43 protein-coding genes (1 of these 43 only partly in view) are annotated in these 57,671 nt (G+C 69.3%); 22 read left to right on the plus strand and 21 right to left on the minus strand.

Translation table 11 applies throughout. From position 1 onward, the window contains the following. Positions 1 to 139: 139 nt before the first annotated feature. The 4 genes from ACFO8M_RS02670 to ACFO8M_RS02685 form a co-directional block, all read right to left on the minus strand. Entirely contained in the window at positions 140 to 1,051 is a 912-nt protein-coding gene (locus tag ACFO8M_RS02670) for a glycine betaine ABC transporter substrate-binding protein (RefSeq protein WP_387970099.1), read from the minus strand. Between the two features lie 52 nt (positions 1,052 to 1,103). Then, positions 1,104 to 2,003, minus strand: coding sequence for an ABC transporter permease (locus ACFO8M_RS02675; RefSeq protein WP_387970101.1), 900 nt, complete (start codon positions 2,001 to 2,003; stop codon positions 1,104 to 1,106). Next, positions 2,000 to 3,046 (minus strand): quaternary amine ABC transporter ATP-binding protein, encoded by a 1,047-nt coding sequence (locus tag ACFO8M_RS02680; protein ID WP_387970104.1) that lies wholly within the window; start codon positions 3,044 to 3,046, stop codon positions 2,000 to 2,002. The genes ACFO8M_RS02675 and ACFO8M_RS02680 overlap by 4 nt, the downstream gene beginning before the upstream one ends. Before the next feature lie 275 nt (positions 3,047 to 3,321). Beyond that, positions 3,322 to 4,221, minus strand: coding sequence for a hypothetical protein (locus ACFO8M_RS02685; RefSeq protein WP_387970107.1), 900 nt, complete (start codon positions 4,219 to 4,221; stop codon positions 3,322 to 3,324). Positions 4,222 to 4,548: 327 nt separating this feature from the next. Between ACFO8M_RS02685 and dxs the strand changes: the two genes are divergently transcribed. Then, positions 4,549 to 6,477, plus strand: coding sequence for a 1-deoxy-D-xylulose-5-phosphate synthase (dxs, locus tag ACFO8M_RS02690; RefSeq protein WP_387970109.1), 1,929 nt, complete (start codon positions 4,549 to 4,551; stop codon positions 6,475 to 6,477). 260 nt (positions 6,478 to 6,737) lie between these two features. Here dxs and ACFO8M_RS02695 read toward each other — a convergent pair whose 3' ends face one another. The 5 genes from ACFO8M_RS02695 to ACFO8M_RS02715 form a co-directional block, all read right to left on the minus strand. Beyond that, positions 6,738 to 9,362 carry an SCO7613 C-terminal domain-containing membrane protein gene (locus tag ACFO8M_RS02695; protein WP_387970111.1) on the minus strand — a complete coding sequence of 875 codons (2,625 nt, stop codon included), beginning with the start codon at positions 9,360 to 9,362 and terminating at the stop codon, positions 6,738 to 6,740. Positions 9,363 to 9,566: 204 nt separating this feature from the next. Next, entirely contained in the window at positions 9,567 to 10,397 is an 831-nt protein-coding gene (locus ACFO8M_RS02700; protein WP_387970113.1) for a hypothetical protein, read from the minus strand. A gap of 367 nt (positions 10,398 to 10,764) precedes the next feature. Continuing rightward, a complete protein-coding gene (locus ACFO8M_RS02705) occupies positions 10,765 to 11,679 on the minus strand; it encodes a hypothetical protein (RefSeq protein ID WP_387970115.1) in 915 nt (304 codons plus the stop codon). A gap of 470 nt (positions 11,680 to 12,149) precedes the next feature. Next, positions 12,150 to 14,234, minus strand: coding sequence for a 3-hydroxyacyl-CoA dehydrogenase NAD-binding domain-containing protein (locus tag ACFO8M_RS02710; RefSeq protein WP_387970118.1), 2,085 nt, complete (start codon positions 14,232 to 14,234; stop codon positions 12,150 to 12,152). Further along, the gene (locus tag ACFO8M_RS02715) at positions 14,234 to 15,424 is read right to left on the minus strand and encodes a thiolase family protein (protein ID WP_387970121.1); all 1,191 of its coding nucleotides are present in this window, start codon (positions 15,422 to 15,424) and stop codon (positions 14,234 to 14,236) included. Before ACFO8M_RS02715 ends, ACFO8M_RS02710 begins: the two co-directional genes overlap by 1 nt. A 196-nt stretch (positions 15,425 to 15,620) precedes the next feature. Between ACFO8M_RS02715 and ACFO8M_RS02720 the strand changes: the two genes are divergently transcribed. Then, positions 15,621 to 16,397, plus strand: a complete 777-nt coding sequence (locus tag ACFO8M_RS02720) for a hypothetical protein (protein WP_387970123.1) — start codon at positions 15,621 to 15,623, stop codon at positions 16,395 to 16,397. A 10-nt stretch (positions 16,398 to 16,407) separates the two neighbouring features. Here the strand turns inward: ACFO8M_RS02720 and ACFO8M_RS02725 are convergent, their stop codons facing one another. Continuing rightward, positions 16,408 to 17,628, minus strand: a complete 1,221-nt coding sequence (locus tag ACFO8M_RS02725; RefSeq protein ID WP_387970126.1) for a ribonuclease D — start codon at positions 17,626 to 17,628, stop codon at positions 16,408 to 16,410. 236 nt (positions 17,629 to 17,864) lie between these two features. Here ACFO8M_RS02725 and hemE point away from each other — a divergent pair, with 236 nt between their 5' ends. From hemE to ACFO8M_RS02785, 12 genes are all read left to right on the plus strand, one after another. After that, entirely contained in the window at positions 17,865 to 18,908 is a 1,044-nt protein-coding gene (gene hemE, locus ACFO8M_RS02730) for a uroporphyrinogen decarboxylase (protein WP_387970129.1), read from the plus strand. Next, entirely contained in the window at positions 18,905 to 20,314 is a 1,410-nt protein-coding gene (hemG, locus tag ACFO8M_RS02735; protein WP_387970132.1) for a protoporphyrinogen oxidase, read from the plus strand. The genes hemE and hemG overlap by 4 nt, the downstream gene beginning before the upstream one ends. A gap of 12 nt (positions 20,315 to 20,326) precedes the next feature. Further along, entirely contained in the window at positions 20,327 to 21,040 is a 714-nt protein-coding gene (gene hemQ, locus ACFO8M_RS02740; protein ID WP_387970135.1) for a hydrogen peroxide-dependent heme synthase, read from the plus strand. A gap of 9 nt (positions 21,041 to 21,049) precedes the next feature. Continuing rightward, positions 21,050 to 21,262 carry a hypothetical protein gene (locus ACFO8M_RS02745; protein WP_387970138.1) on the plus strand — a complete coding sequence of 71 codons (213 nt, stop codon included), beginning with the start codon at positions 21,050 to 21,052 and terminating at the stop codon, positions 21,260 to 21,262. Continuing rightward, positions 21,249 to 21,674, plus strand: a complete 426-nt coding sequence (locus tag ACFO8M_RS02750) for a S24/S26 family peptidase (protein ID WP_387970140.1) — start codon at positions 21,249 to 21,251, stop codon at positions 21,672 to 21,674. The genes ACFO8M_RS02745 and ACFO8M_RS02750 overlap by 14 nt, the downstream gene beginning before the upstream one ends. 82 nt (positions 21,675 to 21,756) lie before the next feature. Continuing rightward, positions 21,757 to 23,601 carry a dihydroxy-acid dehydratase gene (ilvD, locus tag ACFO8M_RS02755; RefSeq protein ID WP_387970143.1) on the plus strand — a complete coding sequence of 615 codons (1,845 nt, stop codon included), beginning with the start codon at positions 21,757 to 21,759 and terminating at the stop codon, positions 23,599 to 23,601. Between the two features lie 108 nt (positions 23,602 to 23,709). After that, positions 23,710 to 25,401, plus strand: coding sequence for a hypothetical protein (locus ACFO8M_RS02760; RefSeq protein WP_387970146.1), 1,692 nt, complete (start codon positions 23,710 to 23,712; stop codon positions 25,399 to 25,401). 108 nt (positions 25,402 to 25,509) lie between these two features. Then, positions 25,510 to 28,254 carry a putative bifunctional diguanylate cyclase/phosphodiesterase gene (locus ACFO8M_RS02765; protein WP_387970149.1) on the plus strand — a complete coding sequence of 915 codons (2,745 nt, stop codon included), beginning with the start codon at positions 25,510 to 25,512 and terminating at the stop codon, positions 28,252 to 28,254. Between the two features lie 227 nt (positions 28,255 to 28,481). Beyond that, positions 28,482 to 30,341, plus strand: coding sequence for an acetolactate synthase large subunit (locus ACFO8M_RS02770; RefSeq protein ID WP_387970152.1), 1,860 nt, complete (start codon positions 28,482 to 28,484; stop codon positions 30,339 to 30,341). Beyond that, positions 30,341 to 30,862: an acetolactate synthase small subunit gene (gene ilvN, locus ACFO8M_RS02775; protein ID WP_387970155.1), complete on the plus strand. Its 522-nt coding sequence runs from the start codon at positions 30,341 to 30,343 to the stop codon at positions 30,860 to 30,862. The genes ACFO8M_RS02770 and ilvN overlap by 1 nt, the downstream gene beginning before the upstream one ends. Positions 30,863 to 30,881: 19 nt before the next feature. After that, the gene (ilvC, locus tag ACFO8M_RS02780; protein WP_387970157.1) at positions 30,882 to 31,892 is read left to right on the plus strand and encodes a ketol-acid reductoisomerase; all 1,011 of its coding nucleotides are present in this window, start codon (positions 30,882 to 30,884) and stop codon (positions 31,890 to 31,892) included. Positions 31,893 to 32,201: 309 nt separating this feature from the next. Continuing rightward, positions 32,202 to 34,076, plus strand: a complete 1,875-nt coding sequence (locus ACFO8M_RS02785) for an HNH endonuclease signature motif containing protein (RefSeq protein WP_387970160.1) — start codon at positions 32,202 to 32,204, stop codon at positions 34,074 to 34,076. A 186-nt stretch (positions 34,077 to 34,262) separates the two neighbouring features. Here ACFO8M_RS02785 and ACFO8M_RS02790 read toward each other — a convergent pair whose 3' ends face one another. The 7 genes from ACFO8M_RS02790 to ACFO8M_RS02820 form a co-directional block, all read right to left on the minus strand. Continuing rightward, complete coding sequence (locus ACFO8M_RS02790; protein ID WP_387970163.1) at positions 34,263 to 34,673, minus strand: roadblock/LC7 domain-containing protein; 411 nt, start codon at positions 34,671 to 34,673, stop codon at positions 34,263 to 34,265. A gap of 14 nt (positions 34,674 to 34,687) precedes the next feature. Next, entirely contained in the window at positions 34,688 to 37,270 is a 2,583-nt protein-coding gene (locus tag ACFO8M_RS02795; RefSeq protein WP_387970165.1) for a sensor histidine kinase, read from the minus strand. 27 nt (positions 37,271 to 37,297) lie between these two features. Next, positions 37,298 to 38,023 carry an ABC transporter ATP-binding protein gene (locus tag ACFO8M_RS02800; RefSeq protein WP_387970168.1) on the minus strand — a complete coding sequence of 242 codons (726 nt, stop codon included), beginning with the start codon at positions 38,021 to 38,023 and terminating at the stop codon, positions 37,298 to 37,300. Next, positions 38,016 to 39,713, minus strand: a complete 1,698-nt coding sequence (locus tag ACFO8M_RS02805; RefSeq protein WP_387970171.1) for a branched-chain amino acid ABC transporter ATP-binding protein/permease — start codon at positions 39,711 to 39,713, stop codon at positions 38,016 to 38,018. The genes ACFO8M_RS02800 and ACFO8M_RS02805 overlap by 8 nt, the downstream gene beginning before the upstream one ends. Continuing rightward, a complete protein-coding gene (locus tag ACFO8M_RS02810) occupies positions 39,713 to 40,591 on the minus strand; it encodes a branched-chain amino acid ABC transporter permease (RefSeq protein WP_387970174.1) in 879 nt (292 codons plus the stop codon). Before ACFO8M_RS02810 ends, ACFO8M_RS02805 begins: the two co-directional genes overlap by 1 nt. Positions 40,592 to 40,645: 54 nt before the next feature. After that, positions 40,646 to 41,821 carry an ABC transporter substrate-binding protein gene (locus tag ACFO8M_RS02815; RefSeq protein WP_387970177.1) on the minus strand — a complete coding sequence of 392 codons (1,176 nt, stop codon included), beginning with the start codon at positions 41,819 to 41,821 and terminating at the stop codon, positions 40,646 to 40,648. A gap of 368 nt (positions 41,822 to 42,189) precedes the next feature. Beyond that, entirely contained in the window at positions 42,190 to 42,801 is a 612-nt protein-coding gene (locus ACFO8M_RS02820; RefSeq protein ID WP_387970180.1) for a TetR/AcrR family transcriptional regulator, read from the minus strand. Positions 42,802 to 42,891: 90 nt separating this feature from the next. Here ACFO8M_RS02820 and ACFO8M_RS02825 point away from each other — a divergent pair, with 90 nt between their 5' ends. The 7 genes from ACFO8M_RS02825 (at position 42,892) to ACFO8M_RS02855 (ending at position 50,804) form a co-directional block, all read left to right on the plus strand. After that, a complete protein-coding gene (locus ACFO8M_RS02825) occupies positions 42,892 to 43,938 on the plus strand; it encodes an aldo/keto reductase (RefSeq protein ID WP_387970183.1) in 1,047 nt (348 codons plus the stop codon). Positions 43,939 to 44,415: 477 nt separating this feature from the next. Further along, positions 44,416 to 46,545, plus strand: a complete 2,130-nt coding sequence (locus tag ACFO8M_RS02830; RefSeq protein ID WP_387970186.1) for an HNH endonuclease signature motif containing protein — start codon at positions 44,416 to 44,418, stop codon at positions 46,543 to 46,545. A 176-nt stretch (positions 46,546 to 46,721) separates the two neighbouring features. Next, on the plus strand, positions 46,722 to 47,699 hold the full coding sequence (locus ACFO8M_RS02835; RefSeq protein WP_387970189.1) for a phosphotransferase family protein: 978 nt from the start codon (positions 46,722 to 46,724) through the stop codon (positions 47,697 to 47,699). Next, the gene (miaB, locus tag ACFO8M_RS02840; protein WP_387970192.1) at positions 47,681 to 49,186 is read left to right on the plus strand and encodes a tRNA (N6-isopentenyl adenosine(37)-C2)-methylthiotransferase MiaB; all 1,506 of its coding nucleotides are present in this window, start codon (positions 47,681 to 47,683) and stop codon (positions 49,184 to 49,186) included. Before ACFO8M_RS02835 ends, miaB begins: the two co-directional genes overlap by 19 nt. Before the next feature lie 32 nt (positions 49,187 to 49,218). Next, the gene (locus ACFO8M_RS02845; protein ID WP_387970195.1) at positions 49,219 to 49,539 is read left to right on the plus strand and encodes a FitA-like ribbon-helix-helix domain-containing protein; all 321 of its coding nucleotides are present in this window, start codon (positions 49,219 to 49,221) and stop codon (positions 49,537 to 49,539) included. Further along, positions 49,536 to 49,973, plus strand: coding sequence for a type II toxin-antitoxin system VapC family toxin (locus tag ACFO8M_RS02850; RefSeq protein WP_387970198.1), 438 nt, complete (start codon positions 49,536 to 49,538; stop codon positions 49,971 to 49,973). Before ACFO8M_RS02845 ends, ACFO8M_RS02850 begins: the two co-directional genes overlap by 4 nt. Before the next feature lie 18 nt (positions 49,974 to 49,991). Beyond that, positions 49,992 to 50,804 carry a class I SAM-dependent methyltransferase gene (locus ACFO8M_RS02855; protein WP_387970201.1) on the plus strand — a complete coding sequence of 271 codons (813 nt, stop codon included), beginning with the start codon at positions 49,992 to 49,994 and terminating at the stop codon, positions 50,802 to 50,804. A gap of 240 nt (positions 50,805 to 51,044) precedes the next feature. Here the strand turns inward: ACFO8M_RS02855 and ACFO8M_RS02860 are convergent, their stop codons facing one another. The 4 genes from ACFO8M_RS02860 to ACFO8M_RS02875 all read right to left on the minus strand — a co-directional run bounded on the left by ACFO8M_RS02860 (position 51,045) and on the right by ACFO8M_RS02875 (position 56,996). Further along, a complete protein-coding gene (locus tag ACFO8M_RS02860; RefSeq protein WP_387970204.1) occupies positions 51,045 to 52,928 on the minus strand; it encodes an ABC transporter ATP-binding protein in 1,884 nt (627 codons plus the stop codon). Further along, positions 52,925 to 54,763 (minus strand): ABC transporter ATP-binding protein, encoded by a 1,839-nt coding sequence (locus ACFO8M_RS02865; RefSeq protein ID WP_387970207.1) that lies wholly within the window; start codon positions 54,761 to 54,763, stop codon positions 52,925 to 52,927. The genes ACFO8M_RS02860 and ACFO8M_RS02865 overlap by 4 nt, the downstream gene beginning before the upstream one ends. An 88-nt stretch (positions 54,764 to 54,851) precedes the next feature. Then, positions 54,852 to 55,610 (minus strand): tyrosine-protein phosphatase, encoded by a 759-nt coding sequence (locus tag ACFO8M_RS02870; RefSeq protein ID WP_387970210.1) that lies wholly within the window; start codon positions 55,608 to 55,610, stop codon positions 54,852 to 54,854. 168 nt (positions 55,611 to 55,778) lie between these two features. Next, on the minus strand, positions 55,779 to 56,996 hold the full coding sequence (locus ACFO8M_RS02875; protein WP_387970213.1) for a DUF349 domain-containing protein: 1,218 nt from the start codon (positions 56,994 to 56,996) through the stop codon (positions 55,779 to 55,781). Between the two features lie 85 nt (positions 56,997 to 57,081). Between ACFO8M_RS02875 and miaA the strand changes: the two genes are divergently transcribed. Next, a protein-coding gene (miaA, locus tag ACFO8M_RS02880; protein ID WP_387970216.1) for a tRNA (adenosine(37)-N6)-dimethylallyltransferase MiaA crosses the window boundary here: on the plus strand, positions 57,082 to 57,671 show its 5' portion. 382 nt of this gene lie beyond the right edge of the window; the window shows 590 of its 972 coding nt (coding positions 1-590); its start codon is at positions 57,082 to 57,084; the stop codon falls past the right edge of the window.

Below are 57,671 nucleotides of genomic sequence, written 5' to 3' on the forward strand. Positions count from 1 at the left end.
CATCCCGGTCCCGCACCGAAGCCGCCTCCTGTGGGGGAGACAGCCTGATCGCGCATGGGCGGATCGCGCTGGAGGTCGGCTGAGTCCTCGTTCCTGCCGTGGTGCGCCGACCCGCGCCGCGCGCGTTCTTCAGGTGTGGCTAAGCGACCAGATCGGTGAACTTGTTGTCCTTCAGCCACGCCGTCACGCCGGCCTCGACATCGCCCTCGTTGTCGGTGAAGACCGTGTTCTCCAGGCTCGCGAGCTGCTCGTCGTCCATCGCGAACGTGCCGAGTGCCTCCGCCACGTCCGGGAACTCCTCGCCGAAGCCCAAGCGCGCCAAGGTGTTGATGGTCTCGGCCTCGCCCAGCGTGGTCTCCGGGTCCGCGAGGTTCTTCAGGTCGTACTTGGCGTACGCCCAGTGCGGCTGCCACAGGGTCACGACGATCGGCTCCTCGGCGGCGATCGCCGAGTCCAGCTCGGAGAGCATCGCCGAGGTCGAGGAGGTCTCCAGCGTCAGGTCCGTGATCCCGTACGTCGGAATGGAGCTGTTCTGCACCGCCTCGGTCAGGCCCGCGCTGGCCTCGATGCCGACGATGCGTCCGCCGAACAGGTCCGCGTTGGCGTTGAGGTCGGCCAGCGACTCGACGTCCACATAGCTCGGAACGGCGACCGTGAGCGCCGCGTTCTCGTTCCAGGCGCCCAGCTGCTCGAGCTGGTCGCCGTAGGTCTCCATGTACGTCTGGTGCGTGATCGGCAGCCAGCCGTCGAGGAAGATGTCGAGGTCGCCCGAGGACAGGCCCTCGAACAGCGGCCCGACCTCGGTGAACTCCTGGGCGGTGACGGTGTAGCCCGAGGCCGTGAGCGCCTGGCGCCACAGCTCGGTGGCGACGACCGCCTCATCCCAGTTGATGTAGCCGATCTTGATCTCGCCCTCGCCCTTCGGCAGGCCGAAGTCCACGCCTTCGCCCGTGGCCGCGCCGGGCTCCTCTTCGACGGAGCAGCCGGCCAGCACGAGCGGTGCGATGGCGCCGGAGGCGATGGCGCCCTTCATGATCGAACGTCGTTCCATGTTTCCTTCTTTCCGGCGCGGGGGCACACGCCAATCGGGGAGTGTTGGAGGCTTAGCGGGCGAGCTTCGCTGCGCGCGCCACCGGAGTGCGGTCGGACAGGCCCTGCGTCACGCGGTCGAGCAGGATCGCGAGGAGGACCACGGCGAGGCCGGCGTTGAAACCGGCGGCGATGTCCAAGCGGCCCAAGGACCCGGAGATGACCGAGCCGAGGCCGCCGCCGCCCACGAGACCCGCGATGACCACCATGGACAGTGCGAGCATGATGACCTGGTTGAGCCCGGCCATGATCGTCGGCAGGGCGAGCGGGAGCTTGATGCGGGCGAGGATGCGCGCGGGGGAGGCCCCGAAGGCCTGCCCGGCCTCCACGACCTCGCGGTCCACCTGGCGCAGGCCGAGTTCGGTGAGGCGCACGCCCGGCGGCATCGCGAAGATGATCGTGGCGATGATGCCGGGCACCACGCCGACGCTGAACAGCATCACGACCGGGATGAGGTACACGAACGCCGGCAGCGTCTGCATGAAGTCCAGCACCGGCCGCGCGATCGCCGAGACCGCCTTGTTCTCGGCCGCGGCGATGCCCAACGGGATCGCCAGGAGGATCGCGATCGCGGCGGAGACGAGGACCATCGACAGGGTCTGCATCGTCTCCTCCCAGTACGGGGTCCAGGCGACGACGAACATGCCCAGGCCGATGCCGACGCCGAGCTTCCAGCCCTTCGCCGCCCACGCGATCAGGGCGAACAGCAGCACCATGACCCCCGAAGGGAGCCACAGCAGCCCGTCGGCGAGATTCGAGTAGAGGAATTCGAGCCCGGTGTCGACGGCGTCGAAGCCGGTGGCCCACGCGTCGCGGGCCCAGCGGATGAACGTCTCCATCCAGTCGCCGAAGGGCATGTCGGGCAAGGGCTTCCAGATGTACGTCCAGAACCAGTCGCGGAGGTAGTCGATCATGCGGGCTGACGCTCCTGTTCGGCGTCGCCGGCGGGGTCGGGCGACAGCGACTTGATGATGGACCTGGGCGTGACCACCCCGAGCGGATCCGAGTTGTCGTCCACGACCAGCAAGGGGGCCTTGGAGCTCAGGACCGGCTCATAGAGCTCGTTCACGGGCACGTCCGATTCGACCTTGGGGAACGCGCTGGTGTCCCGGGTCCCGCACGGTTCCATGACGGCCTCGGCGGTGAGCACGCGCGAGCGGTCGACGTCGGCGGTGAAGTCCGCGACGTAGTCGTCGGCCGGGCGCATGAGGATGTCCTCGGCGGTGCCCAGCTGCTTCACCTGGCCGTCGCAGATGGCGATCCGGTCGCCGATGCGCATGGCCTCGTTGAGGTCGTGGGTGATGAACACGATGGTCTTGGCGAGCTTCGACTGGAGGTCGAGCAGCTGGTCCTGCATCTCCTGGCGGATGAGCGGGTCCAGCGCGCTGAAGGCCTCGTCCATGAGCAGGATCTCGGTGTCGGCGGCGAGGGCCCGGGCCAGGCCGACCCGCTGCTTCATGCCGCCCGAGAGCTGGGCGGGGAGCTTGTCCTCGTGCCCGGACAGGCCGACGAGCTCGACGGCCTCCCTCGCGCGCTCCAGTCGCTCGGTCTTGTTCAGGCCCTTGATCTCCAGGCCGAACGCGACGTTCTCGACGACCGTCCGGTGCGGAAGCAGCGCGAAGTGCTGGAAGACCATGCTGATCTTCTCGCGGCGCAGGCGGCGCAGCTCTCGGGCCGAGAGCGAGCCGAGCTCGACGTCGCCGATGCGGATCGTGCCGGAAGTGGGCTTGATGAGGCCGTTGAGCATCCGGATCAGCGTCGACTTGCCGGAGCCGGAGAGGCCCATGACGACGAAGATCTCGCCGGTCTCGATCGACCAGTTGTGGTCGATCACGGCGGCGGTGACGTTCTTCGCGCTCAACTGATCGCGCGCGACGCCGGACTTCAACTGGGCGACGGCGCTTCGGGCACCTTTGCCGAAGACCTTGTACAGGGAATCAACTGCTATCGCTGACATCTCGTCCTTTCGCAGCAGGGGGTTCCGGTTGGGGGCGGCAACCGATGAAACACTAGCCAATGCCGGTGTTTTTTCAACCCGAGCAGCGCGTGAGAAGGTCAACACGGGACGTTGATATTCCGCGTAATCGCAGGTCATAGCCTCAAGTTTTGATGTCGACCGGAGGCTGGTTTGATTGTCTACAATCCGACGTTCTGAAGAATTGACGCCTCCAGGAGATCAACCTGAGGCCTATTTGTGACCGTTCGGCACTGTGCGCAGAAAAGCGGGCGAGATCAGAGCCGGGCCGCCAGCGCCCGCGTCGTCATGACCGCCAGATCGGCCTCGCTCAGCCCGAGCGTCCGCGCCTTCTCGTACTCCCCGGCGATGTCCGTGCCCATCCGCATCGGCGAGTCGGTGCCCAGCACCACCGCCATCCCCGCGTCCAGGAACCGCGGCAGCGGGTGGTCCTCCAACTTCGCGACCATGCCCAGGATCACCGCCGAGGTCAGGCACACCTCCACGGTCACGCCGCGGTCGGCCAGCAGCCGCATGATCCCCGGATCGCTCGCCGCCCCCACGGCGTGCCCGATCCGCCCGATCTGCTCGATCTCCGCCAGCGACGCCAGGTTCGAGGCGTTGAACGCCCCCGCCGGCACGGTCACTCCCAGTCCGGCCGCGCCCGCGGCCTCGGCCACGATCCGTCCGCGCGTCCAGTCCGCTTCGGCCGCATAGGGAACGTAGATGATCTCGATGCCCGCCAGGCCTGCCGCCGCCGCGTCGGCGAACGCGTCGCACAGCTCCCGCAGCATCGGGTCCCACAGGTTCATGCTCAGCACCGCGCCCGCGTCGAACCCCGGAAAGAGCGCTGCGACCCTGGCGCACGCCGCGGTGAACCGCTCCATGAACTGCGGGTACACCACGGACTCCTGGGGCAGGCGCAACTCGGTGTAGACCGCGCCACCGCGCGCGGCCGCGATGAGCGCGTCCTCCAGGATCCCCTCGTACACCTCGGGGGCGACCGCGTCGAGGTCGAACCGCGGTACCGCGGACATCCGCTGGAGCCGCGCCAGTCCGGGCGGGGCCGTCGTCTGCGCGCTCTCGCGCCGGTCTGCCCAATTGACCGGGGAGGAGCTCAACACCTGATCGAGGCGCGCGGGCCATTCCGTGTTCTGGTGCAGGTCGATGAGGTCCATGTTGGGATGATCACATTTCGATCACGAACCGGACCGGCTTTCGACCGGCGTGTCCCTTTCGGGGAGTGACAGCTATCCGACACTCACGCCTGCATGGCAAGTGCGGGCTCCGAAAGCCGAGCCGGCGTCCCCCTCACGGATGAATTCCCGCGGTTCCGGAACGGGCCCCGAGCGCCGTCCGCCCCCGTCACGGTCCCCTATGCGAACCGTGACGGCCAGGTCCGTCCCCTGAAGCGCGGATCACGGCCTTCGCACGCCCATGAGACAGGTCCCAGGCGCGCTCGCGCGGCTACCGCCCACACGGCGTCACCGATAGACTTCCCCCTTATGAACTCGCACGACGAAACCGAGATGGGCCCGCTGCTGTCAGGCATCGGCAGGCTGGCCGATTTCAAGTCGCTGGACGAGGACGACCTCCCGCGGCTCGCCGAGGAAATCCGCGAATTCCTCGTCGGCGCCGTCGCCAGGACCGGCGGCCACATCGGCCCGAACCTCGGGGTCGTCGAGCTGACCATGGCCATCCACCGGGTCTTCGACTCCCCGCACGACCAGATCGTCTTCGACACCGGCCACCAGTCGTACGTCCACAAAGCACTCACCGGCCGCGCCGGTCAGTTCGGCGGACTGCGCGGGCGCGGCGGCCTCACCGGCTACCCCAGCCAGGCCGAGTCCCCGCACGACCTCGTCGAGAACTCCCACGCCTCCACCTCCCTCTCCTACGCCGACGGCCTCGCCAAGGCCCACGCGCTCAGCGGATCCAACCGGCACGTCGTGGCCGTCGTCGGCGACGGCGCGCTCACCGGCGGCATGTGCTGGGAGGCGCTCAACAACATCGCCGCCCGCGACGACCTCAAACTCGTCATCGTCGTCAACGACAACGGCCGCTCCTACGCGCCCACCGTCGGCGGTCTCGCCAAGCGACTCTCGGGCCTGCGCCTCAACCCCGGCTACGAGCCCACCCTCAAGAAGATCCAGGAACTCGTCGAGCGCATCCCGGTCTTCGGCCGCGCCGCATACGCGGGCCTTCACGCCGCCAAGACCGGCCTCAAGGACGCGCTCGCCCCCCAGGGCATGTTCTCCGACCTCGGCATCAAGTACGTCGGACCCGTCGACGGCCACAACCTCGAAGAGCTCGCCGAGGCCCTCGACCGCGCCAAGCGCTTCGGCGGGCCCGTGATCGTCCACGCCCTCACCGAGAAGGGCCACGGCTGGGCCCCCGCCCGCGCCGACGAGGCCGAGCAGATGCACGCCCCTTCGGCCGCGTTCGACCCGATCACCGGCGAGCCGATCGCCGCCTCCAAGCGCCGCTGGACCGGCGTGTTCGCCGACGAGCTCGTGGCGCAGGCGAACCTGCGGCCCGAGGTCGTGGCCATCACCGCCGCCATGCCCGGCCCCACCGGGGTCGACAAGCTCATGAAGCGCCACCCCGAGCGGGTCTTCGACGTCGGCATCGCCGAGCAGCACGCGGTCACCTCGGCCGCCGGGCTCGCGATGAACGGCATGCACCCGGTCGTGGCCGTCTACTCCACGTTCATGAACCGCGCGTTCGACCAGACGGTCCTCGACGTGGCGATGCACCGGCTGCCGGTGACGTTCGTGCTCGACCGCGCCGGGATCACCGGCCCGGACGGCCCGAGCCACTACGGCATCTGGGACACCTCGATCTTCCGCGTCGTGCCGGGTCTGCGCATCGCCGCCCCGCGCGACGCCGCCTCGCTCCGCGAGGAACTCGCCGAGGCCCTCTCGGTCGACGACGGCCCGACGATGCTGCGCTTCCCGACCGGGGCGATCCCCGAGCACGACATCGAGGCCATCGAGGTCCACGAAGGACTCGACCTGCTCGTCAAGCACGAGGACGACGAACTGCTGATCGTCGCCTGCGGCTCGTTCGCCGCCACCGCGGTGCGGGTCTCGAGTCTCCTTGCGGAGCAAGGCATCCGCGCCACCGTGGTCGACCCGCGCTGGATCTCGCCGGTCCCTGACGCGCTGGTGAAGCTCGCGGGCCAGTACCCGCTCGTGGCGACGCTGGAGGACGGCGTCCGCACCGGCGGCTTCGGCGACGCGCTCGCCCAGTCGCTGCGCGACTCGGGCGACGAGACGCCGCTCGTGGACTTCGCGGTCGAACGCGGCTGGCACCCGCACGGCACCCGCGCCCAGCTCCTCACCGACCTCGGCCTGACGCCGGAGGCGATCACCGAGCGCCTCGCCGCCGAAGTCCACCGCCGCGGCGAAGCCGAAGCGCACCACCACCACTAGGACCCACTCGTTCGGGTGACATCGCGGCCGCCGGCCGCGGTTCTCGTCGTACCCGAGCGGGAGGATGGTGACCACGGTCCCCGGGGTGGGTGGGGGCTTGGGATGGCAAATCTCGAACATCGCCCCAACCGCACCGCAGGCGAAAGCGGCACGCAGGATCGCCGCCCGGAAACGAACAGCGGCGCGGCGGGTCCTGTTGGACCCGCCGCGCCTGGTGCTGTGTCAAAGAGACGCCGCGAGCGCGGCATCCGGTTGCACCGCTACCGCATCGACTTCAGGCTGTCGCGGATGCGGCGCACGTCGCGGCGGCGGCGTTCGAAGGTCGCGCCCGCGCCGATGAGGATCGCGCCGCCGATCGCGGGCGGGATCCACACCGGGATGTGGTGCCACAGCAGCGCCAGCTCGTTGATCGTCATGATCGCCAAAGCGATCGAGCCGAGCACGAGCGGCGCCTGCCAGCGGCGCATGAGCCCGGCGATGATCACCGCGACGGCCGCGGCGCCGACGCCGACGCGCCGGAGCTCGTCGCCATCGTTGAGGGCCAGGAGGAGGCTCGGGCCGATGCCGACGAGGATCGGCAGCGCCAGCGTCGACCACGATCCGGTCTCGGGCCGCTGCTCCAACCGCCACAGCCCGATGAGGAACACGATCGCCGCGGGCGGCGCGGTGTAGAACTCCAGCGTCTCGACCTCGAGCGCGCCCAGCATCCACCACCAGCCGAGCGAACCGGTGGACAGCGCCGCGATCACATAGCCCCACTTGCGAACCGGCGCCATGAACGCCGCCCCGACGAGGGCCACGGTGTAGACCCCCAACTGGGCGGCCGGGAACAGTTCGACGTCGCTGTCCCCGAAGCCCCAGTCCGCCACGAGCAGCAGCGCGCCGATCCCGATGGAGAACCCGGCGAGCACGTGGGCCAGCACGGCCGCGAGCACCCGGTCGGGGCGGCTGCGGCGCGGTGCGCCGACGGCGACCGAGAGCATGGCCGCCGCGGTGACGGTGAGCCAGAACGGGATCCAGCCGTCACCGGGGTTGAACGTGGCACTGTCGGCGGCGGCGAGCCCGGCGAGCGGGGCCCACACGGCCAGCGCCACCCAGCCGGTGCAGCGCCCTGGCAGAGTGCGGGAGGCCATCGCGGCGGTCAGGCCGATGAGCGCGCACAGGAGGAACCCGAGGGTCGGGACGGCGTCATAGCGCGCCGGGTCTTCGCTCCACAGCAGGATCGAAGCCGAGACGATCGCGAACGTGACCGCGAGCGCCACCGCGTCCACCCGGAAGCGCTTCGGGAGGAGGATCGAGCCGGCCGCCAAGGCCAGCAGGACGATCGGGACTTCCCAGCTGAACGGATCGGTGTGCGGGTCGAGGAGGACCCCGATGCCGCCGAACAGGGCGATGCCGGAGGCGATGACGGCGGTGCCGGCGCCGATCACGTAGGACCCGGTGCGCAGCGCGGTGCGCATCGGGTCGGCGGGCAAGGCCGAGGCGAGGCGGGCGGTGAGGAACACGACGAGGTAAGCGGTCAGATCGGGCGCGTCGAACGTGACCGTGGCGAACGCGGCCGCTGCGGTGAGACCGGCGGTCGAGTATGCGCTGAGCGGCCAGAAGTCGTCACGGGAGTCGAAGTGCACCAGTGCGACGATCGCGGCGCCGAGCAGCGCGATCGACGGCATGGCGAGTTCGGGGGCGTCGGACCGGATCGCGAGGGTCCACGCGGCGAGCACGAGCGAAGTGGCGGCCGAGGCGGCGACGAGCACCGCGGTCAGCGAAGCGCCGAGCTTGCGTGCGAAGTGGACGCTGAAGAGGTTCGCGGCGGCCAGGACCGCGACGGCGCCGGCGACGGGCGGGACGACCGGGCCGTCGAGCCCGAAGGCCGCGCGGAGTCCGGCCGAGCAGGCGGCGACGACCGCGGCGCAGGTCAGGAACCGCGAGACCCACAGGTCCGAGCGCTCGTAGTGGCTCGGACGCGTGGCGGTGATCCAGGCGGCGGCCCCGAGGGCCACCGCGATGGCGAGCATGAGGGCCACGGCGACGGCGAGGTCGCTGGCGGCGGCGTACGCCAAGCCGACCGCGGCGAGCGGCAGCATGGCCCAACCGGTCGCGGTGAGTCGCGCGGCGGCGCGGTAGATCGCGAGGACCGCCAGGACACCGGCGGTCCAGGCCCCGACGGACTGGGGCCCGAATTCGACGTCCGCGGGCCGGTACAGGTAGTACCCGGCGAGGGTGGTGCACCACAGCGCGAGCGCGGCGAGCGCCGCGAAGGTCTCGGCGGTGGCCCAGAGGCGGAACCGCTTGAGCGGGATCGGGACCGCGAGGAGCAGGAGGGTGACGCCGCCGAGGGTCGCGGCGCGGCCGCCGTTGCCCATGTTGCGCCAGGCGACGGCGGTGAAGATGATGAGCGCGGCGGCCACGAGCAGGCCGCCGAGGCCCAGCAGCATGGTCTGGACGGTCTTCGACCCGACCTCCCCGCGTTCGCGCGGCATCGGGAACGCGCCCGCGGGCGGGGTGTGCGGGTACGGCTGGATCTGCGGCGGGGCGGCGCTCTGCAGAGGCATGGCCTGCGGGGCGCCGCCCGGCGGCGTGTCGGGCGCGGTCTGAGGGGCGGCGACCGCGCCGGTTGAGGTCGGCGCCTGCGGTGTCGTCTCAGGGACGCGGGCCTGGCGTTCGGCTTCGGCAAGGTACTGGGCGGCGAGCTTCGTCAGGTTGTCGAGCACTTGGCGGCGCTCGACCTCGACGGCCGCGCGGCTGCGGAGCGTCGCCGGCATCACGGCCAGGACGGTGTCGAGTTCGCCGAGGCGCGCGAGCAGCGGTTCGGGTCCGCGTCCGCACACCTGGCACCGCTCGGCCGTGCAGGGGCTTCCGCAACGGGGGCAGTTGTATGTGGTCATGTGCACAGTGTGGTGGTCCTGTCAAATCCTGATTCGGGCAAAACGGACGCGTTTTGTATATCCGCCACAATGGTCGGCATACGCGGGCCACGCTTCCGGCCTGAATTCTTGCAGGTTTCCTCTAAACGGACCGCACACGGAAATAGGAACGGGACCCCGCTCGCAGCAGCGGGGTCCCGTTCCGTCGGGAGGAAGGAAAAAGTCTTAGCTCGCGCTCTCGTAAGCGTCGATGATGTCCCAGGCGAGGCCTTCCCACTGGGCGTAGTAGTCCGGGTAGGCCGAGACCTGGACGGACTGGGCCGCTTCGGCGATCGACATGTCCTGCCAGCCGTCGACGTCCTCGAGGGTGCCGTAGAACTTGCTCGCGGAGGTGCTCACGTCCATGAGCTCCTCGACCGAGCCCCAGCCCATCGAGGGGCGCTGCTGGAAGATCCCGACCGAGTCGTGGTCGGAGTACGAGACCTTGGAGTCGGTGTACTCGAAGCTCTCAGGGACGGCCTCGGAGGCGGCGTTGTACAGCTTCGCCTCCTGCATCGCGGTGGCGAGCGCGACCGCCCAGCCGTTCTCGTCGAAGCCCATCTCGGCGCCGGTCTCGATGATCGTGACGGCGTTCGCCTCCTGCTCGTCGTCGATGTCGGCGACGTCGATGTCGATCGTCTTGTCCTCCACGACGGGCTCACGTTCGGGCTCGGGTTCGGGCTCGGGCTCGGTGGTCGGCTCCGGCGTCGGCCTCTCGACGGCCTCCTTGTCGACCTCCTGAGGCGCCCTCATGGCGGCCGGGGCTTCGGTGGTGGCCGGGGCCTCGGTCGCGACGGCGACCTCTTCGGTGGGTTCCTCGGCGTTGCTGATGGCCCACGCGGCGGTCGCACCGGTACCGGTGAACACGGCGGCTGCGACGCCGACGACCGCGATGCGGCGGACGCGGTGGTGCTCGCCGTCGCCGGTGGTGAAGAAATTGCTCGACCTGTGGGAGATACCGGCCGCGGCGGCCCGGACCGTGCCGGTCACGCCTTCGATGATCTTGCGAATATGCACCGGGCAACCGTAGGGAGCGAAAAGCCCAGCTCAAGGCCGTGGTTCCCAGGGATCTCCCAGGTCGGCAACGGGTTTCTTAACTCCTCGGTTGGACCGCGGCATTTGCCTGGCATCGGCCCTATCGTGGCAATCGTGCGCGGTCCCGGCGTTCCCGGCGGCGTTCGTCTCCGCCGTTCGGCGGGAGCACCGCCGCCTGTCGGATGAAAATCAAACGGCCGAATGTTGATGTGATCGCGCTCATGTCGCCGGAGTAGTTGTTTGGCGACCGAATGTGTTGGTTACGCCTGCGGTGCCAACGGGAACGGGCCCCGCAGCGAAGCTGCGAGGCCCGTTCCTCTGGGAGGCGGGAGAAAAGTTTTTCGGTGTGCTAGGACTTGGCCTTCTCGTAAGACTTGACGATGTCCCAAGCCAGGTCCTCCCACTGGGCGTAGGCGTCCGGGTACGCCGAGACCTGCACGGTCTGCGCCGCCTTGGTGACGGACATGTCCTCCCAGTCGTCGACCCTCTCGAGCGCCTTGTAGAACTTGGAAGCCGACTTCTTCGGGTTCATGAGATCCTCGACCTCGCCCCAGGAGAGGCGCTGCTGGAAGAGGCCGACCGAGTCGTGGTCCGAGCCCTCGGCCTGGTAGTCGTAGTCGTAGGACTCCGGGACGTTCACGTTCGCGTAGTTCCGGAACTTGGACTCCTGCATGGCCGTCGCCAGGGCGACCGCCCAGGCGTCCCGGCCCAGGCCCTCGTCCTTGCCGGCCTCGATGATGGCGATGGCGTTGTCCATCTGGAGCTCGCTGAGCCCGCCGACGGGCTTGGGCTCGGCCGCTTCCTTGGCCGCTGCCTCGGCTGCTGCCTGGGCTGCTGCCTGGGCTGCGGCCTCAGCGGCCGCCTGCTGGTCAGCCGCGATCTGGTTCGCGGCGGCCGCTGCGGACTCGTCGGAGAGTGCGGCCTCGGCCGCGGCGACGGTGCTCGAGGACTGGTCGAGGGACGGCTCGTCGATACCGGTGATGGCCCACGCGGCGCTGCCGGTGGAACCGACGAAGATCGCGGTGGCCGCGCCCATGACGGTCATGCGCAGACCGAATCGGTCGACGACCTTCTTGACCAGCGGCCGTGCCAGGTCGGCGGCCTTCTTGACCAGCGGCCTCGCCAGGTCGGCGACCTTGGAGGCGACGATGGCGGCCACGTCCTGCAGCAGGGCGGTCCAGGGCTGGATGTGCCGGGCCATCCAGGAGAACATCGGCTTGGTCCGCTCAATGGCGGGAGCCGCGGCGACTCGGAGTCGTCTCACGAGGGTCGCTATGGCGGGAGCCGCGGAGTTATTGAGAAACGCGACGAGGGTCGCGATGACTGCGCCTACACGGGCGGAGATGACTGCGCCGAAACGGGCGGTCAGGATTTGGAATCGTTCGCTCAAGCCATTGGCCAGCGGTTTGAGTCGCTTGCGGATGGAGAGGGCGGCGCTCTGGGCGAAGCCAGTCACGCCTTCATTCGTCTGGCGGTTTCGCACTGGCCAAACGTAAGAGCAGAAATACGAACACGAAAATCGGTCATATCAAAGGAAGGCCAATTTGGAAAGCGGTACATAACCACGCGCTCTACTTGAGGGATTCGCCAGGAAGTAGAACTGTAGTGATTACAATCCGTTTCATTCCCGTTACTGCCGTGTTATCGCCGACCCCAGTGGTACAGGGGACGAGCCCGGCCTCATCCTTTCGGACAAGACCGGACTCGACTGAAAGATAATGAGACCGGGCCCACTTAAACGTTCGCCGCGAACGGTGATCCGGACACCGCGGTCGAAATTCCCTCGCGGTCCAGGTACGGCGTCAGCCCGCCCAACCAGAACGGGAAGCCCGCGCCCATGATCATCGCCAGGTCGATCTGCTTCGGTGAGGGCACCACGCCCTCATCGAGCATGAACCGTACCTCCTCCGCCAGCCCCCTCAGCACCCGGTCCTTGACCTCCTCGGCCGACGAAGCCTCGTCGCCGAGCTCGATCAGGCCCTTCGCCTCCTCGGTCAGCCTCCCCTTGCCCTTCGCCGCGGCGTCGAACACCGGGAAACCGGCCTCGGCCATGCGCCGCAGGTTCTGCGACGCCGGGAACCGCGGCCCCAGGTCCTCGTTCAGGTGCTGGCACAGGTGCCAGGCCACCTGGAGACCCACGAGCTCCAGCAGCGCGAACGGCCGCATCGGCAGCCCCAGCTCGTCGAGCGCCACGTCAGCGACCTCCACGGGCGTGCCCGCGTCCACCGCCCCCGTGACCTCAGCGAGCATCCGGCCCAGCAGACGGTTCACGATGAACGCCGGCCGGTCGGCCGAGCCCACCGCGGTCTTCTTCAGCTTCTTCGCCACCGCGTACGCCGTCGCCAGCGTCTCGTCGTCGGTCTTGTCGGTCGCGATGACCTCCACCAGCGGCATCACCGCCACCGGGTTGAAGAAGTGCATCCCCACCAGGCGCTCAGGGTGCGCCAGCTGCGAACCCATCGCCGTGATCGACAGCCCCGACGTGTTGGTGACCAGCAGGCACTCGTCCGTGATGATCGACTCGACCTCCGCGAACACCGCCTGCTTGACCTTCAGCTCCTCGAAGACCGCCTCGATCACCAGGTCGCAGTCGGCGTAGACCGCCTTGTCGGCGCTGGCCGACACGAGCGAACGCAGCTTCGCGGCCTTGAGCTTCGACGTGCGGCCCTTCGCCTCCAGCTTGTCGATCTCGGCCCGCACGTACGCCAGGCCCTTCTGGGCCCGGTCCTCGTCGAGGTCCGTCATCACGACGGGCACTTCGAGGCGGCGCGCGAACATGAGCGCGATCTGCCCGGCCATGAGCCCGGCTCCGACGACGCCGACCTTGCCGATCTCCTTGGCCAGCCCCGGGCTCGGCGCGCCCTCGGGACGCTTGCCAAGGGCCCGAACCAGGTTGAACGCGTAGATGCTCGACTGGAACTGCGGCGCGGCCTCCAGGTCGGCGAGCGCCTCGTCCTCGGCGAGCGAACCCTCTTCGAAGCTCGCGGACTGCGCCAGCTCCAGCAGGTCCAGCGCCCGCACGGCCGCGGCCGAAGCATTGTGGACCTTCTCGTCCACGAGCTGCCGCGCCCCCGCGATCACCGCGGGCCACACCGACCGGTCCACCTCGGGGCGCTCCACGGCGGTCTTGCCGGTGACGACGCCGACCGCCCAGTCGAGCGACTCCTCGAGGAAGTCCGCGGCCTCGAACTGCGCGTCCGCGATGCCCAGCGGCACCAGGTCGGTGCCGCGCAGCATCTTGTTCTGGTTCAACGGGTTTCCGACGATGACCTGCGCGGCCTTCTCGATCCCGATGAGGTTCGGCAGGATCTGCGAGCCGCCCCAACCGGGGATGAGCCCGATCGAGACCTCGGGCAGGCCCAGGCCCACGGCGCTGGCGCTCACCGTGCGGTAGTGGCAGTGCAGCGCCAGCTCGAAGCCGCCGCCGAGCGCGGTGCCGTTGACGAACGCGAACGTGGGGACCGCGGAGTCCTTGAGCCGCTTGTAGAGCGCGTGCCCGGCCTGGGCCAGCATCAGGCCCTGCTCGCGGGACTCCAGGCTCGGCATGAGCTTGATGTCGGCGCCGGCCAGGAAGATGAACGGCTTCCCGGTGACGGCGACGAGCTTGACGTCCTCTGCGGACTCGACCTCGTCCAGTGCGCGCCACAGGTTCTTGAGCCCGCCTGGCCCGAACGAGCTGGGCTTGGTGTGGTCGTAGCCGTTGTCGAGCGTGATGATCGCGGCCTTGCCGCCGAGCCCGCGGGGCTCGAGGTAGCGGACGTGGGCTTCGGTGACGACCTCTTCCGCGAAGTCGGGAAGGTCGAGCGGCGTCGCGTACATTACTTGGCCCCCTTGAAGTTCGGGTTCTCCCAGATGACCGTGCCGCCCTGGCCGAGGCCGACGCACATGGTGGTGATGCCGTAGCGCACCTCGGGGTGCACGGCGAACTCGCGGGCGAGCTGCGTCATGAGGCGCACGCCCGAGGAGGCCAGCGGGTGGCCCATCGCGATCGCTCCGCCCCACGGGTTCACGCGCGGGTCGTCGTCGGCGATCTTGAAGTGGTCGAGGAACGCCAGCACCTGGACGGCGAAGGCCTCGTTGATCTCGAACAGCCCGATGTCCTCGATGGACAGTCCGGTGCGGGCGAGGACCTTCTCCGTGGCCGGGATCGGGCCCGAGCCCATGGTCTCGGGGTCGACGCCCGCGAAGGCGTAGCCGACCATCTTCATGGCCACCGGCAGCCCCAGTTCGGCGGCGGTCTCGGCGTCGGCCAGGAGGCACGCGGTGGCGCCGTCGGTGAGCGGCGCGGCGGTCCCGGCGGTGACGCGGCCGTGCGCGCGGAACGGCGTCCGCAGGTTCGCGAGGCCTTCGAGGGTGGTCCCGGGGCGCGGCAGCTCGTCGGCGGTCGCGACGGTCCAGCCCTCGTCGACCGAGCGCGCGGCCATCGAGGTGATGTCCCCGCTCAGCTGCTCCACGGCGGCGGCGTAGCGCTGCTGCGTGCCCACGGCGTACGCGTCGGCGCGCGCCTTGGTGATGTGCGGGTAGAGGTCGTGCAGGTTCTCGGCCGTGTTGCCCATGTTGAGCGCCTCGGGGTCGACCAGCCGCTCGGCGATGATGCGCGGGTTGGGGTCCACGCCTTCGCCCATGGGGTGGTTCGACATCGACTCGACGCCGCCGGCGATGGCGATGTCGTACTGCCTCGCGGCGATCGCGGAGGACACGCTCGTCACCGCGGTCATCGCGCCCGCGCACATGCGGTCGATCGAGTAGCCGGGGACGGACCGGGGCAGCCCGGCCAGGAGCGCGGCGGTGCGGCCGAGTGTGAGGCCCTGGTCGCCGATCTGCGTCGTGGCCGCGAGGGCCACTTCGTCGACCCGCTCAGGCGGCAGCCCCGGGTTGCGGCGCAGCAGCGACCTGATGCAGCGGATGATCATGTCGTCAGCGCGGGTCTCTTCGAAGAGTTTGCCCGCCTTGCCGAACGGGGTCCGTACCCCGTCGACGAAGACGACATCGCGGATGGTGTCGTTCACGCCAGCCCCTCCTTTGGGTATGCAGCGTCGTATTGAGTGCTACGTCACGACCGATGTTACTCGCTAGTAAGATCAATGTCACGGCCCCACCCAGCCTAGTGTCCGCCGACCCCGATGCGCCCTGTCAACGCAGGTGAAAGCCCTGGATTCAACTCGCTTCGCCGCGCCCGAGCGCGCCGCCGCTAGCCTGTGCCGGATGAGCGACCCTGAGCCGTCCGAAAGTCACCGCCGATCGATTCCGACGCGGCTGTGGGCCGTTCCCCTGGTCCTGGTCCTGGCCGCCGCTGCCGGCGTGACGATCTTCTTCCAGAGTTCGTTCTTCGACCCGGTGGACTGCGCGGCGACCGTCGCCTGCGGTGAAGGGGACGTGTGCTGCGAAGGGGACCACGGCCCGGTCGAGCCCGAAGATCCCGCGGCGGTGCAGTTCACCGATGCGACCGACCTGACCGCCGGCGCGGCCGCGTTCACCGCGACCGACGGCTACCTGGCCCTCGCCGCCCCGGGCGTCTGGGTCCCGGATCTCGAACGCGAAGGCTGGACGCCGATTCCGGACGGGGAACTGGTGGACGCGCAGTTCGGTTTCACTTCCGGCGACGTCCGGGTCGACTGCTACGGGCCCGGTGAGCGCCCCGTGCTGATCGTCGACACCGACGTCTTCAGCGCGATCGCCGTCGCGCAGCGCGCCCGCAACGACGAGGCCTCGGTCTACGAGCGCACCGGCGCACCGGAATTCGGGCACTACCGCGTCGACGGCCGCGCCGTCCTCGCCGCCGAAGCCGAATACACCTGGACGACCCGCGTCGACCCCGACACCGGCGAGATCACCGAAGGCGAATGGAACGAACGCTGGGGTTTCGTCGCCGTCTACCTGGGCGACTCGAGCGCCGCCATCTGCTCATACGGCGGTCCCGCGGACGCCGAACCCCTAGACGACGTGCAGGACCACCTGCTCGGCGTCCGCTTCGCCGGCTAGCGCCGCCGCCTCAGGCGTTGAGGGCCTCGGCGAGGCCTTCGGCCAGCAGTTCGATCTGCCATTCGCGGGCGCCGCCCTCGGTGAGCACGGTGCGGACGTACTTGGCGGAGACCTTCTTCGGGGGCTCCCAGGCCAGGCCGCGGACGAGGGCGGGGGCGATGAGGTTCTCGGCGGGGAGGTTGTGCTTCTCGGCGATCTCGGTGACGACCGCGCGGGCGGCGGCGAGGCGTTCGGCCGCGACCGGGTCGCGGTCGGCCCAGCGGTGCGTGGCGGGCGGGCCGTCCTGGGGCGGGGTGGTCGAGGGCAGGTCCTCGGTGGGCACGGTGCGGGCGTCGGCGAGGGCCGCGAGCCACAGGCGGGCGTTCGTGCGCCCGCCGCGTCTGCGGAAGCCCGGCAGGCTCATCATCTCGGCGAAGTCGGTCGGGTCCGCGGTCGCGGCCTCGACGATCGCCGCGTCCGGCAGCACCTTGCCCGGCGCCCGGTCGAGCTTGCGGGCCAGGTTGTCCCGGGCCTCCCACACCGCGCGCACCCGGCCGAGGGCCTTGGCGCCGCGCACCTTGTGGATGCCGCTGGTGCGCCGCCACGGCTCCTTGCGGGGCTTGGGCGGGCCGGCGAGGCGCACGTGCTCGAACTCGGCCTCGGCCCAGGCGGACTTGCCCTGCTTGGCGAGTTCGGCCGCGAGCTTGCCGCGCAGTTCGATGAGGAGTTCGACGTCCAAGGCGGCGTAGACGAGCCAGTCGTGGGGGAGCGGGCGCGAGGACCAGTCGGCCGCTGAATGCTGCTTCTCGAGGCGGTGGCCGAGGAGCTGTTCGGTGATCGAGGCGAGCCCGACCTTCTCGAAGTTGCACAGGCGCGCGGCCAGCTCGGTGTCGAAGAGCTTGGTGGGGCGCAGTTCCAGCTCTTCGAGGCACGGGAGGTCCTGGCTCGCGGCGTGCAGGATCCACTCGGGTCCCGTCAGCGCCCGGCGCAGCGGCGCGATGTCCTCGATCGGGATGGGGTCGACCAGGACCGATCCGGCGCCGGCGCGGCGCAGCTGGATGAGGTAGGCCCGACCCGAGTAGCGGAAGCCGGAGGCGCGCTCGGTGTCGATGGCGATGGGACCGGACCCGGCCTCGAGGCGTTCGGCCGCCTCGGCCAGTTCGGCGGAGGTCTGGATGAGCGGCGGCATGCCTTCACGCGGCTCGGTGAGGAGTTCGGCTTCGGCTTCGGGCTCGGGCTGGGGATCGGTCACCCGTTCACCGTACGGCCAGGTAACCTGCGCGCGCTACTGCCCCGCCGCACAGGAGACCGATTTCCACCCGATAGTGGCTTAATCGACCTATTTGACCTCCATGATGGACGGCCGCTCGCAGGGTGGCCCGCCACAGTCCGTGCGCGAGTGCGGGGCACATCGCAACCGGACCGATGCGGGCCACATCGCACTCGCCGCTGCGGGCGAGTGTGCGATCGCCGTGAAAGGATTGGAGCGTGTCCAACGCAGCAGCAGCCGTACCCGCAGAGTCGCCGTTCCTCGCCGCCTGCCGCGGCGAGGAGCCGAGCCGTACCCCCGTCTGGTTCATGCGCCAGGCCGGGCGGTCGCTCCCCGAGTACAAGCAGGCCCGCGCGGGCACCTCGATGCTCGAAGCGTGCAGCACCCCCGAACTTGTCGCCGAGATCACGATGCAGCCGGTGCGACGCTACGGCGTCGACGCCGCGATCTTCTTCTCCGACATCGTCGTCCCGCTCGCCGCGATCGGCGTCGACGTCAAGATCGTCCCCGGCGTCGGCCCCGTCGTCGCCGAGCCGTTCCGCACCGAGGCCGACGTCAAGCGCCTGCGCAACCTCGACCCGTGCGACGTCCCCTACATCACCGAGGCCATCGGCCTGCTCGTCAAGGAACTCGGCGACACGCCGCTCATCGGCTTCGCCGGCGCCCCGTTCACCCTCGCGTCCTACCTCATCGAGGGCGGCCCCAGCCGCGACCACGCGAAGACCAAGGCGCTCATGAAGTCCCAGCCCGAGGTCTGGCACGGCATCGCCTCCCGCCTCGCCGCCATCTGCGGCGAATTCCTCCGCGTCCAGGTCGAGGCCGGCGCACAGGCCGTGCAGCTCTTCGACTCCTGGGCCGGGGCCCTCTCCGAAGCCGACTACCGCCGCTTCGCGCTGCCGCACTCCACCGCCGCGCTCGCTGGCGTCGCGAACTCCGTGCCGCGCATCCACTTCGGCGTCGGCACCGGGCACCTGCTCGAGGCCATGACCGAGACCGGCGCCGAAGTCAGCGGCGTCGACTTCCGGATCCCGCTCGACCAGGCCGCGAAGCGCCTGCCCGACAAGGTCCTCCAAGGCAACCTCGACCCGGCCCTGATCCTCGCCGACGACGCCGCGCTGCTCGCCGAGACCGACGCCGTCCTCGACGCCGCCAAGGGCGCCAAGGGCCACATCTTCAACCTCGGCCACGGCGTCCTGCCCGACTCCGACCCCGCGAAGCTCAAGCTCGTCGTCGACCGCGTGCACGAGACCACCGCCCGATGAGCCCGATGACCCCCGCCCGCCTGACGGGCACGCCGGGCCGGACCCGGGTCCTGGTCATCGGCGGCGGCATCACCGGCCTCGCCGCCGCGCACCGCCTTCGCGAACGCCTCGGCCCGGAGGCCGAGATCATCGTCGCCGAGCAGGCGATGCGCATGGGCGGCAAGATCCACACCGTCGACTTCGCCGGACGCCAGGTCGAGACCGGCGCCGAATCGCTCCTGGCCGCCCGGCCCGAGGCGACCGCGCTCGCACACGCGGTGGGGCTCGGCGACGCGATCGTCTACCCCTCGGACGCCAAGCCCGCCTTGAGCATCGGCGGCGAACTCGTCGACTTCCCCGCCGGGCACATGATGGGCATCCCCGGCGACCCCGCCGACGTCGCGGCGGTCGCCAACGCCAAAGAGCGCCCCGACAACGGCCTCCCGATCCTCGAACCCGGCCAGGACATGTCCGTCGGCGCCCTCGTGCGCGACCGCCTCGGCGACGAGATCCTCGACCGGCTCGTCGCCCCGATGCTCGGCGGCGTCTACGCCGGCGACGTCGACCGGCTCTCCGTTCGCGCCGTCATGCCGCAGCTCGCCGCCGCCCTCGAACGCCATGCGCGCCTTACCGACGCGGTGAACGAGATCAAACGGCCGCCGAGCGACGGCCCCCGCAGACCCGTGTTCGCCACCATCGACGGCGGCCTCGAACGGCTCGTCACCGCCACGTCCGCCTCCGCGCGCGCCGAGATCCGCCTCGGCATGACCGTCCGCGAACTGCGCCAGACCCCCTACGGCTGGGAGGTCATCGCCGGGCCCGTGCCCGACCCGATCAAGATCACCGCCGACGCCGTGGTCCTCGCCGTGCCCGCCTCGCCCGCGACCCAGCTCCTCCGCGCCGTCGAACCCCAGGCCGCCGCCGCCCTCTCGGGCGTCGCCTACGCCTCGGTCGCCTTGGCCGCCTTCGCGTTCGACCAGGTCGACCTGCCCGACCGCTCCGGGTTCCTCACGCCCGCCTCCGAAGGCAAGACCGTCAAGGCCGCCACCTTCGCGAGCAAGAAATGGCCGCACCTGGGCCGCCGCCGCCAGATCGTGCGCGTCTCCATGGGCCGCCTCGGCGAAGAGGCCCTCCTCCAGCACGACGACGCCACCCTCGCCAAGACCGCCCTGCGCGAACTCGGCGAGCACCTCGGCCAGCGCCTGCCCGAACCCGTCGCGCAACGCGTCGACCGCTGGGGCGGCGCCCTCCCGCAGTACGCTCCCGGCCACGGCGCCCGCATCGCGGCCGCTCGCGAAGCGCTCGCCGAGCACCGCGGCATCGCGATTGCCGGCGCCGCCGTCGACGGCGTCGGCATCGCCGCGTGCATCGCGTCCGGGCAGCGCGCCGCCGATACGGTCGCTGACATGCTGAACGACTCGAACTAGAAGGGCCGCAACGTGGCTGAACACCAGGGGAACAACCCGAACGCGCAACGCATCAAGGAACTGAACGAGACCATCCGCTACACCCTGTGGTCGGTGTTCCGCGTCCAGGAGCCCATGCCCTCGATCCGCCAGGACCTCGCCAGCGACACCGAGGCGTTCTTCGCGAAGCACTGCGCCGACCACGGCGTCACCGTGCGCGGCACCTACGACCTCACCGGCATGCGCGCCGACGCCGACCTCATGGTCTGGTGGCACGCCGAGTCCAGCGACCAGCTCCAGAAGGCCTACTCGGACTTCCGCCGCTCCGCCCTCGGCCGCCACCTCGCCCCCGTCTGGTCGAACATGGCGCTGCACCGGCCCGCCGAGTTCAACCGCAGCCACCTCCCGGCGTTCCTCACCGAGGACCCGAAGGGCTACGTGTCCGTCTACCCGTTCGTGCGGTCCTACGACTGGTACCTCCTCCCGGACGAGGAGCGCCGCGACCTGCTGCGCGAGCACGGCCAGATGGCCCGCGACTACCCGGACGTGCGGGCCAACACCGTCCCGGCCTTCTCCCTCGGCGACTACGAGTGGATCCTCGCCTTCGAGGCCGACGAACTCCACCGCATCGTCGACCTCATGCGCGAACTGCGCGCTTCCCGCGCGAGACTCTATGTGCGCGAAGAGATCCCGTTCTACACCGGCAAACGCCGCACGATCACCGACATCATCAACGACCTCCCGTAGAGTCCGGGGATGGATTCCACGAACCCGGACAATCTCGACGGCTTCGGAGCCGCATGGGTGACGATCAACGTCGTCGTTGTCGTCGCAGTGGTCGTCGCGCTGGTCTACGGGGTGCTCGTCGTGATGGCCGCCCTCGGCCTGACCTCGTTCTCGGTGTTCGAGCGCTTCCGCAAGAAGCGGCCCGAGGAACCCGAAGAGGGCGGCATCGATGACCTCTTCTGACTGGCTCTCCGCGCTGGCGCTGATCGCGGTGTTCGCGCTCATGATCGAGTCGGTGCGGCAGCTGCGCCGCCGCTGGGTGCTCGTCAAGGTCGAAGGCGTCTCGATGGAACCGGCGCTACGCGAGGGCCAGGAAGTGCTGGCCAAGCGCACGCGCCGGATCGCCGCAGGCGACATCGTGGTGGTGGCCGCGCCCGACTCCCAGCTCGGCTGGGCCGACCTGAAACGCGCCAAAGCCCCGTGGTGGGTGAAACGCATCGCAGCCGGACCGGGCGAGCCCATGCCGGGCTCGGGCGAACCCGTCCCGCCCGGGCACTACTTCCTGCTCTCCGACAACCCGGCGGGGGAGGACTCCCGCCGCCACGGGCCGTGCCCTGCGAACCTGATCGTCGGTTCAGTGATCCGCTCGTTCTGACCGCGCTCACCTGCGCGGACCTTAGGGAGTCCTAAGTTCCGGGCGATTCTTCCCGCGATTCGGGACGTGGCAGACTTGATCCATGCCAGCGCTACGTTCACGCACTTCCACTCACGGCCGCCAGATGGCGGGCGCTCGCGCGCTCTGGCGCGCAACGGGCATGACCGACTCCGATTTCGGCAAGCCGATCGTGGCCATCGCCAACTCCTACACGCAGTTCGTGCCCGGGCACGTGCACCTCAAGAACATGGGCGACATCGTCGCCGAGGCCATCGCCGAGGCCGGGGGCGTGTCCAAGGAGTTCCACACGATCGCCGTCGACGACGGCATCGCCATGGGCCACCAGGGCATGCTCTACTCGCTGCCCAGCCGCGAGATCATCGCCGACTCCGTCGAGTACATGGTCAACGCGCACTGCGCCGACGCCCTCGTGTGCATCTCCAACTGCGACAAGATCACTCCCGGCATGCTCATGGCCGCGCTGCGCCTGAACATCCCGGTCGTCTTCGTCTCCGGCGGCCCGATGGAGGCCGGCAAGACCGTCGACAAGGACGGCATCGTCGTCCAGAAGCTCGACCTCGTCGACCCGATGGTCGCGGCCGCGAACGACGACGTCTCGGACGCCAAGCTCCGCCAGATGGAACTCGACGCGTGTCCGACCTGCGGTTCCTGTTCGGGCATGTTCACCGCGAACTCCATGAACTGCCTCACCGAGGCCATGGGCCTGTCCCTCCCGGGCAACGGCTCGACCCTCGCCACGCACACGGCCCGCCGGGCCCTGTTCGAGGAGGCCGGGCGCACGGTCATGGACCTGGCCCGCCGCTACTACGACGAGGACGACGAGTCGGCCCTGCCGCGCAACATCGCCACCCGCGAGGCCTTCGAGAACGCGATGGCGCTCGACGTCGCCATGGGCGGCTCCACGAACACGATCCTGCACCTCCTGGCCGCGGCCCGCGAGGCCGAGCTGGACTTCAACGTGGCCGACATCGACGCGATCTCGCGCCGCGTCCCGTGCCTGTCGAAGGTCGCGCCGAACTCGCCGAAGTACCACATGGAAGACGTGCACCGCGCCGGCGGCATCCCCGCGATCCTCGGCGAGATGTACCGCGGCGGCCTGCTCAACGACGGCGTCAGCACGATCCACTCGTCCTCGATGGCGGAATGGCTCGGCAAGTGGGACATCCGCGCCGAATCGCCTGCGCCCGAAGCGATCGAGCTCTACCATGCCGCGCCCGGCAACGTCCGGACCACGCAGGCGTTCTCGACCTCGAACCGCTGGAAGACCCTCGACACCGACGCCGAGGACGGCTGCATCCGCTCGGTCGAGCACGCCTACACCAAGGACGGCGGCCTGGCCGTGCTGTTCGGCAACCTCGCGGTCGACGGCTCCGTCGTCAAGGTCGCGGGCGTGCCCGAGGAGAACTGGACCTTCACCGGCCCGGCCCACGTCTTCGAGTCGCAGGACGACGCGGTGCAGGGCATCCTCGACAAGTCCGTGGTCGAAGGCGAGGTCGTCGTCATCCGCTACGAGGGCCCCAAGGGCGGCCCCGGCATGCAGGAGATGCTGTACCCGACCTCGTTCCTCAAGGGCCGCGGCCTGGGCCGCAAGTGCGCGCTCATCACCGACGGCCGCTTCTCGGGCGGCACCTCCGGCCTGTCGATCGGGCACGTGAGCCCCGAGGCCGCCGGCGAGGGCCTGATCGCCCTGGTCGAGGACGGCGACATCATCGAGATCGACATCCCCGGCCGCAGGCTGGAGCTGAAGGTCGACGACGCCGTGCTCGCCGAACGCCGTGTGGCCCAGGAGAAGCGCGAGCATCCTTACACGCCGGTCGACCGCGACCGCGTGGTCTCCCGCGCCCTCCAGGCGTACGCCGCGATGGCCACTCCGGCCAGCGACGGCGCGGTCCGCAAGGTCAACTAAGCACTAGGCCACAGGCGGCGGGGTTCCCACATCGGGAACCCCGCCGTTGGCGCGTTCCGGGCACAATGAACCCCGCCCACGATCCCTCACCCCCCCGGAGCGCCCGCCATGAGCGACAGCTACTCGTCAAACGACAACTCCTCTTACAGCGAGTACTGGTCCTCCAGTGACGTCCTTCCCACCTGGTACTGGACCGAAGCCGGCCGCGAGCGCGCCCAAGAGCAGGCCATCGAGCAGCAGCGCGCGCGGACCCGCCGGCTCGAACGGGAGCGCCGAGCCGCAGAGGCCGAACTCGCCGAGCGGATCTCCTCGACCGCCTCCCTCATGAACTCGCGGCTCGACACGGTCATCCAGTGGACCGAGCTGCGGTTCCAGCAGCTCGAATTCGACGAATACCAGGCGCGCAAGGAGATCCGCAATACCGTGCGGGCCCTCGCCGAAGGCCGTGATCCCGTCCTGCACGGCTTCGACGACGTGCCCGGGTACTGGCTCCCGCCCGCCGCGGCCGCAGTGCTGCCGCTCGTGCTCCGCGACAGGGTCCCGCAGCAGCGGACCGCCGGGAACTCGTTCGCCGACCTCAAGACGGGCCTCGAGGCCGCGCGCGAACGCGACGCGGTCCGCGCCGAACTGTTCAGCCTCGCGGTCGGCCGCTGCTTCGACCAGCCCGCGTTCATCGACGCGGCCGTGCTGCGGCTCCTCACCGAGCCCTCCGACCTCGGTGTGGCCGAACCGGGCCAGGTCGCCGCGGGTTGGCGGACCCTGTGGGAACAGGCCGCGCTCGGCGCCTTCGGCCCCAGTGCCGAAGCGCAGATCGCCTCGCTGCTGCGCGAACGCTTCGACGCCCAGTCGCTCGACGAGGCGGCGCTCGCCTCCTGGGACACCGCGATCGCGGACTTCGGCGCGACCGAAGCCCGCCGACTCACCCCGGCCGAGGCCTACGAGGCGCTGGCCGCCCACTTCGCCGCAGAGCCCGATGCGCCCGCGCTGCCGGCTGACGAAGCGAGCCTCAGCGCGTCCGCCTACGGCGAGGTTTCGGCACCCAGCGGCCCTGCCCCCGACGCCGCCTGGCGCTCCTACCTCCAAGAACTCATCGAGGAACCGAGCCCCGCCGAACTCCCGCTCGTGCTCCGGATGGCCGAGTTCAACCCGCTTCCCGAAAGGCGCGAAGGCGACCGCCGCTCCTGGACCGCACCGGCCGGGACCGTCGCCGACCTCGTGCGCCGCGACCTCTTCGACCCCGAGACGCCCGTACCGCTGCGCCGCCTCGCCCTCGACCTCGCCGCGCCGGTCCTCCGCTCGCGTCTCGACCACCGCGAAGCCTCGCTCGGCACCACCGAGAAGGTCACGGTCAACGTGCGCCGTCGCGGCGAGACCATCGGCGTCACCCGCGACGGCCACGACCCGGAGCAGTTCGCGGCCGTCGAACGCCGCATCGACGCGGCCTTCGCCGCCGTCGCGCCCTCGACGGCGGTCACCGCCTCCTTCGTCGCGGGCATCGGCGCGTTCGCCGTGCTCATGCTCGTCCTCGGCCAGTGGTTCCTCGCGGCCCTGTGCGCCGCCGCCGCCGTCATCCCGCTCTGGAAGCACCGCACCGACGCCGCCAAGGCCGCCCAGCAGAACGTCCGCCGCGACGACCAGCTCGCCGACGTCCGCGCGGCACTCCTCAAGGCCCGCAAAGACGCCGAACTCGAAGAACGCACCGAGACCGAACGCGACATCGCCACCCGCCAAGCCCTCAAACGACTCCGGTCCGCGCTGCCCGCCGAACCGAGACCGAACGTCCTGAGTGAGTCCCGATAGGTCGTCGCCTCAGTCGCCCCACGCGGCACATCCGGAGGGCCCGATACCGATCGGTACGGCCATGCGGCATCCTGTTAAGCACGAGGCTTCCAACGATTGGGTCAGTGGATGGCGCCAACCCCCCGCCGGATCCGGCAGCGACTGTCTTGGATCGCGGCCGCCGCCGTGTGGTGCTCAGTCCTGACGGCGGCCATCGTCGTGGGCGCGCATTCGGCGTTCCCGCGCATCGACCCCGCCAGCGCAGCCGCCCTCGGCAGCTTCGGCGCAGCGAGTGCCGGCCTGCTCATGTGGCGCGCGGCCGGCCGCATCAAGCAGGGCCGCCGCGTCACCTACCAGCTCATGGCCGCCGGCATACAAGTCTCCGCCGCCGGCATCGCCGCCGCCTGCTGGGCCCCCGGCGGCGCGGGCACCATAATCGCCGGCATCGGCTCTTCCACCGCCATCGTCCTCTGGTCCCTCGCGCTCCTGCGCCTCCCCGACAACGGCTGGGACCCGCAAGCGGTCCAGCGCCGCCTCGTCGACGGCGCGTTCGTCGGCCTCTGCGCCCTGTTCGCCCTCTGGCTCCTCGCCGCCCGACCGCTCTTCCAGGCGTACCGCGGTCACCTCGACGACGGCGACCTCGCCATCGTCATCCCCGCCATGATGGGCGTCGTGATGCTCGGCGTCGGCTTCACCACCACCTTCCGCATCCAGCGCTGGCGCCGCCGCCACGCCTTCGCGTACGTCGCCGTCTTCGCCGTGCAGCTCACCGCCACCGCCACCTACACCACCTGGCAGTGGGACCGCCCCGACGTGCGCATCCTCTGGTGGTCCGTCGCCTGGGTCGCCACCTGCGCCGCGCTCCTCGGCGTCACCTACCTGGCCCGCACCCAGAAGCCCGCCCCGATCGACAAACCGAACTACCCCGGCGTCCACTACACCGTCATGGGCGGCGCCGCCGGGCTCGCCGCCGCAGCCGTGCTCTTCAACGGCGCCAACGCCGGAGCACTCCCCCTCGACGCCGCGCTCCTCGCCCTCGCCGCCGCCGGAGCCCTCGCCGCACGCCTCGTCCTCACCTACTTCGACGTCCGCCGCGTCACCGGCGAAGCCGCCGCCCGCCAGCGCAAACTCTCCGCGATCGTCGGCGTCGCCTCCGACACCGTGCTCGTCCTCGAACCCGACCTCACCGTCACCTGGCTCCCCGAGGACTCGGCCTGGCGGCCCGCCACCGACTCCGGCGGCTGCGTCGGCGCGTCCTTCCTCGAACTCGTCCACATCGACGACCGCCGCGGCGCCGAAGAAGACCTGCGCACCCTCCTCGACGGCATCAGCCACACCCGGCAGGTCTCCCTGAACATCCGCGTCCGCGACTCCGCGCGGCGCTGGCGCCACACCGAGACCGTCGTGACCGACCTCCGCGGCAAACCCCAAGTACGGGGCCTGGTCGCCCGCGTAGAGGACGTGGGCGCGCGCCGCAGCCTGGAGACCGAACTCGCGCGCATGGCCTACACGGACCCGCTCACGGGCCTGGCGAACCGTCGTGCGCTCCTCCAGAGCCTGGAGGACGGCGTCAGCCACCAAGACCACGAGACCGCCCTGCTGCTGCTCGACCTCGACGGATTCAAGAACGTCAACGACACCCGCGGCCACGACTTCGGCGACGAACTCCTCGTCGAAGTCTCCCGCCGCATCAAGGAACTCCTGCGCCCCACCGACGTCGGCGCCCGCCTCGGCGGGGACGAATTCGCGATCCTCCTGCGCGCCAGCTGGTCCGAAGCGGTCGCCACCGCGAAGGCCCTCGTCGCGCGCCTCGGCGAACCCTACGAGTTCCACGACGAGTCCACGGTCTTCACCACCGGCTCGGTCGGCATCGCCACCGCCTCCGAAGGCCTCGGCGACCCCGAGATCCTGCTGCGCAACGCCGACCTCGCCCTGCGCGCCGCCAAGCAGGCCGGGAAGAACCGCCACGCGACCTACGACGCCGAATTCGACCGCAAAGTGCGCCGCCGGAACGAACTCACCCAGGAGCTGCGCGGCGCCATCAAACGCGACGAGCTCCGCCTGGTCTTCCAGCCCGTGTTCTCCACCGCCGACCGCACCATCGTCGGCGCCGAAGCCCTCATGCGCTGGCACCACCCCCGCCTCGGCCACGTCAGCCCCGGCGAGTTCATCCCCGCCGCCACCGAATCGGGCCTCACCCAGGACCTCGCGGTCTGGACCGTCAACCGCGCCGCCGAACAGCTCGCCACCTGGGCCGCCGCCGGGATCAAAGCCTGGATCTCCGTCAACGTCTCGGTCAAGGAACTCCACACGCACCTGTTCGCCACCGAGGTCAACACCGCGCTCATCGCCGCGGGCGTCCCGGCCCGCCGCCTCGTGCTCGAAGTGACCGAGCACGACTTCTCCCACCAGATGAACACCCTCATCGCCCAGCTCGGGGCACTGCGGGGCGCGGGCGTGCGGATCGCCTTGGACGACTTCGGATCCGGGTACTCCTCGCTCGGCCAGCTCGAACGCCTCCCAGTCGACATCATCAAGATCGACCGCGACCTCATCGCGAAGGACGACGGCGGCGTCGGCGCCCTCGCCGCCGTCACCGTCGAGCTCGGCCGCATCCTCGGCATGGAGGTCATCGCCGAAGGCGTCGAGACCGACACGCAGCTGAACGCCATGATCGCCGCCGAAGCGCCGCTCGTGCAGGGCTACCTGCTCGCCAAGCCGATGGACCCCGAGGACCTGACGCGCTGGCTCACCGAGGAGCCGCGGGCCCTCCCGCCCTCGCCCCGGCCGCCGATCGACGGCGCCATCGTCGCGGCGGAGGTGGACGATCCCGGCGACACGCCGAACGACGTCCCGAAGTCTGAGAAAAGTTGACTCACGGGCCGGAATCAGGCATCCTGGGGAGCGTGCCGAAGCAGAACTACGACCAGAGCATCGCGACCGCGCCCGCCGCGCGGCCGCTCGTCGTAGTACTTATCTAGCGCACCGTCGTTCTCCGACGGTGCGCTCGCCCCGTGCGTCTTAGCACGCGGGCGATTTTTTCTGCCCGGGGAACGACGCCACATGTCGAACCAGCCACATCTCCCTATTGGACGAAGGACATGAGCACACCAGTGAAGGCACCGAAGCCAGGGCCGCAGGCTGCCAAAGCTCAGCCCGCCAGGCCTAAGGCTCCCAGGCCGGCTCCTCCGATCGGCGCTTCCGCCGCCGCCCCCGTCCTCACCGGCGCGCAGGCCGTCGTCCGCGCGCTCGAGGAACTCGAGGTCGAGGCCGTCTTCGGCATCCCGGGCGGCGCGATCCTCCCCGCCTACGACCCCCTCCTGGACTCCGAGCAGGTGCGCCACGTCCTCGTCCGCCACGAACAGGGCGCCGGCCACGCCGCCCAGGGCTACGCGCTCGCCACCGGCAAGGTCGGCGTGTGCATGGCCACTTCCGGTCCCGGCGCGACCAACCTGGTGACCCCGCTGGCCGACGCGCACATGGACTCCGTCCCGATCGTGGCCATCACCGGCCAGGTCGCCTCCTCCGCGATCGGCACCGACGCGTTCCAGGAAGCCGACATCTGCGGCATCACGATGCCGATCACCAAGCACTCCTACCTGATCACCGACGCGGCCGACATCCCGCGCGTGATGGCCGAGGCCTTCTACGTGGCCGCTTCGGGCCGCCCCGGTCCGGTCCTGGTCGACATCCCCAAGGACATTCTGAACGCCAAGGCGCCCTTCGTGTGGCCGCCCAAGATGGACCTGCCGGGCTACCGCCCCACGACGCAGCCGCACGGCAAGCAGATCCGCGAGGCCGCCGCGCTCATCGCCGAGGCCAAGAAGCCCGTGCTGTACGTCGGCGGCGGCGTCATCAAGTCCGGCGCGCACGCCGAACTGCTGGAGCTCGCCGAGCTCACGGGCGCTCCCGTCGTGACGACCCTGATGGCGCGCGGCGCCTTCCCCGACTCGCACCCGCAGCACCTGGGCATGCCCGGGATGCACGGCACCGTGCCGGCCGTCCACGCGCTCCAGAAGGCCGACCTCCTCGTCGCCCTGGGCGCCCGCTTCGACGACCGCGTCACCGGCAAGCTCGCCTCGTTCGCGCCCGAAGCCAAGATCGTGCACGTCGACATCGACCCGGCCGAGATCGGCAAGAACCGCGAAGCGGACGTGCCGATCGTGGGCGACTGCAAGGCCGCCATCGCCGCGATGATCGAGGCCTATGAGGACGGCGAGCCCGAGCGCCTGAAGACCTGGTGGGAGACCCTCGACGATCTGCGCGGGCGCTACCCGCTGGGCTACGCCGACATCGACGACGGCCTGACCTCGCCGCAGTACGTGATCGAGCGCCTCGGCGTCCTCGCGCCCGAGGACACGATCTGGACGACCGGCGTCGGCCAGCACCAGATGTGGGCCAGCCAGTTCGTCAAGTACGAGAAGCCCGGCACGTTCCTCAACTCGGGCGGCCTGGGCACCATGGGCTTCGCCGTCCCGGCGGCCATGGGCGCCAAGCTGGGCCAGATGGGCCGCACCGTGTGGGCCATCGACGGCGACGGCTGCTTCCAGATGACCAACCAGGAGCTGGCGACCTGCGCGATCGAGGGCATCCCGATCAAGGTCGCGGTCATCAACAACGGCAACCTGGGCATGGTCCGCCAGTGGCAGACGCTGTTCTACGACAAGCGCTACTCGCAGACGAACCTGTCGACGCACCACTCCGACGCCTCGCCGCGCGTCCCCGACTTCGTGAAGCTCGCCGAAGCCCTCGGCTGCGTCGGCCTGCGCGCCGACACGGTCGACGAGGTGGACGCGGTCATCGAGCAGGCCAACGCGATCAACGACCGCCCGGTCGTGGTCGACTTCACCGTCGGGCCCGACGCCATGGTCTGGCCGATGGTCCCGGCCGGCGTCTCGAACGACGAGATCCTCTACGCGCGCGACGTGCGCCCGAACTTCGACGACGAGGGGCAGATCTGATGAGCGTCCACACTCTTTCCGTCCTCGTCGAGAACAAGCCGGGCGTCCTCGCCCGTGTCGCCGCCCTGTTCTCCAGGCGCGGCTTCAACATCGACTCCCTCGCCGTCGGCGAGACCGAGCACCCCGGCGTCAGCCGCATCACCATCGTGGTGGACGTCGAGGCGGGTTCGCTGGAGCAGGTCACCAAGCAGCTCAACAAGCTCATCCACGTCCTGAAGATCGTGGAACTGGAAGCGGGCTCCTCCGTGCAGCGTGAACTGCTGCTGGTGAAGGTCCGCGCCGACGCCGCCACCCGCGGCCAGGTGATCGCCGCCGCCGAGCTGTTCAAGGCCCGCTCGGTCGACGTCACACCCGACACGGTCACCTTCGAGGTCACCGGGAACTCCGACAAGATCGAGGCGTTCCTGGAAGTCCTGGAGCCGTTCGGGATCAAGGAGCTCGTCCAGTCGGGGACGGTCGCGCTCGGGCGCGGCGCCAAGTCGATGGCGTCGCTGTCGCGCTATGTCTCACCGAATAGTTAAGTTAAGGAAGAAGCAACGCATGTCCGCTGAAGTGTTCTACGACGACGACGCCGACCTGGCCCTGATCCAGGGCAAGAAGGTCGCCGTCCTCGGCTACGGCTCGCAGGGCCACGCCCACTCGCTGAGCCTCCGCGACTCGGGCGTCGACGTGGCCGTCGGCCTGCAGGAGGGCTCGAAGTCGCGCCCGAAGGCCGAGGAGGCGGGCCTGAAGGTGCTCACCCCGGCCGCCGCAGCCGAGTGGGCCGACGTCATCATGATCCTCGTTCCGGACACCGTGCAGGCCAAGCTGTACGCCGACGAGATCGCCCCGAACCTGTCCGCCGGGAACAGCCTGTTCTTCGGCCACGGCTTCAACATCCGCTACGACCTGATCCAGGCCCCGGCGGACGTCAACGTCGCCATGGTCGCCCCGAAGGGCCCGGGCCACATGGTCCGCCGCCAGTTCGTGGACGGCAAGGGCGTCCCCGCGCTCGTCGCGGTGGAGCAGGACCCGTCGGGCGACACCCAGGCCGTCGCCCTCTCCTACGCGAAGGCGATCGGCGGCACCCGTGCGGGCGTCCTGAAGACCACCTTCAAGGAGGAGACCGAGACCGACCTGTTCGGCGAGCAGGCCGTGCTGTGCGGCGGCGCCGCCGAGCTCATCAAGGCCGGCTTCGAGACCCTGGTCGAGGCGGGCTACGCCCCCGAGGCCGCGTACTTCGAGTGCCTGCACGAGCTCAAGCTCATCGTGGACATGATCTACGAGGGCGGCATCGCCAACATGTGGTACTCCGTCTCCGACACCGCCGAGTACGGCGGCCTGACCCGCGGACCGCGCGTCGTCAACGCCGACACCAAGGCCGAGATGAAGCGCATCCTCACCGAGATCCAGGACGGCACCTTCGCCAAGGAATGGGTCGCGGAGTCCGAGAAGCGCGAGAACTACAAGAAGCTCCAGCAGGAGCAGGCCGATCACCAGATCGAGGAGACCGGCAAGAAGATGCGCGACCTCATGCCGTGGGTTCAGCGAGAGATCACTGAGACCGCTTAAGGCGTGTAAGTGTTTTTAAAGGCCGGGAACTGCGAAGCGGTTCCCGGCCTTTGTCGTGCCCTGCGGCGCTGTTTCGATCGCGGTTCAGGCGGCAGCGACGAAGAGGTGTGAGGATGCTGCGGTCTCGTGGCGGCGGAGATGCCGAGTTGGGTCGCGGCCCAAGCGAACTGGGGCGGCGTGTTGATACTCCTCAATGGAATATTCACCCCATCGGGTGATGCGCCAGGAGCATTGCCGTGTCATGATTGATGTAGTACAAGAAGAGGAAAACAGGACGATAGTTCGATAACACCGAGGAGGTGAGATCCAGTGGCCCGATGCAACACCACCACTCTCGAAGCCCGTGACGAGCAGCGCGGGCACGCCATCGCCACTCGGATGCTCCTCGATGACACCGCAGCGGTGATCAACGCCCACAACGCGACGGCACTGCGGATCGTGATGGACGCCTTCGACGCCAACGTCCACCGTGACGTGGACGGGTTCTCGGCCCAGCGGGACTGGCTGCTCTCCCACTTCGACTTCCCGTTTCAGACCGCCGGGAACATCGCCTCGATCGCCAAGCTCGCCAAGAAGTTCAGTGTCCTGTCCGAGGCGGCCCTGTCGGGCAGTGCGCGGATCGACCAGGTCGCCTACGCCATGAACCAGTTGAACCGGACCACGGCAGCGGCCCTCTTCGCCCGCACTCCCTTCAGGGCACCGGCGACTTCCCCCTTCGATGCCGACATCCTCTGCGCGACCCCTGAAGCCCTGGTGGCCGAGTATGCCGCCCATGCTTCCTTCAAGATGCTGAAGCGGCACTTGGAAGAGCTCCACGCGAATCTCGCCGAGGACGCCGAACTCCTCGACTCACTCGGTGAAGAGTCCCTGCAGCGCCTGGAACTGACCGAGGACTGCAACGGCGGCATGTGGACCCTCTCAGGAGTCCTGTCCTCCACTACGGGCATGCTGCTCGACAAGTACTTGAAGACCGCCGTTCCCCCGCCCCGCCAAGACGAGGTCGACGCCTACGGTGTGCTCCCTCCCCAGGCGACTCGCAACGCTGAAGCCCTCCACCAGTTGCTCGCGGGCTACGGGTCTTCCCCGCAGGCAGCGACCCGTCACGGGCACACCGCCACCCTGGACTTGACGGTCGATATCGAGACGTTGCAGGGCAAGGACACCGGCCGCCTCCCGCTGCTGGAAGGCGACCCGATCTCGGTTCCCAGGGCGCGCCTGCTCGCTTGTGAAGGCGTGGTGATCCCCTCGGTGTTCAACTACGCCACAGGCGAAGCAGTCGAACTCGGCCGGGCACTGCGCCTGCCGAACACGGCCCTGCGGCGGAAGCTGGAGCTTGAGCAGCCAGGAGGTTGCGCCTGGTCCGGGTGTGGGCGCCCGGTCGCCTGGACCGAAGCCCACCACATCCAGCACTGGGCCGACGGCGGCCCCACGGTCGCGGAGAACCTGATCCTGCTGTGCCGGTTCCACCACGGCCGCATCCACACCACCGGCTGGAGCGTGACGAAGACCGGCCCCGGTCAGGCGCTGATCGTCCACCACGAGGGCGGCTGCTCCCGCGGGGCTTCCAGGCCTTGCGGTCAGAGCGCTGACGGCCTCATCGACCCGACCACCCTTGCCGATGCCGCAGGCGAATGCGGGTGCTCTGACTGGCGCAGCGACGCCGACATGGAGACCATGTACCAGGGCGACGAGAAGGACCTCTTCTCCACTGGCTTGTTCCCCTTCGAATGGTCCGAGGCGATGACGCCCGACCTCGAATGGATCGCCGAACAGGTCGACGAGGCCCGTGATTACTTCGAACACGGCATCAACCGCCAAGGCTACCGATCAAAGGCCACCAGTCTCCTCTTCGAGGATGACGAAGCACCCAAGATCCGCGAAACCCCGGTCACCAGTCCGCCACCGATCCGCGGCGACAGGGAATCTTCAGAGGACTTGATCCCCTTCTTAGGCAGCCTGCCGGGGCGGCAATCCCGGCAGGGGAAGCAAGCAGCGCAGCACACCAAGGCCCAAATAGTAGGAGACAGGGCCGAACCACCTAACGCGCTCAGGCCTGGACCCATGCGGTCCGGGCCTTTCCCCTTGCCCGCCAAAGCGACTGAGAAGGCGCAGCGCCCCAGCGATCCAGAAGGCCGCGAAACCCGCCCCGCCCGTCTACTCACCCCTCGTCGCCGCCAGCTTTGACCGCGACCTTCACCAACCGGGCAGCCGCGAAGCCCGCCCGCCCCTCCACTCACCCCTCATCGCTGCCCGCCTTGACCGCGACCACCACCAACAAGCAAGCCGACGAAATCGACCCGACCCCAAGGCGCAGAAACAACGAGAGGCCGAGACCGTCATGGCCCCGGCCTCTCATCGCATATCGAATGCCTACTGGCGGTACTGCGCGGCGGCGACCTGGCGGGCTGCCGGGGTGAGGGCCGGGCCGACCTGGTTGATGAGGTTCGCCAGTTCGTGGCCCACCTGGCCAATGTCGCAGTGGAGCCCGGCGAGGGCGAGGAGGCTCGCGCCGCTGGAGACCGACATCGAGAACATGAAGCCGCCGTTCATCTCCGTCAGGTTGCTGATCACCGGGTCCGCCTGGAGCGAACGCGCGGCGCCGGCCAGCAGACTCGTCAGACCGGAGGCGATGGCCGACAGGCGCTCCGCCTCGTCGCGCGGCAGCGTGTTGTTCGACGCGATGAGCAGCCCGTCGGCCGCCACCGCGAGCACGTGCGTCACGTGCGGCACCCGGCCGACGAAGTCGTTGAGTAGGAAATCCAGTTGAGCGCTAGTGGTCATGGTCGATCCTCGGGTTATTTGTCATGTTGCGGTTGAGGCGTCCTACTGCCGGTGAGGCCGCGGGCGTACGCGGAGTACGTCGCCCCGATACTGCGCGGATTGCGTTCGATCGCCTTGCCCTCCTGGCCGGGGGAGGGCGCGATCGCGCCGGGCACCAGGTTCGACATCGGCCGCCGCTGCGGCAGACCGTTCGGCCCGGTCAACGGCACTGCCGACTCGGGCTGCGGCAGCGCCTGGCCCGCCCGCAAGGACGGGTCGGCGTGCACGACGGTCATGTCGAACTTGATCTCGGGGATCTCGGAGAGGAACGCCGTCGCGGCCGAGGAGAGGACCGGCAGGGGCCGCGTGTCCCCTTCGATCACCTTGGGACCGGACGGGCCCGCAGGCAGCGCACGCGGCGCGGCGGGAACAGGCCGCTGCACCTGGTTCGGCGGCACTTGATGCTGCTGTGCCGTGTTGCGCTGCACGGGAACCTGCATTGGAGCGGTGTTCTGGGCGAACAGCGGCGCGTTCTCGCGCTGGCGCGGCGCCGGCATCGGCACCGGGCGCGGCTGCTGCTGCGGCGGCGGCGCGGAGGCCATGATCGCCGCGGGCTTGGCCGGCGGCCGCTCGACCCGCGGCGGCGCGGTGAACGAGAGCAGCGAACCGGGGACCGCGACCTCGGCGACGACGCCGCCGCCGATCGAAGGCCGCAGCTCCACCTCGATGCCGTGCCGCCCGGCCAGGAAGCCCACCACCGTCAACCCCATGGCCTGCATGGCCTCCAGGTCGACCGGGGTGTCCCGGCGCAGGCGGTCGTTGAAGCGCTCCAGGCGTTCGGGCTCGATCCCGATGCCGTGGTCGCGCACCTGGATGATCACCTTGCCGGTGAGGACCCGCGCCGTGATCTCGGCCGCGGACTCCGAATACCGGGTCGCGTTGTCCATCAGCTCCGCGAGCAGCTGCACCACGTCGTCCACGACGTCGGCCTTGACCCAGGCGCCGTCGTCGGCCGCGGCCTCGATGCGGGTGTAGTACTCGATGCGGCTCTGCGCCGCCTGCAGCACCTCGTCCAACGAAGCGTCCGTGGTGCGCACCTTCGCCGCCGACGAACCGCCCAGCACGAGCAGGGAGTCGTTCGCGCGACCGATCAGCGAGGCCAGGTGGTCGAGCCGGAACAGCCGCTGCAGACGCTCGGGGTCCTGCTCGTTGCGTTCGGCCTCATCGAGTTCGGCGGTGAGCCGGCCCGTCAGGGAGTGGCCGCGCCGGGCCAGGCGCACGAAGATCGCGCCGACGTGGAAGCGCAGCAGCGCCTGCTGCGCCGAGACGCGGATCGCCTCGCGGTGCACGATGTTGAACGCCTCGCCGACCTCGCTCAGCTCGTCCTCGCCCTGCACCTGCAGCGGCGGGGTCGTGCGCGCCGCATACTCGAACGGGCTCAGCCCGCCCAGGCCCTGCTGCTGGTCGACTCGCTTGACCGCCTGCGGCAGGTCCACCATCGCGATGTGCCGGGCCGAGCCCGACAGGTCCCGCAGACCGCGCGTGACCGAACGCCCGATGCCGTACGCGATGAGGACCGCGAGCGCCAGGGCCACAACGGCGATGGCGCCCTCGATCGCCAAGCGCTGGAGCGCCGCGGTGCTGACCGCGTCCGCCCGCGACGTCGCCTCGTCCAACGACTCGCCGACCAGCGCGACCGTGGCCACATGCCGGGCGTCGTACGCGGGCATGAGCGCGACGTGGTTCACCGTCTGGATGTCGTCCGAACGCGAACCGGCGACCTCCGACTCGAACGCGTTCGCCGGGCGCGCCTCGGCGTCGCCGATGCCGCCGACCTTGAACACCGCGGAGTCGGGGTCGGTCTGCGCCATGATCCGGCGGTACTCGTTCAGCGACTCCTCGCGCGCCGCGGCCAACCGCATGAACATGCGGTGCTTCGACGCCAGCGGCTTGCCGTCCTCAGAGGACAGGATCAGGAGGCGCAGCTGCTCGGAGTACTCGTCGATGCCCGCGAGGAGGCTCGCGGTGCGCACGACCCGGGTCAGTTCCGCGGTGCCCGCCTGGTCCACGGCGTGGTCGAGCACCGCCGACAATCGCGAGACCACCGAGTTGTACACGGTCAGGTGCACCGCTTCGACCGACCCGTCCAAGACCGCCTCCCGCGCCGTCGCCAACCGCTCCAGCGGCGCGTCGGCCCGGTCCAGCAGCGACGCCGACTCGTCGTCCAGCGAGAGATCGCCGCGCGTCGCCGCCAGCGCCTCCAATGCGGACCCGGTCGCCGCCTTGTGATCCTCGAACGCGACCAGCAGGGACTCCGCGTCCGTGAGCCCGGTGTCCCCCAAGTACACCAGCATCGCCGCGTCCGTCCGCTCGGCCTGGATCGCGGCGATCACGTCGCTCACGTCCCGGGCCAGCTCGACCGCGTCCGCGGTGGCCCCGATGTTCCGGGCCTCCTGCGCCGACTCGACCAGTCGCAGCACGACCATCCCGGCGAGGGTGAGGGCCGGGACGAGCAGCATGATCGTCAGCTTGGTCCGGATCCTGACGCGCGACCACATCCGGCGGCGCGGCTTGGGCCGCTTCGCGTCCGCTGGTTCGACGGCTGGCTCATCGTTCATTTCAGGGGTTCCTTCATTGGGCGTGCGCTATTCGACGCCCAGATAGGCTTTCACGACTCGGGGGTCTTTCAGCAGGTGGGCGGCGGGGCCGCTGTGCGCGATCGCCCCGGTCTCCAGGACGTGCCCGGTGTCGGCCGCGCGCAGCGCCCGGCGGGCGTTCTGCTCGACCAGGACCACGGTGACGCCGGAGGCGCGGATCCGCTCGATGACGGCGAAGACCTCGTCGACCATCTTGGGGGCCAACCCCATCGACGGCTCGTCCAAGAGGACGACCCGCGGCCTGGCGATCATCGCGCGTGCGATCGCCAGCATCTGCTGCTCGCCGCCCGACAGCGCGCTGGCGGGGAGGGCCCGCCGTTCGGCGAGGACGGGGAACAGTTCGTACATCTCGGATTCGGGGGCGGCCTGGCGGCGGCGCCGGTGGGCGCCGAGGCGCAGGTTCTCGGCGACGGTGAGGGTGCCGAGGATCTGGCGGCCTTCGGGGACGAGGACGAGTCCGGCGCCGACCCGCTTGTGCGCGGGCCAGCGCGTGATGTCCTTGCCTTCGAGGCGGATCCGGCCCGAGCCGGGCCGGACGAGGCCGGAGACGGCGGCGAGCACGGAGCTCTTGCCGGCGCCGTTGGCGCCGACGAGGGCGATGAGGCCGCCTTCGGGGACGGAGAAGGAGACGTCGCGGACGGCCTGCACGCGCCCGTAGGCGACGTGGACCGATTCGACCTCGAGGATCGGGTTTTCCTTGGCTTGCTCAGACATGTTCGACCTCACCGTCTTCGATGTCTTCGGTGCCGAGGTAGGCCTCGACGACCGCCGGGTCCGCGGCGACTTCGCTCGGTTCGCCTTCGGCGATGACCTCGCCGAAGTTGAGGACGACGAGCCGGGTGCAGGCTTCGAGGACCATCTTCACGTTGTGCTCGATGAACAGGACCGTGATGCCGTCTTCGGCGAGGCTGCGGATGAGCCCGGCGAGTTCGGCGGCCTCGACGTGGTTCATGCCCGCGGCGGGTTCGTCGAGGATGAGCAGGGTCGGGTGGGAGGCGAGCGCGCGGGCGATCTCGAGCCGCCGCTGGTCCCCGTAGGACAGGGCGCCGGGCCGCAGGTTCGCGCGGTCGGCGAGGCCGACGCGTTCGAGTTGCGCCCAGGCCAGGGCGAGCGCGCGGCGCTCGTCGCGGCGGGCCGAGGGGAGCCACAGGAGCCGGCGCAGGTAGGTCGACTTGCTGACGGCGTGGGTGCCGACGAGGACGTTGTCGAGGACGGTGAGGCGGTCGAACAGCTTGGAGTGCTGGAAGGTCCGGCTCACGCCGGCCTGCGCGAAGCGGTGCGCGCCGCCGGTCGCGCCGAGTCTGACGCCGAGGACTTCGCCTTCGCCCGAGGTCGGTGCTTCGAGTCCGCTGATCATGTTGACCAGTGTGGTCTTGCCGGCGCCGTTGGGGCCGATGACGCCGAGGACTTCTCCGGAGCGGATCTCGAGGTCGACCCCGCGCACGGCCTGGACCGCGCCGTAGGCCTTGCCGATCCCGTGCAACTTGGCGATCTCGGTGCCCTTGTCGGGCAGGGGATCGAGCCCGTCGAGCGGGGCGTAGTCCGGGTCGGGTGCGGCGGGTACGCGGCGGAACCGGCTGAAGATGGTGGACAGTCCGCCGGGCAGGAACAGGATCACGGCCAGCAGGAGCACGCCGGTGACGAGCGGGTGGATCCATCCGGCTTCGAGGCCGACCGCGTCCTGGATCTCGGGGACGGCGGTGAGGAAGCCCGAGCCGAGGATCGGCCCGAAGAACACGAGGTAGCCGCCGAGGACGGCGGTGATGAGGCCGTCGACGGTGAGTCCGAAGTCGAAGGTCGCGGGGGTGATGCGGCCGTAGAAGTACGCGAACATGACCCCGTAGACGCCCGCGATCGCGCCGGAGGCGGTGAAGGAGAGCATCCTGGTGCGGACCACGTTGACGCCCATGGAGCTCGCGGCGAGTTCGTCTTCGCGCACGGCGGCGAAGGCGCGGCCGGTCCGGGAGGGACCGAGCCGCCAGAACAGGTAGGCCAGGACCGCGACGACGATCCACGCGAAGTCGAACGTCACCCATTTCTCGACGCGGAGGCCGAGGGCGCCGTTGGTCCATTCGGCGTTGTTCATGAACACGCGGACCATCTCGCTGAAGGCGATGGTGCCGATGGCGAGGAAGACCCCGCGCAGGCGCAGCACGGGCATCCCGACGAGGAACGCGGCGGCCGCGCCGACCGCCGCGCCCACGGGAAGGCCGATGATGACGGGGGAGAGCGAGCCGAACAGCGGCTCGGTCGGGACCACGAGGGTGGCGACATACGCTGCGAGCGAGGCGAATCCGGCTTGGCCGAGGCTGAGCTGCCCGGCCATGAGGACCACGTGGAACGAGTAGGCCAGGATCGCGCCGAGTGCGATCGTGGTGATGAGCGTTTCGTATCCGGCGAACATCAGACCTCCCTGACCTTGACGTGGCCGAAGAGGCCGCGCGGGCGCAGCACGAGCACCGCGAAGAGCAGCGCGAAGGCGACCAGGCTCTTCCAGGTGGAGTCGAACAGGTGGATCGTGAGGGCCTCGGCGAGGCCCAGGATCACCCCGGCGGCCATGGCGCCCCAGAGGGATCCGAGGCCGCCGAGGATGATGACGGCGAAGCCGATGAGCTCGATCGAGGCGCCGAGCTCGCGTCCGGCCTGGCCGAGGTTGAGCGCCAGCAGGGCCCCGGCGATGGTGCCGAGGCCGGAGGACAGCGCGTAGGTCCCGGCGGTGACGCGGCCGACGTTGACGCCGACCACGGTTGCCGCCGTGGGGTTCTCGGCCACGGCCCGCATGGCCCGTCCCAGCGGTGTCGCTGAGACGAGCCATGCGAGTCCGAGCATGAGGACCAGGGCCAGGCCCAGAGTCACCAGTTGCGTGAGGGTCACGCGGATCCCGGCGAACTCGAACAGTTGGTTGGGGAAGTACTCCTGCGGGAAGCTCTGCGGTTCGGTGCCGTACCGCGCTTGGAGGAGCGCGATGACGACGCCGCCGAGGGCGACCGAGGAGATGAGCCCCGCGAAGTGCTCGTCGTCCCGACCGCGGAGCGGCCGGAACGCGATGCGCTCCACCAGGACCCCGGCGAGGGCCCCGAACGCGGCGACGACCGGGAACAGGATCCACACCGGGATCTCGGTCCGCGTCGCGACTTCGATGCCGATGAACGCGCCGGCGGTGAAGATCGCGGGGTGGGCGAGGTTCAGGTGCCGGAGGATCCCGAACACGAGGGTGAACCCGATCGCGAAGAGCGCGTAGATCGAGCCTGCGAACACGCCGTTCGCCAACTGCTGTGCCATCTCTGGATTCCCTGTACGGAGGTTGGGACGAGGGCTACCGGGGGCCGGTACTGCTTAAAGGAGGGTGAAGGCGCCGTCGCGGACGATCTGGACGACCGGGGTCTGGGTGACCTCGCCGCCCTCGTCGATCGAGATCGGGCCGAGGACGGAATCGTATTCGAGGATCTGGCCGAGGTTGTCCTTGATCGACTCGCGGTTCGCGTCGCAGTCGGCGCGGATCGCCTGGTCGATAAGGTAAGCGCCGGTGTAGGCCTGGGCGGCGAACTGGTCGGGCGCGCGGTCGTACTTCGCGTTGTAGGCCGCGATGAACTCGGCGTTGCCGGTGGTCTCGGAGGCCGCGCTCCAGGCACCGCCGACGATGAGGCCTTCGGCGGCGTCGCCGAGGGCGCCGATGAGGACGGGGGAGTTGAAGGCGTTGCCGCCGACGATCGGGGCGGTGATGCCCAGGTCGCGGGCCTGCTTGACCAGGGGCACCGTGGCCTTGGGCAGGGCCGAGAGGATGACGGCGTCCACATCCTCTTCCAGGACCTTGCCGAGCTGGGCCGCGAAGTCGGTGTCGTCGGTTCCGAAGCTCTCGTCGACGGCGATCTCGATGCCTTCTTCGCCCAGCTCGTCGGTGATGGTGCGGTAAGCGGAGACGGTGAACTCGTCGGCGCTGTCGTGCAGGACGGCGACCTTCTTCATGTCCAGGGTCTCTTTGGCGGCCGGGATGCTGGCGGCCAGAGCGGAGACCTCGGGGAGCGAGGCGCGGAAGATGTAGTCGCCGATCTCGGGGATGCCTTCGGCGGTGGTGGAGACGCCGAGCGCGGGGACGCCGGCGCTCTGTGCGTCGGTGTAGGTCGAGAAGGCCATGTTGGAGAGGGTGGGGCCGATGATGGCGCTCACCTGGTCGCGGTTGATGAGCTTCTCGAACGCGACGGTGGAGCCTTCGACGGTGGAGCCGTCGTCCTCGAGGACCAGTTCGTACTCGATGCCCTCGGCGGCGTTGAGCTCTTCGATGGCGAGCTCCAGACCCTCTTTCTGGTACTCACCGGCGAACGCGGCGGCCTCGGTGAGGCTGAAGACGGCCCCGAGCTTGACGGTCTCGTCGATCTTGCATTCCTCGCCCGCGCCGGAGCCGGAGAGCGCGCTGTCGGCGGTGGTGTCGGCACCGCTTTCGGAGACGCACGCGGCGGTCGCGAGCAGGGCGGCTACGGCCAAGGCCGCGCCGGAGGAGGTTTTGAGGCGCATGTGCTTCCCTGAGTGATGAGGCAGGTGGGGCTACTGGTGGGGTGCGCCGGCGTCCGATCGTGGACGCAGCGGCACGGTGGTCACCTTATAAGGACGATCAGTGAGGCACAAGAGCGGCCAAGAATAAGTTTCCGCAAATAGCTCGCATTGCGGGAAACATTGAGCGCGAACGCATCTCATTCAGTGAAATGTTGCGGTCCTCGTCCCGACGAACTGTGCACTGTGGGCGATGAGGAGGTCGCAGCGGGTCGGTTTCCCGGTCCCCGGGATGCTGGTCGTGGACGGCCGCATTCCACTCGTCCGACGTGGACCAGGCAATTTACCGGAAAGTCACCCAAGTTCCGCATACTGATTGTGCCTCACGATGTTCAGCGCGTGAACACGCCCTCCTTCGCCGCGGCCACGGCCGCCCGCGCGGCCCGGTCGGCGGTGCCCTGGTTGATTTCGTCGCCGCTGACCAGCAGTCGGTAGTACAGCGGCGCCGACACGGCGCGAATCACGTCGGCCGGGTCGGTCCCCTCCGGGATCTCGCCGCGCTCCACGGCCTCCGTGACGCACGGCGCCCACTCCTCGGTCCGCACGCGGTAGAACCGGTGCAGCGCGGCGGCCGTCTGCCGGTCGCAGCTCGCGGCGGTGACGAGTGCCCGGAACAGCGGCCCTTGCCGCTGATCGTTCAATGTGGACTGCACTAGGCGTGCCTGGGCGGTGAGGTCGCCCAAGAGCGAGCCGGTTATCGCGCGCGGCAGTGAATCGGCGGCCATTTCGCCGAGCAGATCGGCGACGAGTCCGGGCACGGTGCCCCAGCGCCGGTACACCGTCGTCTTGCCGACGCCGGCGCGGCGCGCGATCTCGGCCAGATCGAGCCGGTCGAAGCCGTCCTCGGCGAGGGCGTCTCCGGCCGCGCGGAGCACGGCCTCGCGCACCTTCGCGGTGCGGCCGCCGGGGCGGACGGTGCCGGGCTCGGGACGCTCGTCACTCATAACGGGACTCCAGTTGCGTTAAGGGTGTTCCGTGGGTTAGCTTAGTCGAAGTTCTTAACGGAACTATAGAACCTTTAGAAGGGAACCGTCATGGAATACCGCAGGCTCGGCGCTTCAGGCCTCCACGTCCCCGCCCTCAGCTTCGGCGCGGGCACCTTCGGCGGGCGCGGCCCGCTCTTCTCCGCCTGGGGCGACACCGACACCGATCAGGCCCGCCGCATGGTCGACATGGCCCTCGACGCGGGCGTCACCATGTTCGACTCGGCCGACGTCTACTCCGACGGCGAATCCGAGCGCGTCCTCGGCCAGGCCCTCAAGGGCCGCAGGGGCAAAGCCCTCATCTCCACCAAGGCGGGCCTCCCGATGGGGGCGGGGCCGCAGGACGCCGGCACCGGCCGCGCCCGGCTCATCGCCTCCGTCGAAGCCGCGCTCAAGCGCCTCGACACCGACTACATCGACCTCTTCCAGCTGCACGCCTTCGACGCCGGGACCCCTGTCGAGGAGACCGTCGCGGCCCTCGACGACCTCGTCCGCGCGGGCAAGCTCCGCTACATCGGCGTCTCGAACTTCGCGGGCTGGCAGCTCATGAAGTCCCTCGCCGCCGCCGACGCGCACGGCTGGACCCGCTATGCGGCCCATCAGGTCTACTACTCCCTCGTCGGCCGCGACTACGAATGGGAGCTCATGCCGCTCGCCCATGACCAGGGCGTCGGCGCGGTCGTCTGGAGCCCCCTCGGCTGGGGCCGCCTCACCGGCAAGATCCGCCGCGGCCGGCCGCTGCCCGAAGGCAGCCGCCTCCACGAGACCGCCCAGTGGGGCCCGCCGGTCTCCGACGAGCTTCTCTACGGCGTGGTCGACGTCCTCGACGAACTCAGCCAGGAGACCGGCCGGACCATCCCCCAGATCGCCCTCAACTGGCTCCTGCGCCGCCCCACCGTCGCCTCCGTGATCATCGGCGCGCGCAACGAAAAGCAGCTCGAGGACAACCTCGGCGCGGTCGGCTGGGAACTCACCGCCGAGCAGGTGGCCCGCCTCGACAAGGCCAGCGCCAGGACCGCGCCGTACCCCTACTACCCCTACGAGGGTCAGGAAGGATTCGCACGGCTGAACCCGCCCCTCGTCCCCTCGGGCAGGTGAAGCGGCTTGGCTGCTCTGGCAACTGAACGGGAGAGCCCGGAGTCGATCGGCGGCTCCGGGCTCTGCCGGACTTGGGAGCTTGCGCCTTGTTTTGGGGGCTTACGCCGAGAAGTCGAACTCGCCGGTCGGATCAATGCCAGGTTCGACCGGGCAGCGACAACGAGGTGGGGACCTCCTCAGCCGGTATTCCGGCTTGAGGGTTGGTTGTGGTCGGGGCTCAGGCGGGCAGCGACAGAAGGGTGATTGGGAGGGTGGCGTGGGTTGTGCGGCCGCCAGGCAGCGCGGGGGGTCGGGGCGCTGGGCGTCGGGTCGGTTGTGGGCGCTGGCCGACACGCCCGACCCCGGGGGACAGTGCCGTTGACCTGCAGGAACATCGATGATTCACCCGATTGGGTGATGACAGTCGACCCCTGCCCGATCTATGCTTGATACAGCACAAACAAGCGAAATCAACCGGATAGTTCGAGGAGGTGTCAGATGGCCACTACGTCCCCCACTCAGGATCGCCGTTCCCAGGCCCAGGCCATCCGCTCCACCCTCGACCACGCCGCCGAGGCGATCAACTCCCACCACGCCCAGGTCCTGGCCGCGGTGATCGAGATGAAGGCCTCTGGGCTGCATCGCTCGGAGTTCGGGTTCTCCGCCCTGCGGGATCTGTTGTTGTCGCAGTTCGACTTCACGTTCAACACCGCAGGATCCATCGCCGCCATCGCCAGACTCTCCGGCAAGTTCCGTCTCCTCGCGGAAGCGGCGACGACAGGGAAGGCCCGGATCGACCAGGTCGCCTTCGCTGTCCGCCAGTTGGACAAGACCACCGCGATGCGCCTGTTCGCCCGCACCCCCTTCACGACACCAGTCCCCTCCCCCTTCGACGCTTCAGTCCAGTGCACGACACCGGAAGCCATGGTGGCCCAGTACTGCGCCCATGCCTCGTTCAAAGACCTGCAACGCCACCTCGACGAACTCTGGGCCTCCATCGCCGAAGAAACCGAACTGCTGGACGAGTTGGGTGCACAGTCCCTGCAGCGCCTCGAACTGATGCCGCAAGACAACGGCATGTGGAGCCTCTCCGCCGAACTCTCCGACACCACGGGCCGCCTGTTGGACAAGTACCTGCAGACCGCCTGCCCGCCACCCCGTCAAGAAGACCAAGACACCGACGGTCTCCTGCCCCCGCAAGAGCACCGGCACGCCGAAGCCCTCCACCAGCTCCTCGCCGGCTACGGTTCCTCCCCACAGGCAGCGACCCGCCACGGCCACACCGCCACCCTGGACTTGACGGTCGATATCGAGACGTTGCAGGGCAAGGACACCGGCCGCCTCCCGCTCTTGGAGGGCGAGCCGATCTCGGTTCCCAGGGCGCGCCTCCTGGCTTGCGAAGGCGTGGTGATCCCCTCGGTGTTCAACTACGCCACAGGCGAAGCAGTCGAACTCGGCCGGGCCCTGCGGCTGCCGAACACGGCCTTGCGGCGGAAGCTGGAGCTTGAGCAGCCAGGAGGTTGCGCCTGGTCCGGGTGCGGGCGCCCGGTCGCCTGGACCGAAGCCCACCACATCCAGCACTGGGCCGACGGCGGCCCCACGATCGCGGAGAACCTGATCCTGCTGTGCCGGTTCCACCACGGCCGCATCCACACCACCGGCTGGACCGTGACGAAGACCGGCCCCGGCCAAGCCGTCATCACCCACCACGACGGCCACCACATGACGAGCGCCCCCGGTGGGAACACCGGGTGCGGCTGCTCCGACTGGCGCACCGACCAGGACATGGACATTGAGCACCACGGCACCGACTGGGATGTGTTCCCCACCGGGCTGTACCGCTCGGAATGGTCCGAGGCCATGAAACCCGACCTGGATGCCCTGGCCGAGGCCATCGACCGGGACCGGGCCCTCAAGGCCATGAAGGCAGCGAGAGCGAAATGCCGAGCAAAGTTCACGACACCGAACCCGACGAGCCAGGCAAGTCAGGCAAGTCAGGCAAGTCAGGCAACACCATCACAGGTCACGCCGCCGATCGTCAAGGCCCCCAAGCCTTCCGAACCCAGCAAACCTCTGAAGGTGATGGCTGAGGCAACCGGTGAGGTCGACTACGGGGAACCACCGTTCTTACGCTGCCCTCAGCGGGCGACTGCTGAGGGGAAGCGCCGCAACACCAGCAGCGCAGCCCGACACCCATATGGGTTCGGGCCCCTCAGCATGCCCAGCCAACAAACCCACCGCGGCAAGACCCGCGCCGCATACCGCACAGAGCCGAAGACTAAGGCCAGCCCCGCACGCACCTCTTTGTCGCTGCCCGCCCGAGCCAGGGCCCAAACGGATCCGAAGGCCGACGTTCGGCCCCCGGGATCGAGAGGCCTCGTTGTCGCTGCCCGTCTGAAGCTGGACTGGACTCAGTCAGGTCGGGAAGCCGAGATTGCGGCTCCGGAGAAGCGAAACCTTTGTCGCTGCCCTGACTGTCCGCAAGTACCCGACGCATCGAAGCCGAAGACCAGGCCCGAGAGGATTCGGCCTCTTTGTCGCTGCCTGATCAAACCAGCGCCCATCCCGGATCGGAAGCCGAAGTCAGGCCTCACGATGAGCAGCCCTGGGTTGTCGTCGACTGCTTGAACCGGGACTTGATCAGACCCGAGGCCCGAAGACCGGCTCCGCCGGAACGAGACTTCTTCGTCGCCGCCGGCTCTGACCGCCATCATCCGCTACCTGCAAGCGGGAGAACGCCCTTGTCCATCCCCGCATCTTGACCGTCGCCGTCGTTTCTGCGGCCGAACCCTATGCTTGCTTCGATGATCCATTCACTCGACACACTCGCTCCCCGCCAGCGCGCACTGGTCGAAGCCTGGTTGCCCGCTGTCGAGGTCGAGGCCGACATGAGCTGGCGGTTGGTCGAGACCACGGTCTTGCGGGCAAGAGTGGGCGAGCAGGTCGTCGTCATCAAGGCGGGCGGCGCCTCGGATCATCACATCGCACGGGAGATCCGTGCCCACCGGGAGTGGACCGGACCGTGGGTGCAACACGGTCGGGCCGCCCGGATGCTCTACGCCGATGTCGACGCCAAGATACTGGTGACGGCATACGTTCCCGGGACGCTGGTCCAGGGAACGACGGCAGCCGCAGAGATGGACATTTACGTGCAGGCAGGCGAGCTCCTGCGTGAGTTCCATGCGCAAGCGGCAATCGAGGACCCCGACTACGAAACTCGGATGAACGCCAAAGCGCTGGCGTGGCTTGACGGACCCCATCGGATCGCGCCGGACGTCGTCGAAGTGCTGCGGGCCTTCATCCGGTCCTGGCCGCGGCTCACCGTCACTTGCGTTCCCACTCATGGCGACTGGCAGGGTCGAAACTGGCTTCTCGACAACGGGGTGCTGCGAGTGATCGATCTGGGGCGCGCGGGCCTGCGACCGGCGGCTGAGGACCTCGAACGCCTCGCCGTCCAAGAGTTCGTCTGGCATCCCGGCGCGGAGGAGGCGTTCTTGTCCGGCTACGGCGCGGATCCGCGCGAGCCCGATCTGTGGGTCCGCCAACGCGCCCGGGCCGCGATCGGCACCGCATGCTGGGCCCATCAGATCGGCAACCAAGACTTCGAGGCGCAGGGGCACCGGATGATCGCGGACGTCCTCACCCAAGCGGCGTTAGCTGGGGCAGCCGCGGTGAGGGGTCGACCTTCACCGATGGTTGTGTGTGGCGGTGAGCACCGATCACTCGATGTGGTGCCGTCGAAAGCGCTGGCTAAGCTAGTTGGGTGGTTGACCAAGCGGTGAAGACGTACCAGGTGAAGACGTACGGCTGTCAGATGAACGTGCACGACTCCGAGCGCATCGGGGGCCTGCTCGAGGAGGCCGGGTACGTGCCGGTCGCAGCCGATGCCGCGCCGGACCTCGTCGTGTTCAACACCTGCGCGGTGCGCGAGAACGCCGACAACAAGCTCTACGGGAACCTCAGCCACCTCGCCCCCGCCAAGCGGGAGAACCCGGACATGCAGATCGCCGTCGGCGGCTGCCTGGCGCAGAAGGACCGCGGCGAGATCGTCAAGCGCGCGCCCTGGGTCGACGCCGTGTTCGGGACCCACAACATCGGCTCGCTGCCGGTGCTCCTGGAACGTGCCCGGCACAACCAGGAGGCCGAGGTCGAGATCCTCGAAACCCTGGAGACGTTCCCCTCGGCGCTCCCCACCAAGCGCGACTCCAACTACTCCGGTTGGGTCTCGATCTCCGTGGGCTGCAACAACACCTGCACGTTCTGCATCGTGCCGTCGCTGCGTGGCAAGGAGAAGGACCGCCGCCCCGGCGAGATCCTCGCGGAGGTCCAGGCGCTGGTCGACGAAGGCGTCACCGAGGTGACCCTGCTGGGCCAGAACGTCAACACGTACGGCGTCGAGTTCGGCGACAAGCTCGCCTTCGGGAAGCTCCTGCGCGCCTGCGGCGAGATCGAGGGCCTGGAGCGGGTGCGCTTCACCAGCCCGCACCCCAAGAACTTCACCGATGACGTGATCGCGGCGATGGCGGAGACGCCGAACGTGTGCCACTCGCTCCACATGCCGCTCCAGTCCGGTTCGGACAAGGTCCTCAAGGAGATGCGCCGCTCGTACCGCTCCGAGAAGTACCTGGGGATCATCGACGACGTCCGCAAGGCGATGCCGGACGCGGCCATCACCACCGACATCATCGTCGGCTTCCCCGGCGAGACCGAGGAGGACTTCCAGGCCACCCTCGACGTCGTCGAGAAGGCCCGCTTCTCCAGCGCCTTCACCTTCCAGTACTCGATCCGCCCCGGCACCCCCGCGGCGACGATGGAGGACCAGATCCCGAAGGCCGTCGTGCAGGAGCGCTACGAGCGCCTGGTCGAACTCCAGGAGCGCATCTCCTGGGAGGAGAACCGCAAGCTCGAGGGCATCGAGGTCGAAGTCCTGGTCACCGTTGGCGACGGCCGCAAGGACGCCGCGACCGGCCGCCTCTCGGGCCGGGCCCGCGACGGCCGCCTGGTGCACTTCAACGTGACCCCGAGCGAGACCGACCCGACCGGCAACGCCGAGGGCGTGCGCCCCGGCGACGTGATCACCACCAAGGTCACCTACGGCGCCCCGCACCACCTGGTGGCCGACAGTAAAGTGCTGACGCACCGCGCCACCAAGGCCGGCGACGCCTGGGCCGCGGGCAAGGCCACGAAGCTCCCCGGCGTGAGCCTCGGGATGCCCTCGATCGGCCGCAAACCCCAACCGAAGGCAGAAACGCCTGGCTGCGCCTGCTGATATCATTCTTATTTGAGTGCTATCATCGAGGCATGAAACAGCTTCTGCTCCGCGTTGACGACGATTTGCACGCTCGGCTCACCGAGCGGGCGAAGCGCGAGCACCGGTCGGTCAACGCCATCGCCAACGAAATCCTCGCCGTTGTCGGCGAAAGCAACGGCCGCACCGAGACCGAGAAGGTCCGGGCCCGAGCCGCCGCGCTCGGCATGCTCGCGGCCCCGCTCAAGGCCGTCGAGCACGGCAGGCAGGTCAGGGACGTCGAAGCCCTGCGCGCCGAAGTGCTCGAGTCCATGCGCGGTGTCGGCGAGATCCTGGACCGGATCCTCGACGAGGACCGGGACCGCCTGCTGTGATCGTCTACGCCGACTCCTCGGTGCTGGCGCGCTCCTACCTGCCCGACGAGCGCGGCCACCGCGAAGCCCTGAAACTCCTGCGCGACCCCGAGATCCTGGTGGTCACCGGCTCCTGGACGCGCATCGAGGTGGCGGGCGCCCTGGTCCGCACGGCCCGCGCGAAGAGCCGTGACAAGGGCCCGCTCCTGGACATCTGGGAGGCCGACACCGGCCCGGACGGCCCGATCACGATCATCACCGCCCCGCAGGCCGAAGTGGAGGCGCAGGCCTTCGAGATCGTGGCGACCCACGGCATGAGGGCGATGGACGCCTGGCACATCGCCACGGCCACCCTGCTCCTGCCCGAACTCGCGGCGGGCGAACCCTACGCCTTCGCCTCCCGCGACAAAGAACAGGCGGCGGTCGCCGAACTTAGAGGCTTCACCCTCGTCTGAGTGCCAGAATCGGTCGGTATGAAACCGGAACCTGATGCTCAGGCACAGCGCGATCTCATGTACGGTCCGTTCGACCTCGGATCGCTGTCCATCTTCTCGGGATCGTTCATCAATTTCGGGTACTGGGGCGCCCTTGAACCCGATCGTGAGATCACCGTGGAGGAGCGCGTCGCGAGCCATGCCGAGCTGTACCGGCAGGTCGCGATGAGTCTCGAACCCGAACCCGGCGACCGCCTCTTGGAGCTCGGCTGCGGTCTCGGCGTCGGCGCCGCACTGGTCGCCTCCGAGTACGACATCCACGTGTCCGGCTTGGACCGTTCCGCAACCCAGCTTGAACGGGCGCTGGCGATCAACGCCGACGCGATCAAGGCACTGGGCGGCGCGCTCTCGTTCGTCCGGGGCTCGGCCACCGACATCCCCTTGGACGACGTCTCTGTTGACGGCGTCTTCTCCGTCGAGATGCTCCAGCACGTGGACGACCTCGCCGCCGTGGCGCGCGAGGCCCACCGGGTCCTGCGACCCGGCGGGCGCTTCGCGGCCGCGACGTTCTTCGCGCCCGACGGCGCGGATGCGGCCGCTGTCGCCGATCTCCTCGAGACCGTCGCCTCCGGTGCCGACGTCATCCGTCCGGTGGGGGAGTTCGCCGCTGACCTGACCGCCGCCGGATTCGCCGACGTCTCCGTCGAGTCGATCGGCGAGCACGTGTGGCACCAGCTCGACCGGTGGATCACCCAGACCGAGTTCCGCATCTCCTGGGCTCGGAACTGGCTGCGCTGCTACGAGGAAGGCTTGATCGACTACTACCTCGTCACGGCGCTCCGCCCGGAGTAGGCCCTCAGTCGGCTTCGGCCTCGATGCCGGCTTTGACCGCTTCGCCGATCCCGCACAGGTGCTGAACCTGTCGCTTGCTCAGCCGGTCGATGACCATGCGCCGCACTCCGCGGCACCGAGCTCGGCGAGCGCACCGTCACGTTCGAGAAGACCGAGAACGGCGAAGTCGTCGAACGCCTCGTTTCGCCGAGGTCTGAGACGAGGCGTCCCGCGGATCCGATCGGATCCGCGGGACGCCCGCTAGACCAGGGAGTCCGCCCACTGGCGGTGCAGCGTGGCGTACTCGCCGCCGTGGTCGATGAGCTCGTTCGGGTGGCCGTCCTCGATGATGCGGCCGTGCTCCAGCACGAGCACCCGGTCGGCGATCTCCACCGTTGACAGGCGGTGGGCGATGATGATCGCCGTCCGGTCCGCCAGGATCGTGCGCAGCGCCTTCTGGACCAGCCGCTCCGACGGGATGTCGAGCGAGGAGGTCGCCTCGTCGAGGATGAGCACGCGCGGGTCGGCCAGGAACGCCCGCGCGAAGACCACCAGCTGGCGCTGGCCCGCCGAGAGGCGCCCGCCGCGCTTGCGCACGTGCGTGTCGTAGCCCTCCGGCAGCGCGTCGATGAACTCGTGCGCGCCGACGACCTTGGCAGCCTCGATGATCCGCTCCCGCGTCGCCCCCGGCTTGCCGAGTTCGATGTTCTCGGCGATGGTGCCGTTGAACAAGAAGTTCTCCTGCGTGATCATCACGATGTTGGCCCGCAGGTCCTGTTCGGTCAGCTCCCGCAGGTCGACGCCGTCGAGCGAGACCGTGCCCGCCTTCGGGTCGTAGAAGCGGCTCACGAGCTTCGCGATCGTCGTCTTGCCCGCGCCCGTCGCGCCCACGAGCGCCGTGGTCTGGCCGCCCGGGATGCGCAGGTCCAGGCCCGGCAGGACCACCTGGTCCTCCCGGTACTGGAACCGCACGTCGTCGAAGCGCAGCTCGCCCTTGGGATCCTCGATCGAACGGGGCTCCTCGGGCTCGGCCACCTCGACCTTCTCGTCCAGGACGCCCGAGATCTTCTCCAGAGCCGAAGTGGCCGACTGCAGGACGTTGTAGAACTGCACCAGCTCGTTGAGCGGGTCGAAGAACCGCTTCATGTAAAGCAGGAACGCCGCCAGCACACCGAGTTCGGTGTTGCCGTGCATGACCTGCCAGCCGCCGAACAGCAGCACCACGACCGTGGCGAGGTGCCCGATGCCGCGCATCCCGCCGGACATGAACGCGTTCTGCTGGTGCCCCTTCGCCTGCGCGAAACGGTTGTCGACGTTCAACCCCGCGAACAGCTCCCGGTCGCGCTCCTCGCGCCGGTACGCCTGCACCGCGCGCACCCCGCCCATCGACTCCACGAAGTAGACGATGAGCAGCGCGACGGTCTCGCGGGCGCGCCGGTACGCGAGCGTCGACACCCGGTTGAACCAGCGGCCCAACAGGATCATCAGCGGGAACGTCAGCAGCGTGACGGCCGCCAGCCGCGGGTCGATCACGAGCATGACCACCGTGATCGTGACGACGTTGAGCCCGGCGAGCACGAGGTCGTCGACGCCGTTCTCGGTCATCTCCCGGATCGACTCCATGTCGGAGCTCTGCCGGGCCGTCACGCGCCCCGAGGTGAACCGCTCGTGGAAGGACACCGACAGGTCCTGGAACTTGCGGAACACCCTGTTGCGCAACGTGAACAGCATCGCGTTGCCGACCTTCGCCGACTGCGCGATGTACAGCCGCACGGTCACGTACTTGAGGATCGAGACCACCGCGAACGCGACCGCGATGCCGATCAGCACCGAGTAGTCGCCGCGGTCGCGGATCGCCGGGATCGCGTTGTCGATCCCGAACATGACCAGGAGCGGCGTGGCCATGCTGGTGAAGTTCTGCACCACCAGGATCCCGCACAGGAACGCGATCGCCTTCTTGTGCGGGCGCAGCATCGAACCCAGCAGCCGCCGCGACTGGCTCCGCAGCTCCTTGATCGACTCGGCATCGTCCACCTCGGCGCTCGTCCGGTCGGCCTCCGCCGACTCGGCCTGGCCCCGCCAGTGCACGTGCTTGTCACCGGGCTTGTCTGTGGTCTGCTCAGTCGCCTTGTCCGCCACCGTCATGCGGCCACCTCTTCCGCTGCGCTCTCCAACGACGCCGCCGAGAGCACGTCCACGTACTCGGGGCTCGAGCCCATCAGCTCCGAGTGCCTCCCGAACGCCGCGATCCTGCCCTCGTGCAGCAGCGCGACCCGGTCCGCGAGCGCCACGGTCGAGGGCCGGTGGACCACGACGAGCGCGGTCGTCTCCTGCAGCACCTGCGCCAAGGCCCGCTCGACCAGTTCCTCGGTGTGCACGTCGAGCGCCGAGAGCGGATCGTCGAGCACCAGCACGGCGGGCCTGACGACCACGGCGCGCGCGAGCGCGAGGCGCTGGCGCTGGCCGCCGGACAGGGACAGGCCCTGCTCGCCGATGCGGGTGTCCAGGCCGTACGGCAGGTCGTGCACGAACTCGGCCTGCGCGACCCGAAGGGCCTGTTCGAGATCGGCCTCGTCGGCGTCGGGCCGGCCGAGGGCCAGGTTCTCGCGGACGCTCATCGAGAAGAGCGTCGCCTCCTCGAACGCGGTGGTCACCACCGAGCGCAGGTTCGCGAGCTGCAGATCGCGGATGTCGGTGCCGTCCAGGAGGATCCGACCGCCCGTGGGGTCGTTGAGCCGCGAAGGCAACGAGACGAGCGTGGACTTGCCCGAACCGGTCTTGCCCGCGATCGCGACGGTCTCGCCGGGCTTGACCCGCAGGTCGACGCCGCGCAGGATGTCGCGGGTGTCGTCCTCGTATCCGAAGCGCACGTCCTCGAAGACGAGTTCGCCGCGGAGCGCCCCGCGGTCGATCGCCTTGGCGCCGGGCCGGTCCTTGATGGCCGGTTCGGTGTCGAGGACCTCGTAGACGCGGTCGGCGGCGGTCATGGCCTCGTTGCCGTGGGCCATCACCCAGCCGCTGGCCTCGATCGGCCACAGCAGCGCCAGCTGCAGCATGACGAACGCGGTCAGGTCGCCCACCGACAGCCGTCCTTCGGCGACCATGATCGAGCCGAAGGTCAGGACCGCGCCGATGGCGGCGGTCGCGATGGCGTCGTAGCCCGACCAGGAGCGGGACGCGATGAGGCTCTTGCGGATGCCCCGGTCGCGCAGCTCGGCGGCCTCCTTCTCGAAGCGGGCCGCCATGAGCGGGCCGCGCCCGAGCGCCTTGATCGCCCGGATGCCGAGCGCGGACTCCTCTGCGGCACTGGAGACCTCACCGGACTGATCCTGCTCGGACCGCGCCGCGGGCAGATAGCCCCGGAAGAACTTCCGGCCGATGAGGAACAGCGGCACGGCCGAGGCCGCGACGATGAGGGCCAGCCGCCATTCGATGAACAGCAGCTGGCCCAGGATGATGACGATCATGCCGATCGAGGTGATCGCGAAGACCAGGCCGCCGGCGAAGAACCGCCGGATCATGCCGAGGTCGGAGGTGACGCGGGCGAGGAGCTGCCCGGTCTGCCAGCGGTCGTGGAAACCGGTGTGCAACCGCTGGAGGTGTTCGTAGAGCCCGGCCCGCATGTCCGCCTCGATCGCCATCGCGGTCGTGGTCTGCATGTAGCGCCGGGAGAGCTGGAGGATCGCGTCGGCCGCGCCGAGGAGGGCGATGAAGCCCACGATCACCCACAGGCCGTGCATGTCGCGGTGGCTGATCGGGCCGTCGATGGCCCGGCCGACCAGCGGGGGAATGGCCAGGCCGGAGGCGATGTTGAGGAGGACCATCGTCCACAGCAGTGCCAGCCGGTACCGGTAGGGGTACAGGTACTTCTTGATCCGCCACAGGTTCGTCAGCGCCGTCTTACGGGCCGGTGCCGAATGCTGCGGCTCGAGATCGTCTGTTTCGGACAGTTCTGGAGTTTTCAACCGCTCTGAGCCCACTGATCCACCGTACGAGCAGGGTACGACACCGGGCAATCGAATTTCACCTGCCGACCGGTAGGCGGTCGGCAGGTGAACGGTCCGCGTCCTAATGGAGCAGCAGGTCGCGCAGCGCGTCCGCGCCCTTGAAACCGATCGCCTCGGCGTACGCCTCCATGGAACCGAATCGGGCGTCAATCTCCTTGATGGTCTGGAGCATCGCCTCGGCGGGGGTGGCCAGGCCGCCCTCGACCTCGGGCTTGCCGAACTTCTCGTCGCGCCACGCGCGCCAGCGCGCCGACCCGAACGAGGTGAGGGCGTAATCCGCGGCGATGTCCTCGTCGTCGACCCCGAGAATCGAGAGGAGGACCGCCGCGACGATCCCGGTGCGGTCCTTCCCGGCCATGCAGTGGAACACCACCGGCTCGCCGCTCGCGATCACGTCGAGCGAATCTCGAATGGACAGGTATCCGGCCTCCATCATCCCGGTGTAGCGGTGCCGGAGGAACTCGATGAGCTCGTCCTCGTCCGAGAAGCTGGTCGTCCGCCGCCCGATCTGCTCCCATTTGATGTGGAGCAGTTCGAAGTGGTGGAAATCGACGCCGTCGATCTCGGGGAACCGGCCGGACTCGTCCCATTCCTCGGCCCGTCGCAGGTCGATCACGTGCTTGATCCCGAGGTGGTTCACGACGTGGTCGATGTCGGCCTCGGTGGCGTTGCCGAAGTTGTCGGAGCGGAAGACCTGACCGGTCTTGACCTTCTTGCCGCCCAGGGCGTTCCAGCCGCCCACGTCGCGGAGGTTGAAGACGTTCTCGGTCGGGACGAACTGCTGGGGGAGCGTCTCCGGATCGGTGTGTTCCAGGACCATGGCGGCTGCCTTCCTTTCGACGGGGTACGCGTAGGGGATCGGCCGGGGCACAAGCGAACGGCGTGAACCGTATCGGTCCACGCCGTTGTAGCCCTGCTCCATTATCCCGATTCGTCCGCGAACGCGCTCATGCGTTCTCGCGAATCCAGGGACAACGGCAGGTTTCGCTTACTTGGCGCCCTCAGCCAGCGCGAGGAACTGCTTCTTGCCGGCCAGGTCGGCCTCCGCCTTCTTGATCCGGCTGGCGTTCCCGTCGGCCTTGGCGCGCTCGAGCTTCTCCTCGGCCTCGGCGACCTGCTGGCGCATCTGGAGCAGCAGCGGGTTCTCGTCGACCGGGACCTTGCGCCAGGCGGTGTCCAGCGCGTCGCGGAGCTTGTCCTCGACGTTGCGCAGGCGCCGCTGCAGCTTGGCCTGGTTCTTGCGCGGGACCGCGCCGATGTCGTGCCAGCCGGCCTGCAGCTCGCGGAACGCGTTCTGCGCGGCCTTCGGGTCCTTCTCGATGTCGAGCGCCTCGGCCTGCTTGAGCAGCTCTTCCTTCGCGGCCTGGTTGGCGTCCAGCTCCGCGTCGCGGGCCGAGAACACCTCCGAGCGGGCGTTGAAGAACACGTCCTGCGCGGCACGGAACCGCTTCCAGGCCTTCTGCTCGGCGTCCGGCGCCAGTCGCCCGGCGTCCTTCCACTCGGCCATGAGGCCCTTGAGCGCGTCGGCCGTGGGTCCCCAGTCGGTCGAGGTCGACAGCGCCTCGGCGCGGGCGATCAGCTCTTCCTTCTTCGACCCGATCACCTTGCGTTCGGCGTCGAGCTGCGAGAAGTAGGCGCCGCGGTGGCGCGTGAACGTGTCGCGCGCGGACGAGAACCGGCGCCACAGCTTCTGGTCGGTCTTCCGGTCGACCCCGTGGATCGCCTTCCACTCCTCGATGATCTCGCTGAAGCGGGCGCCCGAGGCCTTCCAGTGGCTGTCCTTCGCCGCGAGCTCTTCCGCCTCGGCCACGAGGGCCTCCTTGGCGGCGACGGCTTCGGCGCGTTCGGCGTCCTTGGCGGCCTTGAACTCGCCGAGCTTGTCGTCGGCGTGCTTCGACAGGCCGTCGAGGCGGGTGGCGAGGCCGTCCACGTCCCCGACCACGGCCGCGGTGTCGAGGCCCTCGCGGAGCTTGCGCAGCTGCGAGGCCGCCTGCTCCACGTCGGCCGACTCCGAGTTCAGGCGGGCGGCGATGAGATCGACTTCGACCACGAGGTCGGCGTACTTCCGCGCGAAGTGCGCGAGGCCCTCCTCGGTAGAGCCGGCCTGCCACGAGCCGACCGCGCGCTCGCCGGAGGAGGTTTTCACATAGACCGTGCCGTCGGCGTCAACGCGGCCGAAGCTGGTCCAGTCTCCGAGGTCACTCATCGCGGTAATCTCAAATCCTTCACACGAACTTAGGGACGTATTTCCCGTACCTTACGGTGGTTGACGGGTAGCCGCCAGTCGGGTGGTGCCGACACGAACCGAAGGGGTCGTTCAGTTGGGCTCTGCATCGCACGCTGGCAGCCTCCCCACCCTACAGCCGCCGGTGATCGCCGTCGTAGGCCCCACCGCGGCGGGGAAGACCGCCCTGTCCATTGCGCTTGCCGAGGCACTGGACGGCGAGGTGGTGAACGCCGACTCCATGCAGCTCTATCGTGGCATGGACATCGGCACCGCGAAGGTCACCGAGGCCGAGCGGCGCGGTATCCCCCATCATGTCTTCGACGTCCTGGACGTCACCGAACCCGCCGATGTGGCCAGTTACCAGCAGCTCGCCCGCGCTGCCATCGCCGGCATCCGCGCCCGCGGCAGGCGCCCGGTCCTCGTCGGCGGCTCCGGCCTCTACGTGCAGGCCGCGCTCGACGAGATGGACTTCCCCGGCACCGACCCCGTGATCCGCGCCAGGCTCGAAGCCGAGCTCGAACGCGACGGGTCGGCCGCGCTGTGGGAGCGACTGAAGGCCCTCGACCCCGCAGCCGCGAAGGCGATCCTGGCCTCGAACGGCCGCCGCGTCGTGCGCGCCCTCGAAGTCGTGGAGCTCACCGGCTCCTTCACCGC

Origin of the sequence: Glycomyces rhizosphaerae (assembly GCF_042647865.1) — a bacterium.
In the GTDB taxonomy this organism is placed as follows: Bacteria; Actinomycetota; Actinomycetes; order Mycobacteriales; family Micromonosporaceae; genus Glycomyces; species Glycomyces rhizosphaerae.

Bases quoted from the DNA above. Each gene is read 5' to 3' on its own strand.
- ilvD (WP_387970143.1), top strand. From the start codon at position 21,757: ATGCCAGCGCTACGTTCACGCACTTCCACTCACGGCCGCCAGATGGCG.
- ACFO8M_RS02825 (WP_387970183.1), top strand. From the start codon at position 42,892: ATGGAATACCGCAGGCTCGGCGCTTCAGGCCTCCACGTCCCCGCCCTC.
- ACFO8M_RS02835 (WP_387970189.1), top strand. From the start codon at position 46,722: ATGATCCATTCACTCGACACACTCGCTCCCCGCCAGCGCGCACTGGTC.
- ACFO8M_RS02830 (WP_387970186.1), top strand. From the start codon at position 44,416: ATGGCCACTACGTCCCCCACTCAGGATCGCCGTTCCCAGGCCCAGGCC.
- ACFO8M_RS02680 (WP_387970104.1), bottom strand. From the start codon at position 3,046: ATGTCAGCGATAGCAGTTGATTCCCTGTACAAGGTCTTCGGCAAAGGT.
- ACFO8M_RS02710 (WP_387970118.1), bottom strand. From the start codon at position 14,234: ATGTACGCGACGCCGCTCGACCTTCCCGACTTCGCGGAAGAGGTCGTC.
- ACFO8M_RS02765 (WP_387970149.1), top strand. From the start codon at position 25,510: ATGGCGCCAACCCCCCGCCGGATCCGGCAGCGACTGTCTTGGATCGCG.
- ACFO8M_RS02810 (WP_387970174.1), bottom strand. From the start codon at position 40,591: ATGGCACAGCAGTTGGCGAACGGCGTGTTCGCAGGCTCGATCTACGCG.
- ACFO8M_RS02760 (WP_387970146.1), top strand. From the start codon at position 23,710: ATGAGCGACAGCTACTCGTCAAACGACAACTCCTCTTACAGCGAGTAC.
- hemG (WP_387970132.1), top strand. From the start codon at position 18,905: ATGAGCCCGATGACCCCCGCCCGCCTGACGGGCACGCCGGGCCGGACC.
- ACFO8M_RS02820 (WP_387970180.1), bottom strand. From the start codon at position 42,801: ATGAGTGACGAGCGTCCCGAGCCCGGCACCGTCCGCCCCGGCGGCCGC.
- ilvN (WP_387970155.1), top strand. From the start codon at position 30,341: ATGAGCGTCCACACTCTTTCCGTCCTCGTCGAGAACAAGCCGGGCGTC.
- ACFO8M_RS02770 (WP_387970152.1), top strand. From the start codon at position 28,482: ATGAGCACACCAGTGAAGGCACCGAAGCCAGGGCCGCAGGCTGCCAAA.
- ACFO8M_RS02800 (WP_387970168.1), bottom strand. From the start codon at position 38,023: ATGTCTGAGCAAGCCAAGGAAAACCCGATCCTCGAGGTCGAATCGGTC.
- ACFO8M_RS02845 (WP_387970195.1), top strand. From the start codon at position 49,219: ATGAAACAGCTTCTGCTCCGCGTTGACGACGATTTGCACGCTCGGCTC.
- ACFO8M_RS02685 (WP_387970107.1), bottom strand. From the start codon at position 4,221: ATGGACCTCATCGACCTGCACCAGAACACGGAATGGCCCGCGCGCCTC.
- ACFO8M_RS02815 (WP_387970177.1), bottom strand. From the start codon at position 41,821: ATGCGCCTCAAAACCTCCTCCGGCGCGGCCTTGGCCGTAGCCGCCCTG.
- ACFO8M_RS02675 (WP_387970101.1), bottom strand. From the start codon at position 2,003: ATGATCGACTACCTCCGCGACTGGTTCTGGACGTACATCTGGAAGCCC.
- ACFO8M_RS02745 (WP_387970138.1), top strand. From the start codon at position 21,050: ATGGATTCCACGAACCCGGACAATCTCGACGGCTTCGGAGCCGCATGG.
- ACFO8M_RS02720 (WP_387970123.1), top strand. From the start codon at position 15,621: ATGAGCGACCCTGAGCCGTCCGAAAGTCACCGCCGATCGATTCCGACG.
- ACFO8M_RS02670 (WP_387970099.1), bottom strand. From the start codon at position 1,051: ATGGAACGACGTTCGATCATGAAGGGCGCCATCGCCTCCGGCGCCATC.
- ACFO8M_RS02860 (WP_387970204.1), bottom strand. From the start codon at position 52,928: ATGACGGTGGCGGACAAGGCGACTGAGCAGACCACAGACAAGCCCGGT.
- ACFO8M_RS02795 (WP_387970165.1), bottom strand. From the start codon at position 37,270: ATGAACGATGAGCCAGCCGTCGAACCAGCGGACGCGAAGCGGCCCAAG.
- ACFO8M_RS02870 (WP_387970210.1), bottom strand. From the start codon at position 55,610: ATGGTCCTGGAACACACCGATCCGGAGACGCTCCCCCAGCAGTTCGTC.
- ACFO8M_RS02855 (WP_387970201.1), top strand. From the start codon at position 49,992: ATGAAACCGGAACCTGATGCTCAGGCACAGCGCGATCTCATGTACGGT.
- ACFO8M_RS02805 (WP_387970171.1), bottom strand. From the start codon at position 39,713: ATGTTCGCCGGATACGAAACGCTCATCACCACGATCGCACTCGGCGCG.
- ACFO8M_RS02695 (WP_387970111.1), bottom strand. From the start codon at position 9,362: ATGACCACATACAACTGCCCCCGTTGCGGAAGCCCCTGCACGGCCGAG.
- dxs (WP_387970109.1), top strand. From the start codon at position 4,549: ATGAACTCGCACGACGAAACCGAGATGGGCCCGCTGCTGTCAGGCATC.
- ACFO8M_RS02750 (WP_387970140.1), top strand. From the start codon at position 21,249: ATGACCTCTTCTGACTGGCTCTCCGCGCTGGCGCTGATCGCGGTGTTC.
- ACFO8M_RS02875 (WP_387970213.1), bottom strand. From the start codon at position 56,996: ATGAGTGACCTCGGAGACTGGACCAGCTTCGGCCGCGTTGACGCCGAC.
- ACFO8M_RS02790 (WP_387970163.1), bottom strand. From the start codon at position 34,673: ATGACCACTAGCGCTCAACTGGATTTCCTACTCAACGACTTCGTCGGC.
- ilvC (WP_387970157.1), top strand. From the start codon at position 30,882: ATGTCCGCTGAAGTGTTCTACGACGACGACGCCGACCTGGCCCTGATC.